The organism is Streptomyces coelicoflavus (assembly GCF_003112555.1).
Classification (GTDB): Bacteria; Actinomycetota; Actinomycetes; order Streptomycetales; family Streptomycetaceae; genus Streptomyces; species Streptomyces coelicoflavus.
Map to the genome: position 1 here is coordinate 225,789 of NZ_BEWB01000014.1, position 56,092 is coordinate 281,880.

Consider the following 56,092-nt stretch of genomic DNA (forward strand, 5'->3'; position numbering starts at 1 on the left):
CGAACACCTTCGGCCTGCTCGCGACCGCCGAACTGTACGCCCGCGTCACCGGTGACCACCGCTACGACGAGTTCGCCGCGCGGCAACTGGCGTGGGTGTTCGGGGCCAACGCCTGGGGCACCAGCTTCGTCGTGGGCGCGGGCGACCTCTACCCGCACTGCCTCCAGCACCAGGTCGCCAACCTGGCCATGAGCCGCACCGGCCGCGGCGACATCCTGCGCGGGGCCGTCGTCAACGGCCCGAACGACGCGGGCCTGCTGAAGGAACGCGGCACCATCGAGGGCGGCCGGCCCTGCTCCTTCGCCCCGGACGGCAGGCCCTGGTCGGAGTTCGACGGCCGCGGCGCCGGCTACGTCGACGACGTGCGGGCCTGGCAGACGGTGGAACCGGCGGACGACTTCACCTCGACGGCCCTGTACGCCCTGTCCCTCACCGCCGCGCGGTCCTGACCCCCGGGCACGGCCCCGTCGGCACCCGGGCGGCACCGTCAGGAACTGGTCGGCCAGGTCCGCAGCAGGGCGTCCAGCGCGTTGAGGATCTCCGTCCAGCTCTCCTGGGAGTCGGGGGCACTGTGGCTGAATCCCCCCGCGCTCTCCAGACCGACGTAACCGCTGAAGACGCTGCCCAGCAGCCGCACGGCATGCGTCTGGTGCGGTTCCGCCAGGTGGTATCCGCGCAGGATCGCCCGCGACATCCTGGCGTGCCGCACACCGGCGCCGGCGGCCGCCGCCTCCGCGTCGAGGGGGAACTGCGTGGCGGCGAAGCGGCCCGGGTGCTCGAGGGCGTAGTCGCGGTAGACGTTCGCGAACGCGATCAGCGCGTCCTTGCCGGCCCGGCCGGCCACCGCCTCGGAGGCCAGGTCGGCCAGTTCCTCCAGGGCGAACAGTGCGATCCCGGTCTTGAGGTCGTGGGCGTTCCTCACATGCGCGTACAGACTCGCGGTCTTGACGCCGAACCGCCTGGCCAGCTCCGTCGGAGTGGTGCGCTCGAAGCCGATCTCGTCGGCCGTCTCGGCCCCGGCCCTGATCAGGGTCTCGGTCGTCAGTCCTACCCGAGCCACACCCGTCCTCCCTGTCGCACCGGCAGCGGTGGAAGATTATGAGCCTGCCTAACGAGATTGGGCAAACTGGGTGTCCCGGTACTCGCGTGCCGTGTCGATCAGGGAGTTGAGGGCGTCCCTGGTGCGCATCAGCTCCTCGATCTGCTCGGAGATCCGGTCGCGCTCCTGCGCCATGCGCTCCAGGGCGGTGTCGGAGTGGTCCTCGCTCGGTGCGTCGACGCACGGGAGCAGCTCCGCGATGGTCCGGCTGGACAGGCCGGCCGTGTACAGCCGCTGGAGGAACCTGACCCGCTCGACCCCCTCCTCCGTGTACTGGCGCTGGCCCCCGGCGCTGCGCGTGCTGACCAGCAGGCCCTGGTCCTCGTAGTAGCGCACGGACCGGACGCTGACCCCGGCCCGTGACGCGAGCTCCCCGATGCGCAAAGCCGTCCTCCCGACTGTGATCTGCGGCACAATTCCTTGCCTCTGACGTCAGTGTCAGGTTCTAGCGTAGCCGTCGGTCCCGAGATCCGGGGCCGAACGGCTGAGGAGCCCTGACATGACGTCCCTTTTCGACACGTACCGGCTCGGCGCACTGACGCTGCCCAACCGCATGGTGATGGCCCCGATGACCCGCGTCCGTGCCGCCGCGGGCGGACTGGCCACACCGTCGATGGCCACGTACTACGCCCAGCGGGCCACGGCCGGGCTGATCGTCTCCGAGGGCGTGCAGCCCAGCCCGGTCGGGCAGTCCAACCCGGGGACGCCCGGCCTGCACACCGACGAGCAGGTCGCCGCCTGGCGCCCCGTCACCGCCGCCGTGCACGCCAACGGAGGACGGATCTTCGCCCAGATCATGCACGGCGGCCGCGTCTCGCACCCCGACACCACGGGCATGCGGCCGGTCGGGCCCTCGGCCGTCCCGGCCGTCGGAGAGGTGTTCACACCGACCGGACCGCAGCCCGTGCCGACGCCGCGCGCCCTGGAGAGTGCCGAAGTGCCGGAGCAGGCCGAGTCCTACGCCGGGGCCGCCCGCCGGGCCGTGGACGCCGGCTTCGACGGCGTCGAACTGCACGGTGCCAACGGCTACCTCATCTCGCAGTTCCTCTCCTCGAACGCCAACCTCCGCACCGACCGCTACGGCGGCTCGGTGGCCAACCGGATCCGCTTCGCCGTCGAGGCCGTGTCCGCGACCGTCGAGGCCGTCGGTGCCGACCGGACGGGCATCCGCCTCTCCCCGGCGGGGACCTTCTGGGGAGTCGAGGAGACCGGCGTCCTCGACCTCTACACCGAACTGCTGACCGAGCTGTCGCGGCTCCGGATCGCCTACGTCCACCTCGAGGCCACCGCCGACGAGGAGGTGCTGGTGGCTCTGCGCCGCGCCTGGCCGGGCGCGCTCGTCATGAACCCGGTGCTCCCGATGGGTCCCAAGCAGACCGGCCGCGAGGACGCCGACCACTGGCTCGGGCTCGGGGCGGACCTCATCAGCTTCGGCCGCGGCTTCGTCGCCAACCCCGACCTGGTGGAGCGCCTGCGCGCAGGACTCCCCCTCGCACCGGTGGACGAGGCCACGTACTACCAGGGCGGTGACGCGGGCTACCTGACCTACCCGGCGTACCAGCACACGGCCTGACGGCGGGCCCGGGGTCGGCGAAGCGGTGCCGTTAGCATGTTCGAGCTCGTGACGATCCGTACGAGCTACCGATTTGTCCGACCCCTAGCAAACGGGCCAACAAGTGAAGACCACACCGACACGAATATCCTCGCGAAGAGACCTCGGCACCCTGTTCGCCGCGTGGCGCCGGCCGCGGGCCGTGCTGTGGACCGCGGCCGGTGTGGTGACCCTCGGTTTCCTCGTCGCGCTGGAAATCGCCGCGCGCCACTACGGCGTGCGGGGCCCGATCAGCAACCAGGCGCGGGAGGTGCTCTTCGCCCCGCGCTCGGGGCCCCTGCTGTACGCCGGTCTCGCCCTGACGATGGTGGTGCTCACCTGGCGCCAGCGCCTCGTCGCGGCCGGCGCGGCCATCGGCGTCGACGTCGTCTTCCTGCTGGTGCGCTGGGTGGTCGGCGCCGACCCCAACTTCGGCAACGGCGCGCTGTGGGTGGTCCTGGGCTGCGCGGTCCTCGCCGTGACGCGCCGCACGGGCGGCGAACGGACCCTGCTGCTCAAGGGGACCGGGCTGGGTCTGCTGCTGGTGGCCGGGCACAAGACGGGCGACACCTGGCTGCTCATCACCTCGGAGACCCGCAAGACGGTGCTCGACCCGTACGTGGCCACCGCCGACCAGGCACTGGGCAACCCCTCGTGGCTGGTCGGCCGGTTCGTCGAGGCCACCGAGCCGGTCGGCGGCCACGTACTCCATCTCGTCTACGGCCAGCTGCCCCTGGCCGCCGCCCTCGTCGGGCTGTACCAGCTGCGCCACGTGGCGGCCGAGCGCCGCTTCCCGAGCCACCACCTCGTGCGCACCTTCCTCGTCATCGGCCTGCTCGGGCCCGCCGTCTACATGATCTTCCCGGTCGTCGGACCGGTCTTCGCCTACGGCGCCGAGGGCGGTCAGTGGGCGGTGGCCAACCTGTGGCCGGGCACGCCGCCGCCGACCGGGGCGCCGCACGCGATCCCGTTCGACGACGTCACCCCGCGCAACTGCATGCCCAGCCTGCACACGGCGTGGGCGACGACGCTGTTCATCCACTCCCGCAAGGGTTCCCGGCCCATGCGGTACGCGGGCACGTTCTGGCTCGTCGCCACCCTCACCGCGACGCTCGGCTTCGGCTACCACTACGGCGCCGACCTCGTCGCCGGCGTGGTCTTCGCGCTCACCGTCGAGGCCGCGATGCGCGCCTTCGCGCGGGGCTGGGACCGCGCGGCCGTCCGGCTGGTCGCCTACGGCACGACGGTGTTCGCCGTGCTGCTGGTGTCGTACCGGTACCTGCCGGTGGAGATGGCCGAGCACCCCTGGGCCGCCGGGCCACTGCTCGTCCTCGCCCTGGCCTCCGTGATCCTCGGGTACGTGCGGACCACCGGGCGGTGGGACTCCGCAGCCGGGGCGGTGCGGCAGCCGGAGCCACCGCGCCCCGCGGAACCGCAGCCCGAACTGGTCTGAGGCCGGGACCGGAGCAGAGCGGGGCTACGCGAAGTAGTGGCCCTGCTCCAGGTCCTCGACCAGCCCGACCTGGGCGGGCTCCCACCCCAGCAGCTCGCGGGTCAGCACGCTGGAGGCCGCGCGGTTGGCCGCGAGGGGGCCCGCCAGCCAGCCGAAGTGGGCGCCCGCGTCCGCGGCCGGGACCGACACCACCGGCAGGCCCAGCCGGCGGCCGATCACCTCGGCGAGGTCCCGCACGGGCAGGCCCTCCTCCGCGACGGCGTGCAGCGTCGAGCCCGCGGGGGCCTTCTCCAGCGCCAGGCGGAACAGGTGCGCGGAGTCGAGACGGTGCGCCGCCGACCAGCGGTTGGCGCCGTCCCCGACGTAGCCGGAGACGCCCTTGTCGCGGGCGGTCCCGATGAGGGCCGGGACGAAGCCGTTGTCCCCCTCGCCGTGATTGGTCGGGGCCAGCCGCACCACGGAGGAGCGGACGCCGCTGGCCGCGAGGGAGAGCGCCAGCTCGGCGGTGACGGCCCGCACGTGCTGGGCGTCGCCCCGGGCGGCCGCGGCCGGGTCCGGGTCGTGGCCGTCGCGTTCGGTCGCCACGTGGCCGGGGATCGAGGGCGTCCCGGACGCGATCGTGAACGGCCGGCCGGACCCGGCGAGCGCCTCGCCGATCACCTCCACGGCCCGCCGGTCGGCCTCGCCCGCGCCCTTGAAGTCCCCCGAGAACGCGATGTCGTGCTTGAAGGCCAGGTGCACGACCCCGTCCGAGCCGGCGGCGGCGTCCCGCAGGACGCCGAGGTCGTCCAGGGTGCCCCGGACCACTTCGGCCCCGGCCGCGGTGAGCGCCGCGGCCGAGGCGTCCGAACGGGCGAGTCCCACGACCTGGTGCCCCTCCCCGACGAGCTCGGGAACGACGGCTGAGCCGATCCAGCCGGAGGCGCCGGTGACGAAGACGCGCATGAGAATCCTCCAGATGTGTCCGTACGTGGCGACCGCGGGTCCGCCGGGTGCGGACGCGAGCGGCGGGCGCAGGGCGCCGGAACCGTCGATGACAGTCGCTGTCATCGACGGTAACACGCGATGTCAGCGACTGTCATCGCTGGAGGATCGTCCGGGCGGCGTGGGTCAGGACGCCACGAAGCGGGCTATCCGTCCCAGCACCACCGTGTCCGCCAGGTAGCCGATGTGCGTCTGGCAGAGCACGTTGTTGTTGTCCGCGCCGCTCAGCCGCGTGCTGGTGTAGGGGAGGATGATGCCGTCGCAGGCCGAGTACCAGGTGGCGTACCGGGTACTGCCCGGTGTCTCGTCGCCTGACGTGATCTGATCGATGAAGGACGAGCCCGGGTACATCTGCCGGCAGGTCGTGTAGATCAGGCACGCGCCCGCGTACGTCGTCCCGTGGTTCGCTCCGGCGATCGACGCGAGGTGGCTGACACTGGAGTGCCCGCCCAGCACCTTCAGGTAGTACTGGCTGACGAGCCCGCCCATCGAGTGGTTGACGATCGCCACCTGGCTCGCGCCGGTCCGCGCCTTCACGTCGTCGACGAAGGAGGCGAGGCCCCGGGCGTTGGTGACGTTGTCGCCGTAGGAGTCGTACTCGTAGGCGAAGAGGTCGGAGCCGGACCAGCCGTTCAGCCGGAAGACGCTCATGGCGGTGACCCAGTTGGACGCGCTGCCGGTGTAGCCGTGGACGAAGACGACCGGCGTACTCGTGGACAGCGGGCGGGCGGCCGTGGCGGCCGCGGTGCCCGTGGGGGTGGCCGCACCGGCCGTCGGCGCGGAGGAGAAGAGGCCGAACACGACCGCGGCGGCCGCGAGAACGCCGAGAAGCCGGCGTGGGGAACGACGACGCATGGAGCCCTCCAGGAGAGGATTCGGGTACCTGACCCGATCAGAGTCCTGGTGCGGGGCACCGGCGCCATCGGCAGAATCACCAGCCACGGAAAACCCGTCGGCGACCGGGAACGGGGCGCGCGCCGGCCGGCGCACGCCCCGCGGGAGCGGAGAACCGCGAGAGGGATCAGGCCTTGTCCTGCATGGACTGCCTGGCCGGGTTGCGCTGTTCGGCGGCCTTGAAGTCCTTCTCGCCCGCCTTCGCCCGCACCCCGCGCTCGATGCGCTCACCGGTGGTCTTGTCGATACTGGACCAGTACTCGAAGGCCCGCTTCAGCACGGGCTCGGTCACCTCGTTGAGCAGGTGGTCGACCACGTTGTCGACGAGCCGGTCACGGGCGGCGTCGTCCATGACGTCGCGCACCAGGGTGCCCGGCTGGCTCCAGTTGTCGTCCTCGGCGTGGTCGACGTAGGCCGAGCGGGTGATCGCCCCGTCGGTCTCCCAGCTGGGCGGGTCGCCGAACCGCTCGGTGTCGGCGGCGGGACCGCCCTTGGAGTTCGGCGCGTAGACCGGGTCGGTCTTCTTCCGGTAGGCCATCTGGCCGTCCTTGGAATAGCTGTGGACGTCGACGACCGGGGCGTTCACGGGGAGCTGCTGGTAGTTCGCGCCGATCCGGTAGCGCTGGGCGTCGGAGTACGAGAACAGCCGGGCCAGCAGCATGCGGTCCGGGCTCGGACCGACGCCGGGGACCAGGTTGCCGGGCGAGAAGGCCGCCTGCTCGATCTCGGCGTGGTTGTCCGTCGGGTTGCGGTCGAGCGTCATACGGCCCACCGGCATGAGGGGGTAGTCGGCGTGCGGCCACACCTTCGTCAGGTCGAACGGGTTGAACCGGTAGCCCGCGGCGTCCTCGTACGGCATGACCTGCACGTGCAGCGTCCAGCTGGGGAAGTCGCCGTCACGGATGTGCTCGAAGAGGTCCCGCGTGTGGTAGTCGGTGTCGGCCGCCGCCATCTGGTCGCCCTCGTGCTGCGTGAAGCACTCGACGCCCTGATCGGTCTTGAAGTGGTACTTGACCCAGAACCGCTCGCCCGAGGCGTTGATCCACATGTAGGTGTGCGAGGTGTAGCCGTTCATGTGGCGCCAGGTCCGCGGGATGCCGCGGTCGCCCATGAGCCAGGTGACCTGGTGCGCCGACTCCGGCGAGAGGGTCCAGAAGTCCCACTGCATGTCGTGGTCGCGCAGGTTGTTGTCCGCCCGGCGCTTCTGCGACCGGATGAAGTGCTGGAACTTCATCGGGTCCTTGACGAAGAACACCGGCGTGTTGTTGCCGACCACGTCGTAGTTGCCCTCGCTGGTGTAGAACTTCACCGCGAAGCCACGGGGGTCGCGCCAGGTGTCGGGGCTGCCGCGCTCGCCCGCGACGGTCGAGAAGCGGGTGACCAGTTCGGTGCGGGTGCCCGGCTGGAAGACGGCCGCCCTGGTGTAGGCGCTCACGTCGTGCGTCACCTCGAAGTGGCCGAAGGCACCGCTGCCCTTCGCGTGCGGCTGGCGCTCGGGAATGCGCTCCCGGTTGAACTGGGCCATCTGTTCGATGAGGTAGGCGTCCTGGAGGAGGATCGGGCCGGCCGGACCTGCCGTGAGCGAGTGCTCGTCGCTCTGAACCGGTGCGCCGGAATCCGAGGTGGTGGCAGGCGGAGTGCCCGTCATGAGACTGCCTTTCGTCGTGGAGTGGTTGACGCCCGGGGCAGGACCCTCCGGAGTGCCGTCGTCCGTATCAGTCTCCGCCGCCGTCCCGGCCCCGCAAGCGGAGTGCGCGGCGCCGGTGACGCGGACCGGCACTCCCGGGGAGCGGCACGCTCGCCGTCCTGTCCCCGGCCGAGGTCCACCTCCCGGAGGCCGTTCGGGTCGGCCGTTCGGGTCGCACGACGACCGGCACGACACCCCCGGCGCCGACACCGCCGGCGCCTCCGCCACGACACGGACCGGACCGGACGGACCGGGTGGAACACGTCGTCGGCGGCGGTGAGAAACTTCTCCCCGTCAGGGGCCGCCCGCCCCCGTTCCCCACCGGAGATCCACATGAACCACGTCGCCGACCCCCACCGCTACGACGGCACCATGCACTACCGCCGCACCGGACGCTCCGGCCTCGACCTGCCCGCGCTGTCCCTGGGCTACTGGCACAACTTCGGTGACGACAAGCCCTTCGAGACCCAGCGGCGGATCGCCCTGCGCGCCTTCGACCTGGGCATCACCCACCACGACCTCGCCAACAACTACGGCCCGCCCTACGGTTCCGCCGAGATCAACTTCGGCCGGATCATGCGGCAGGACCTCGCGCCGTACCGCGACGAGCTGGTGATCTCCACCAAGGCCGGATGGGACATGTGGCCCGGCCCGTACGGCCAGGGCGGCGGCTCCCGCAAGTACGTGCTCGCCTCCCTCGACCAGTCCCTCGAGCGCATGGGCCTCGACTACGTCGACATCTTCTACTCCCACCGGCTGGACGCCTCCACCCCGCTGGAGGAGACCATGACGGCACTGGACACGGCGGTCAGGCAGGGCAAGGCGCTCTACGTGGGCATCTCCTCCTACGATGCCGAACGCTCCCGGCAGGCCGCCGCGATCCTGCGCGACCTGGGCACACCGCTGCTCATCCACCAGCCGTCCTACAACATGCTCAACCGGTGGATCGAGACCGAGGGCCTGCTCGACGCGGCGGCCGACGAGGGCTTCGGCGTCATCGGGTTCACCGCGCTCGCCCAGGGACTGCTCACCGGCCGCTACCTCGACGGCGTGCCCGAGGGATCCCGCGCCACCCAGGGCAAGTCCTTCGCGGCCGGCTGGCTCACCGAGGACACCGTCCGGCGGCTGCGCGCCCTCAACGACATCGCCGCCCGCCGGGGCCAGAGCCTGGCGCAGATGGCGCTCGCCTGGGCCCTGCGCGACCCGCGCGTCACCTCGCTGGTCATCGGCGCCTCCCGCCCCGAGCAGCTGGAGGAGAACGTGGCCGCCCTGGGCAACCTCTCCTTCGGCGACGACGAGCTCGCCGAGATCGACCGGCACGCGGTCGTCGACGGCGACGTCGACCTGTGGCGGCAGGCCCGCACCGGCGACCTCGGCTGAGCCGCCGGGCGCGTGGAGGGGCCGGTCAGGACGAGGCCCCGCCGGTGACGCGGAGCACCCGGGGCGGCCCGTCGGCCGGCTCGGGCAGCCGCAGCGGACCCCGGCCCGGCGTGACGGTGCCCAGCAGCGACGCCCGGCGCGCGCCCGTCCCCGAGGGGAGCGCGCCGGGCAGGCCGTTGACGGTCAGGAAGCCCAGCACGGCGAAGGCCAAGGCCTCCTTGGCGTCCGACGGCAGCCCGAGCGCGTCGCTGGAGCCGAGGGTCACGTCCGGCAGTTCCTCGGCGATCATTCCCATCAGCACGGGATTGCGCGCGCCGCCGCCGGACACGACGAGCCGGGTGACGCCGTGCGCACGGCAGGCGTCGGCGACCGTGACGGCGGTGAGCCCGGCCAGGGTCGCCAGGACGTCGTTGGGTTCCGCGACGGGCGCCGCCCCGAGCGCCCGCAGCAGATACGGCAGGTGGAACCGTTCCTTGCCGGTGCTCTTCGGAGCGGGCCTGCCGTAGTAGGGGTCGTCGAGGAGCACTCGCAGCAGCGCCGGATCGACCCGGCCGGCCCCGGCCCGGCGGCCGTCCTCGTCGTACTCGGCCGCGCCGCCGGTGAAGTGCCGCACGGCGGCGTCCATCAACGCGTTCGCGGGCCCGGTGTCGAAGGCCAGCGGCGCCGCGCCGGGGGCGACGACGGTGACGTTGGCGATCCCGCCGAGGTTGAGGGCCGCGGGGACACCGGGCAGCGCCGCCATGGCGAGGACGTCGGTCATGGCCACCAGCGGCGCCCCCTGGCCACCCGCCGCGACGTCCCTGCTGCGCAGGTCGGAGACGACGGGCAGACCGGTCGCCTCGGCGATCCAGGCGGGCTGACCGAGCTGGAGGGTGCCGCGCACGGCACCGTCCTCGACCCAGTGGTACAGGGTCTGCCCGTGCGAGACCACCAGATCGGCGCCGCCGCCGCACAGCTCGCGCACCGCCCTTACGGCCACGCCGGCGAAGGCCTGTCCGATCCCGGTGTCGAGCCGGGTGACACCGCCGGCCGTCGTCGCCGCCGGCGGCAGGCTGCTCGCGATCAGGTCGCGCAGCTCGTCCGGGTAGGGGGCCGAGAGATGGCCGAGCGGGCGCATCTCCAGGACCTCGCCCCGGAGTTCGAGATCCGCGGCGGCCGCCTCGACGGCGTCGTAGGACGTGCCCGACATCAGGCCGATCACACGCACGATGCACTCCTGCGAGAGGTTGGGCGAGCCGGACGGGCCCGGGGCCCGTCCGGACGCGATCAGTTCCGGTCGGCCGTCGTGGTCAGCCGGTCGGGTCCGGCGCCCGGCTCCTCGTCGGCCGCCGCGCCCCGTCCGGACTCCGGTGCCCGGTGGAACAGACTCAGCGCACCGCCGACCACCAGGGTGATCAGCACGCCGATGGGCACCAGCCACTGGGCCGCGATCGCCTGGGACACCGTGGTCCCGTCCGTGGTGACGTCGATCTTCACCACCCGCACGATGTACGTCATCACCCCGATGGTGACCAGGAAGGCCACGACGGAGTCGGCCTCGTTGGCCCGCCTGACGAGCCGCCCCAGGAGGAACGCCCCGAGCAGCGCGCCGTAGGTGTAACCCGCGATGGTCAGACCGGTCAGGTACACGTTGCCCGTGCTCGCGCTGAACGCGCAGGCGAAGACGGCCATCAGCGTCGCCCACACCAGCGTCATCCAGCGGGCGAGCCTGAGCAGCGCCTCCTCGGACGGTGTGGTGCGGAAGAAGCTGTGGATGATGTCGGCGACCGTCGAGTTCGACATGGAGTTCAGCGCCGACGACAGCGAGCCCATCGCGGCGCCCAGGATGCCGGCCACGAGCAGGCCGGAGACGACCACGGGCAGCCCGTGCAGGATGAACTCGGGGTAGAGGTTGTCCGAGCTGGACAGCCCCAGCTCCGAGAAGGACCGGCCCTCGTTGTACGACCACAGCAGCGCGCCGACGAGGGAGAACGCGGCGAACTGGACGGTGACGAAGACACCCGAGGCGATCATGGCCTTCTGGCCCTCGCGCAGGGTCTTCGTCGCCAGCACCCGCTGCACGATCAGCTGGTCGGAGCCGTGCGAGGCCATGGCGAAGATCGCGCCGCCGACGATGGCCGTGGGCAGGGCGAACGGGCTGGTCAGGATGTGGGCGAGGTCGAAGTCGGTGTCGAAGAGCGTGAACTTCCCGGCATCCAGGGCCCGCGCGTAGCCGTCACCGCCGACGTGGGCGGAGAGCACCGCGACGGCGAGCACCGCGCCGCCGAGGTAGAGGACCATCTGGATGGCGTCGGTCCAGATGACCGCCTTGATGCCGCCCAGGTAGGTGTAGACGACGGTGACCAGCGTGATCACGACGATGATCACGCGGTAGCTCGCGTGCACCCCGAACTCGTCGAGCAGCAGCTTGATCGGGATGGCGGAGGCGAACAGCCGCACGCCCTCGGCCAGGAGCCGGGTGAACACGAAGGTCACCGAGGCGAGCCCCTGCAACTTCAGCCCGAACCGGTCGCCCAGGTACTGGTAGGCGCTGACGAAGCCGCCGCGCTTGTAGAGGGGGATCAGCACGGTGGCCACGACGACGCGTCCCACGACGTAGCCCAGGGCGAGTTCGACGTTGCCGAACCCCTGGCCGCTGTACGCGCCGCCCGGGACGCTGATCACCGTCAGCACACTGGTCTCGGTGGCGACGACGGAGAAGGAGACCGTCCACCACGGCATGTGGCTCTCACCGACGAAGTAGTCCTTCGCCGACTTCTGCCGGCCGGCCTTCCGCAGGCCGATCCAGGCGATCCCGATCAGATAGACCACGATCACCACGAGGTCGAGCTGGCGCACGCTTGCTCCTAGGCACGGGCCGGTGGGGTCGCCGGCGTGGGGGGAGGGGGGTGGGGGGACGTCCGGCGGACGCGGACGACGAGGCGGGCATGGGGGGTCGCGCGGTCCAGGGCCAGCAGGCGGGCCCCGTCGAGGGGGTCGCCGAGCGGGGACATGAGCCGCACGCGGGATCCGGCACCGGAGATCGCGTCGGTCAGCGGCACCATCAGGGCCGGTCCGAGTCCCGTCAGCCCACCGGTGACGGCCAGGGGCAGCGGGCCGCCGTCCGGGGTGATCCGGCCTGCCGCCGCGAGGACGGTCTCGGCCAGGTCGGCGGCCGCGTCCCGGACGATGGCCGAGGCCACGACGTCCCCGGCGTCGGCGGCGCGCGCCACCTCGGGGGCGAACGAGGCGGCCGTACGGGCCGGGTTGCCGTCCCGTCCGACTCTCGCCGGCAGCCGTTCCAGGTCGCCGAAGAGGCCGGCCGCAGCGTTCAGCAACGAGGTGGCCGGGCCCCGCCCGTCGTGGGCCCTCAGGGCCGCGCGCAGTCCGGCCGTGCCGATCCGGGCGCCGCTTCCGTCGTCGCCGAGCAGGGGGCCCCACCCGTCGACGCGCGCGTACGTACCGTCGGCGCCGATGCCGACCGCGACCGACCCGGTGCCGATCGCCAGCACCACACCGGCGCGGCCGCCGAGCGCACCGGCGTGGGCGGTCACGGCGTCACTGGTGACGGCGGCGTCCTGGACGGGCAGGTCCTCCAGGAGGACGTCCGCCAGGGCACGGGCCGCCGCGGGGGCCGAGGCCGCTCCCGCGGCGCCCACCAGGACCGACTCCGGCGGAACGCCGCCCGGTTCCCGCAGCAGCGGCCCGACGGCGGCGCGCACGGCCGCACGGGCCGCCGTCACACCGTCGGGCGCGGCCAGACCTGGGGCACCGGCCACGGAACTGACGGACGGTGAGGAGCCGGGACCGTGCCACAGCACGGCGCGGCAACCGGTCTTCCCCAGATCCACCGCCACTACGGAAGTCATACGGCTCGCCCTCTGTCCGAATGACCCGGCACGTCGAGAGCCACCGGGTCGCCGGTGACCGGTGCGGATCGCCGTCCGAGTATGGGAACGCCGCCCTCCGGATGTCAACAAGTAACGTCCCGTCGTTCAACGCGTAACTTTTTGACCCCCTCGGCGGGCCCCATTACGCTGTGCCCACCACATCCAGGAGGGGCCATGGTCCGCCAGTCCTCGTCCCGCGTGCCGGAGCCGTCCGCCCAGGACGCCCCGCCCGCCGACATCCTCACGCGCGTCCGCGCCGCGCGGCCCTCCCTGGCCCCCTCGGAGCGGCGGGTGGCCGACGCCGTCCTCGCCGACCCGGGACAGGTCGCGGAGCTGTCCATCCACGCGCTGGGGGAGCGGGCCAGCACCTCGGCGGCGACCGTGATGCGCTTCTGCCGCACCGTCGGCACGGGCAACTACCCCCAGCTGCGCCTGGCGCTGGCCGCCGCGGCGGCGCGGGAGTACGCGCTGGGCGGCGAGCGGGCCACGCACGGCGGCACCGACATCAGCCCGACGGATTCGCTGGACCGGATAGTCAGCAAGATCATCTACAACGAGGTCCGGGCCCTGGAGGACTCCGGCGCGGAACTCGACGTCGACGCACTGGGCCGGGCGGTCGACGCGGTGGCCGGGGCCCGCAGGATCGACATCTTCGGCGTGGGGGCCAGCGCCTTCGTCGGCCAGGACCTGCACCAGAAACTCCACCGCATAGGCCGTATGGCCTTCATCTGGAGCGACCGGCACGCGGCGCTCACCGCCACGGCCCTGCTGGGGCCCGGCGACGTGGCCCTGGCCGTCTCCCACTCCGGCGAGACCGAGGACACCACCGAGCCGCTCCAGGCCGCGGCCGAGCGCGGAGCCACCACCATCGCCCTGACCAACGACCCGCGCTCCACGCTCGCCACCGGCGCCGACCTGGTGCTGACGACCTGCGCCAGGGAAACTCCCTTCCGCTCCGGCGCGACTGTCAGCCGCATCGCCCAACTGGCCGTCATCGACTGCCTCTTCGTCGGCGTCGCCCAGCGCTCCTACGAGGCGTCGACCACCGCCCTCGAAGAGACCTACGGAGCCGTCCAGCGCCGCCTGCGCCCCGGGCGCCGCACCGGGTGAGGACGCCTCACGGCCGTACGGCGCCACCGCCGTCCGTTCCGAGGTCCCCCTCGCCGCGCAGACTCGTCACCAGGTCGCGCGGCAGGCCGTGGGTGTCGTGCAGGTAGGCGAGGTCCTCCTCGCCCAGGGGCCCCCGGAAGCGGGGCCGGGCGAGTACGTTCCGGCCGCGTTCCAGGAGCCGCCGGAACCGGCGTTCCTCCTCCACCAGAAGTCCGCGCACGAGCCCCGGGTCCACGTCCTGCCGGAAATGGTCCGAGGTGTGCGTGATCAGTTCCACCGGCAGGTCCCCGACCCCGCGCGAGGAGTCCTCCCGCCACAGCACCGTGAGCAGCCGCCGCACCAGGCGGCGCAGCACGTAGCCCCGGCCCGTGTTGGACGGGCGGATTCCGTCGCCGACGACCACGACGGCCGACCGGAGATGGTCGCAGACCACCCGGAAGGACGGTTCGTCCAGCGGCCACAGGGACGGCAGCGTCCGCCGCCACGGCTCGAAGACGTCGCACTCGAACACCGACGACCTGCCCTGCAGGAGTGAGGCCAGACGCTCCAGGCCCAGGCCGGTGTCGACGTTGCGCTGCGGAAGCGGCACGAGACGGCCGTCGTTGAGCCGTCGGTGACGCATCATCACGTGGTTCCACACCTCCACCCAGCGGTCGTCGCCCGTGGGCGTGGACCGGGGCGGCGTGTCACCGCTCCACAGGAAGATCTCCGAGTCGGGTCCGCAGGGACCCACCGGCCCGTTGGACCACCAGTTGTCGTCCACCGTCAGCTCCACGGGAACGCCGCGCTCCTGCCACAGCCGCAGGGACTCGGTGTCCGGCCCGACCTGCTCGCCGCCCCCGTACACGGTGGCGTGCAGCAGGCCCGGGTCGACGCCGAGGCCCTCGGTGAGCAGCCGGTGGGCCCAGTCCAGGCTCCGTGAGCCCTCGTAGTCGCCCAGCGACCAGGTGCCGAGCATCTGGAACACCGTCAGATGCCTGCTGTCGCCGACCTCCTCGAGGTCCGTCGTGCGCAGACAGCGCTGTACGTTGACCAGCCGCCGGCCCAGCGGATGGGGGCGGCCCTCCAGGTACGGGGTGAGCGGATGCATGCCGGCGCTGGTGAACAGCACGGGGTCGCCGGGGTCGGGCAGCAGTGTCGAGCCGGTGATGCGGCGGTGTCCGTGTTCCCGGTAGTAGTCGGTGAACGTGCGGACGATCTGCTCGGTGTCCATGGGACGGCTCCTTCGCTTCGGGGCGGAAGAGGCACCGGAGAACGGAAACCGTGCGGTCCTCGCACCGAGGCGAAGGCGGCTGAGCGCCACGGGAACCACCGACGGGCCGTTTCCGGTCGCCGGTGGAAAAAGGGGGAAGGTCAGACGGCGGCAACCGGCGAGCTGGTCGCTCGCGCGGTCGCGAAGGTGCTGGTGCCGATGACGTTCATGCCCCGAAGATAGCGTCCCCCGCGTCCGGAGGCACCCGGATTCTGCCGCCTAGGAACGTCCGCCCGCCCACACGCCCGGGGTCCGGCCCGACCACGGTTGTGCCCCTTCGAGCTGTCCGGCGAGGCGGAAGAGGAGGTCCTCGCGCCCGTAGCCGGCGGCGAACTGCATGCCGATGGGGAGGCCCGTGCCGGTGTCGGCCGTCACCGGCACGGACATGGCGGGGGTGCCCGCCACGTTGAACGCCATGGTGAACGGCGAGTGGTCGTTGAGCCGCTCGATCCAGCCGAGGCCGTCGAGCGCCTCGGCGCCCTCGCCGTAGGTGCCCAGCAGTGGGGGAAGCTCCGGCAGGGTGGGGGTGAGCAGCAGGTCGTGGGTGTCGAAGTACCGGGCCAGGCCGCGGGCGACGCGGTTGCGGACGGTGAGGGCGGTGACGAACTCGGGGCCGCTGACCCGCCGTCCGTAGCGGTGGGCGGCCAGCGTGGACGGCTCGAGGGTCGAGGAGTCGACGGGCCGGCCGAGGGCGGCGGCCAGGGAGTCGACCGAGGCCGCGACGTTCGCCGTCGACAGACGGGCGTTGGCCAGCACGAACTCCTCCCAGCCGACACCGAGCGCGACCGTGACCTCCTCCGTCCGGTGGCCGAGGGATTCGAGCAGCCGCATCGTACGGTCCAGCGCGCCGGCCACCGGGGCGGTGGTCCGGCGCCCGCCCCACGCCTGGGGGAGGACCCCGATCCGCAGCGGGCCCGGCGGGCGGGTGACCTCCTGCGCGTACGGGCGGGACGGCTGCTCGGCGAAGTAGGGGTCACCCGGTTCCGGACCGCGGATCAGGTCGAGGAGTGCCGCGCTGTCCCGCACGGAGCGGCTGACGCCGCCCTGGACGGCGAGCCCGTTGAACCCCTCGTCGAGGGCGGGGCCCAGGGAGACCCGGCCGCGGGTCGGCTTCAGCCCGAAGAGGCCGTTGCAGGCGGCCGGGATGCGCAGCGAGCCCGCCGCGTCGGTGGCGTGGGCGACGGGAACCGCCCCGGCCGCCACGGCCGCACCCGCGCCGCCGCTGGATCCGCCGGCGCCGCGCTCGGGGTCCCACGGGTTGCGGGTGGGGCCGTACAGCACCGGTTCCGTGGTGATGCTGTAGGCCAGCTCCGGTGTCGCGGTACGCCCGACGGTCACCAGGCCGGCGCGCCGCAGGCGCCGCATCAGGAAGGAGTCGGAGCGGGCGACGTGCCCGGCCGTGAGCCGGCTGCCCATCTCGGTGCGCCGGCCCGCCATGGATATGCCGAAGTCCTTGATCAGGAAAGGCACGCCGGCCAGCGGTGTGCTGCCGGGGGCGGGCCGGTCGTCGGCCGGCCAGGTCTCCACGACGGCGTCGAGCGCCGGGTTCACCGCCCGTACCGCCTCGCGCGCGGCCGCTTCCACCTCGGCCGGCGACACCTCGCCCCTGGCCATCAGCTCCGCGAGGCCCACCGCGTCGTGGCGCACGTACTCGGAAACTCTCACCGTCACTCCTCGGATCGACAGAATGGTACCCATGAGTCCCATGCGATACCGAGTGGTATCGCATGGGACGGACTGGTACCGTAGCAGCACCCGCAGGGGCCCCATCGACCGCACGTCACGGAGCAGGCATGACAACGACCGCCGGCAGGCCGGGCAGAGTGGCGAAGCTGCCGCCCCGCGAGCGCATCCTCGACGCGGCCGAAGAGCTCTTCCGGGGCGAGGGCATCCAGCGTGTGGGCGTCCAGGCCATCGCCGAGAAGGCCGAGACGACCAAGATGGCGATCTACCGGCACTTCGAGACCAAGGACGCACTGGTCGCCGAGTGGCTGCGCATCCTGGCCGCCGAGTACCAGGCGGCCTTCGACCGCGTCGAGGCCGAGCACCCCGGCCGGCCCCGGGAGCAGATCCTGGGCCTGGCCCGCTTCATCGCCGACGGGCTGCCGGTGCTCTCGTACCGGGGCTGCCCGTTCGTCAACTCCCTCGCCGAACTGCCCGACCGCTCCCACCCCGCGCGGCAGGTGATCGAGGAGCACAAGGCCCGTCAGACCCGCCGACTGGTCGGCATGTGCACCGAGGCCGGGCTGCCCGACCCCGAGCAGGTCGCGGCCCAGATCACCTTCCTGCTCGAAGGCGCCCAGGTCAGCACGCAGAACGGAAGTATCGACCGGACGGGGGAGCGGCTGCTGCGCATCGTCGAGGCGCTCGTCGGCCAGTAGCATCACACGATGGGTGCGATGATCCGGGGAGCCAGCCTGCGCGGCTTCGCGCGCCTCGTCGAGGAGCTCGGCGGCGTCCCGGGGGAGTTCACGGCACGGTTCTCGATCCCTCCGCAGGCGCTCGCCTCCGAGGCCGGGCTCGTCCCGATCACCAGCCACGACCTGATGCTCGACGCCGCCGCCCGCGATCTCGGCTGCCCGGACTTCGGCCTCCGCCTCGCCCACGGCCAGGACCTCGGCATCCTCGGCCTGCTCGCCCCGGCCGTTCAGGCCTCGTCCACGGTGCGGCAGGCACTGGAGTGCGCCGCACGGTTCATGTTCGTGCACAGCCCGGCGCTCAGCGTCGGAGTGGAACCCGACCCGCGGGGCCGTCGCGAGGTCGTGGCCCTGACCTACCGCAAGGACCTGCGCGAGTCCCCGTACTCCCCGCAGGCGACCGAACTCGGACTCGGCCTCTTCCACCGGGTGGCGGTGACGCTGGTGGGCAGCGCGGTCGGGCTCCGCTCGGTGGAACTGCCCCACCCGCCCCTGTCGCCGGTGTCGCGGTACACCGAGTTCTTCGGCGCGGACGTGAAGTTCGGCTGCCCGGCCGCCGCGCTGAGAGTGGAGAGGCGACTGCTGGAGAAGGAGTTGCGCGGCACGGACGCGGCGGTCCGCCGGCTCGCCGTCGACCGCCTGGCCGCCCTGCACACCGATCCCGAGGGCCTGACCGCCACACACGTCCGGCGGGCCCTGACCCAGGCCGTCGGCACCGCCCCCGTCACCGTCGGCCAGGTGGCGCGCCTCCTCGCCCTGCACCCCCGCACCCTGCAACGGCGGCTCGCCGCGGAATCCACCGGCTTCGCCGAGATCCTCGAGGACGTACGGCGGGACCTCGCGCTGCGCTACCTCACCACCACCGACCTGCCGCTGGGGCAGGTGGCCGCGATGGCGGGCTTCGCCGACCAGTCCGGGCTCAGCCACGCGGTGCGGCGGTGGGAGGGCGCCAGTCCGAGCGAGGTGCGCCGCCGGGTGCGCGGCATCGGCTGAGATTGTCGCGCGGAAACAAATCCCGCCCGGCGGGCGAGGGCATGCTGCTGCCCCGACGACGAGAGCGAGGAGTGTCCCATGGCAACGGCCGGCACCAACCACCTCACCGGCATCGGTGCGCGCACGATCCCCGAGTTCGACGGCGTCCACGAGGTCTGGCCGCGCGGTGACCGGCTGCGGGCGGTCCGTGCGGCGGCCGCGGCCTACAAGGAGCGCTTCAAGGCCCAGGGCAGGGTGCGCGCCGTGAAGTCGGTCGACATCGCCGCGGCGCCGTACCCGGTGAAGTACGCCTTCCACGACGCCGTCTCGGTGCCCACCCTTCCGCTCATCTCGATGATCAACCGCATGATCGTCGTGCAGTACGACGACTTCGACGGCAGGGCCCGCACCCTGGTCTTCGAGCCGACGGTGCCGGACGGCTCCGCGGAGGCCCCGTTCTACCGCAACCTGCGGAAGCTGATCGACAAGGTCCCCGGCGGGAAGCTGCTCGAACGCGCGGTCCTGCGGTACTACGCGGAGCCCGGCGACGTCCTGCGCCGCCTCGGTCTGGCCGCCGACGACGTCGACTTCTGCACCTTCGACCACCTGCACGTCCAGGACCCGCGGATGATCCTCGGCTCCACCGAGGTCATCGAGGGGGAACAGGCCCCGCGCGGCCCGTTGTTCGGCGGCGCCAGGATGCTCGTGCACGAGCGCGAACTGGCGACCCTGCGGTCCCTGCACCCGATGCAGTGGGCCTGGTACGTCGACGGCGGACTGGGCGGCGTCGACCCGGAGAAGTTCGTCACCTTCGACGGCGACGTCGAACTCGGCCCCGGCGTCGCCCTGCTGTGGACACCCGGGCACACCGACGGCAACCACTCGCTGGTGCTGAACACCCCCGACGGGGTGTGGGTGTCCTCGGAGAACGGCATCTCACTGGACAACTGGCAGCCCGAACTCTCCCGGATCCCCGGCGTCCGGCGCTACCGCGAGGAGTTCGGCCGCGAGATCTGCCCCAACGCCAACACCCTCGAGGACTCCCTGGACCAGTACGACTCCATGGTCAAGGAGAAGATCCTCGCCGACCCCTGCAAGGCCGACCCGCGCTGGCTCCAGATCCTGCCCTCCACCGAACTCGCCCCGTGGAAGCGGTTCTGGCCGGTGGTGCCCACCTATGTCCACGGCGGCATCGCGTACGGCGAGATCAAGGGCGGCCGGCGGTGAGCCGCCCGCGCACCGGTGCCGTGGTCACCGGGGCCGGCCGCGGCCTCGGCCGGCTGATCGCCGCACTGCTGGTCGAACGCGGCCACCACGTCCTCGTCACCGACGTGTCCGAGGACGCGGCCCGCGCCGCGGCGGCCGGGCTGGGGCCCGACGCGTCGTGGGCGGCCGTCGACGTGCGCGACGAGGCGCAGGTGGCCCGGGCCCGGGACCGCGTCGTCGCGGAGACCGGCCGCCTCGAGGTGTGGGTCAACAACGCCGGCGTGCTCGTCACCGGCCCGGCCTGGGAACAGCCGCCCGACGTACGGCGCCTGATGCTGGAGGTCAACGCGCTCGGCACCGTCAACGGCACCGTCGCCGCGATCGGGGCCATGCGGCACACGGGCGGGCACATCCTCAACGTGGTGTCCCTCGCCGGGCTGACCGCCGTACCGGGCGAGGCGGTGTACGCCGCCTCCAAGCACGCCGCGATCGGCTTCAGCCTCAGCACACTCGCCGACCTGCGCCTGGCCGGAATCAAGAACGTGGACATCTCCTGCGTCTGCCCCGACGGCATCTGGACCCCGATGCTCCACGACAAGCTCGACGACCCCGCCTCGGCGCTGTCGTTCTCCGGCAAACTGCTCAGGCCCGAGGAGGTCGTCGCGGCCGTCGGCAAGGTGCTCGACCGCCCCCGCCCGGTCACAGCGGTGCCGGGCTGGCGGGGTGTGCAGGCCCGCCTGGCCGACGCCCTTCCCTCGCTCGGACTGCGCGGCATCCCGCTGGCGGTCGCGCAGGGCAGAAGGGTGCAGCGGAGGATGCTCGCGAAGAGGCCCCCGGCGTAGGCACCGGCGGAGGCCCCCGGCGTAGGCACCGGCAGAGGCCCCCGGCGTAGGCACCGGGGGCCGGCGGTGACGCGGCGGCGCGGCGTCACCGCACCGCGCCTCGACCGGTCAGGAGGCGGGCGTGCCGTAGACGCCCATCTCGTACAGCGAGTAGCCCCAGTCCGTCCTTCGCTCCACACCCTGCATGCGGACGTACCGCACGGCCTCGTCGGAGTCGACCCGGACGACGTCGTTGCCGCAGGCGTCCGGCCGCTGGGTGGACACGGTCCGCCAGGTCACGCCGTCGGGGGAGGTCTGGACGGCGTACTCCGTCGCGCAGGCCCCCTCCCAGGCCAGGGTCACCGCCGCGACCTTCGCCGGGGCCGCCAGCTCCACCTGCACCCACGCGTCGTCGGAGTAGCCGGAGGCCCAACGGGTACCCAGCTGCCCGTCGTTGACGTAGCGGGCCGCCAGCCGGTCGAGGTCCTGCTCCACGCTGGACGCGGAGGCCGTACCCTTCAGCGCCAGGTTCTCCCCGCCGCCCGCCGAGTCCCACAGCCGCAGCCGCAGCTCCGCCTGCACCAGGAAGGCGTCGAGCACGCCGTCCCCGACCTTGGGCTGAACCTTCCCCCACGAGTTGCGCGGCGGATCGACCCGCACCGCCCGGGCCCGCTCCTGGAGGCCGTTCGACTCGGCGAGCAGCCGGTCGGACGTCGCCCTGTCGCCCCGCTGCCGTGCCGCGAGCGCGTCGAGCACGGTCCTCATCGACCCGCCCCACAGCTCGGTGGCGTCCAGCCAGGGCGCCGCGTCGACGGTGAACCCCTCGTCCACCGCGCCGCCGCGGATCGTGGCCGGCGCCCCCTCGACCGCGGTCGCGTAGGCACGCAGCGCCTCGACGGCCTCGGCGCGCTTCCCCTCGTCCCACTCCGCCCAGAACCGCTCCACGCGCCGGGCGAGTTCGGGCGCCTGCGGCTGCCAGGGCGTGGCGCCGAAGGTCGGGGCCATGTGCTCCAGGTCGCCGAAGACCAGCAGCGCGTCGGTGGCCTCGCGGTCGCCGCCCGCCAGGTAGGCCATGGCACGCGGCCAGTTGGTGTCCGCGTCGTACGCCCGGTCGTTCCAGGTGAAGTCCGCGGTGCCGAAGACGGCGACCTTGCTGGCGTACGGCTGGTTCATGGGGTTGGCGACGATGCCGGAGAGGTGCTCGGACAGGCCGGACTCGCGCTTGTCGTACGGGGCGAGCAGCAGCCGCCCGCTGGTGTTGCCGAAGTCGTTGACCGGGTAGTTGTCCCAGACGAAGACCTTGCGGCCGAAGAGCTTCGAGACCCGGTCGGCCTCGTCGTTGGTGATCTTCGGCGGGACGACGGCCGTGCCGGTCCACATCACCACGACCGCCGGGTCCAGCGTCTCGCGCATCGTCTGCTTGTACGCGGTGTCGGTGAGGTCTCCGTACTCGGTGGGCACCATCTGGAGCGGCTGGACGCCCTCGTGGCCGGCGACGAAGTTCCGCTGCACGTCGTTGAGCAGGTCGACCTGCGCCCTGGCGGCAGCGGCGCGGCCGGGTGCGCCGTACGCGGCCTCGTCGCCCTCGCAGTTCCAGCGGGTGTAGCTGATGTCGTCCAGCGGGATGGAGAAGGCGCGCGTCCCCAGGTCGTACAGGGCCTGGAGCTTGGCCTTCAGCGCCGCGCGGTCGGCGGGGTCGGAGTAGCAGATCGACTCGCCGGGGGAGACGGCGAAGGTGAAGCGCACGTGGTTCGCCGTGGCCCGGTTCACCAGTTCACCCAGCTCCGCCAGCTTGTCCGCGGGGTAGGGCTCGCGCCACTTGCCCCGGTGGTAGGGGTCGTCCTTCGGGGCGTAGACGTAGGTGTTGGCCTTGACGTCCCCGTAGAAGTCCATCTGGTCGAGGCGCTCCGCGTGTGTCCACGGCTGTCCGTAGAAGCCCTCGATGGTGCCGCGCAGCGGCATCGACGGGTAGTCGCTCGCCCGGACGCCCGCCACCTTCCAGTGGTCGCTGCCCGCCCGGACGAAGAGCTGGCGCAGGGTCTGCACGGCGTAGAACTGGCCGGCGGCGTCCGTGCCGCCGAGGGTGATCCGCTTCGCCCGTTCCGCGCCGGAGACGCGCAGGGCGTAGCCCTCCGCGTGGTCCGGCACCGCCGTGTCGCCGAGTGCCCGGGCGATGTCCGGCCGCGTGGCCGGGCCGAGCCGCACGGTGAGCAGGCCCCCGGATGCCCGGGGGACGTTTCCGGGGGCGACGATGTCCACCCGGTCCGCGCCGTGGGTCTTCAACTCCCGCACGAGACGGGCCCGGGCGGCGGCGTCCGTGTCGCGGTCCGCCACGACGAGTACCCGGTCGGTCACCGGAACGTCGTCACCTGCGCGGCTGAGGGACTGGGGGTTCGGCGAGACCGGTGGGACCGCGGACGCCGCGACGGGATGCGCGTCGTCGGCGGCGGCCGGAAGCGTCTCGATCGCCAAGGTGCTTGCCAGTGCAAAGGTGACGCCGAGCGTAGTGAGGGTCTTCGTGCGTCTTCCCATGAGTTCTCCAGGCTTTGTCTGGACCAGCTGATCAGCCTTTCACCCAGGGATGATGCGACACGGTCGGCACGAGACGTAAGACGTATGGGGTCTAGACCTCTTGGGTCCTCGGCTTTACTCTGGCCAACATCGTTCCCCGGGTGCCGATTTGGCATGCCCGGATCATGCAGTGGGCTGAGGCTCATGGAGGGGTGGCCATGAAAGTCCGACGACGACGCGGTGTCGCGGGAGCGGTCTGCGCGGTGACGGCCCTCGCGGTCGCGCTGCTCCCGGCCACGACCGCCGCCGGAGTACCGGAACCGGCCACGACCGCCGCCGGAGTGCCGGAACCGGCCACGACCGCCGGAGTACCGGAACCGGGCGCGGCCATGACCGGGGTGACGGCCGAGGTCCCGCAGGTGCTCCCCACGCCGCGCGAATGGCGGGCCGAGCCGGGGCGGTTCGGGCTCGCGCCGGGCGCCAGGATCGTGCTCGGCCACGCCGACGCCACGACCGCCGCCGACGCGCGCAGGTTCGCGGGAGAGCTGCGCGAGGTCACCGGGCGCAACCTCGCGGTGGTGACGGCTCGGACCGGCAGACCGGGCGACATCGTGCTGCGCCAGGACGCCACCGCCGAGGGGGATTTGGGCGACGAGGGCTACCGGCTGCGCTCCGGCGACCGGCTGACCGTCACCGGCGCCACCTCCACCGGCGTCTTCTACGGCACCCGCACCGTCCTCCAGCTCCTGCGCGCCGACGGCACCGCTCCCGCCGGCGCGACCCGCGACGTGCCGGAGTACCGCGAGCGCGGCGTCGGCGTCTGCGCCTGCTACATCCACATCTCCCTGGACTGGTTCGAGCGGCTCATGCGCGACATGGCGCACCACAAGCTCAACCAGCTCTGGATCGAGGCCAAGGTCAAGAGCGACGTCGACCCGGAGTCCGCGTTCTGGGGCTACTACACCAAGGACGAGGTCCGCCGCCTGGTCGCGATGGCCGAACGCCACCACATCGAGCTGATCCCCGAGATCAACTCGCCCGGCCACATGGACCCGTACCTGGAGAACCACCCCGAGCTGCAACTGAGGGACAAGAACGGCAAGGCCTCCCCGTCACGGCTCGACATCACCCGGCCGGAGGCGTTCACGTACTACACCTCACTCGTGGACGAGGCGCTCGAGGCCTGGGACACCAAGGCCTGGCACATGGGCGCCGACGAGTACATGATCGGCTCCGCCTACCCCGACTTCCCGCAGCTCCAGGACTACGCCACCGAGAAGTTCGGCGCCGGGGCCACCCCGGACGACGCGTTCGCCGACTTCGTGAACCGGGTGGGCGAGCACGTCCGCGCGGACGGCCGCACGCTCCGCGTCTGGAACGACGGGCTGCTGGGCCGCAACGCGGTCGTCCCGCTCGACCGGGACATCGCCGTCGAGCACTGGCTGGGCGGCGGCAGCACGCAGAAGCCGTCCGCCCTCCTCGCCGAGGGCCGCCCGGTGATGAACTCCGCGTACGCCCTCTACCTCGTGCGCGGCGGCTTCACCATGAACACGCGGCAGCTGTACGACTCCGGCTGGACGCCGCTGCGTTTCGAGGGCGAGACACTCACCACCCGGCCCGCCAACCTCACCGGGGCCAAGATCTCCCTGTGGCCGGACAACGGTGCCGCCGAGACGGAGAACGAGGTGGAGGCCAAGGCGTTCATGCCCCTGCGGTTCATCGCACAGGCCACCTGGGGCGGACCGCGCCCCAGCACCTCCTACGAAGGGTTCGAGCGCCTGGCACGGAGCATCGGACACGCCCCCAGCCGGTCGGACACCGACCGCACACCCCTGCCCGACGGCACCTACTCCCTGGTCGCCGGCGACCGGCACCTGGGACCCACGGCCGACGCGCCCGGCGCCACGGTCGCCTTCACGTCCGGTGACACCTCGGCCTGGGAGACCACCGCCACCCCCGACGGCTACTACACGCTCCGTTCGGCACGGACGGGTCTGTGCCTGGATGCCAACCGCGGCAAGCGCTACCTGGGCGCCCCGCTGGAGCCCGGCGCGGTGCTCACCCAGGAGACGTGCGACGCGGACAAGCGCACCCAGCGCTGGCAACTGACGCCGCGCGGGGGCGCGCTGACGCTCACGAACGCGGTCTCCCAGTTGGTGCTCGCGGCGGACGGGGCCGACGGCACGGCCGTGCAGGCGGCCCCGGACACCACCGCGCCGACCCGGGTACGGGTGGTCCCGCGCGACTGACCCGGCCGCTGCCGCCGCTGGGCACCGTCAGCGCGGGGCGCGTCAGGTGCCGTGGCCGTCGTCGTCCGGCGGTGCCGTGGCCCAGGAGGGGAGCCAGGTGTCCTCGGGCAGCGGGGCCAGGCTCGCGAAGTGGCCGACGACGGCCCGGAGCCCCGGGTGCGGGTTCTCCCGGGGGAGGAGCAGCGAGAGCGGGTAGGCGAGTGTCGGACCCGCGATCGGGATGCGGCGCAGGTCGTGGCCCGGCGGCCAGATGTACCGGTCGCGCGAGCCCACGAGGGTGGCCACGTCGTCCGAGTCGGCGAGGATGTCGAGGAGCACCTCGTTGCCGAAGTTCGGGCCCGCGGCGTCCACGCGCAGGTCGAAGGCGGTGGCGAGCTGATCGTAGAAGTCCGCCCATTCGCTGCCCGGCGCGATACCGGGCACCCAGATCCGGTGCCCGCGCAGCCGGGCCGGCGTCACGGTGCGGGCCGGGGCGAGCGGATGCCGCGGGCCGACGACGAGTTCCAGCGGGGAGTGGAACGCGTGGATCATCCGCACCTCGGGCGGCAGCGCGGCCGGGTCGGTGACCGAACGGAAGGAGGCGTCGACGTCGCCCGCCTGCACGGCGGCCACCGCCAGCCGCGGGTCGTCGACCCTGAGCGTCACCACGTCGAGCTCGGTTCCGGGATGTGAGCGCCAGTAGTCGTGCAGGATGACGGCCTGCGCGCTCCGCAGACCGAGAACGTCGATCCGCAGCGCCCGCGAACCCCGCCGGATCGCGGCGACGGCGCGATCGACGTCCGCGACGATGTTCCGCGCGTGCGGCAGGAAGGCCTGTCCGTCGAGGGTCGGCTCGACCCCTCGGGCAGTACGGCTGAACAACCGGACGTCGAGTGCGCGCTCGAGGGCCGCGATCCGCTTCGAGACCGCCTGCTGCGTCACGCCGAGCTCGTCGGCCGCGTGCCGCAGCTGTCCCAGCTCCGCCGCGCGGACGAACGACCGCACCGCCTCGGTATCCATGGGGGCGAGCATAGGCGCGCCCCACGGGCGCGGGGCCGCACCGCGGCGCCGGGGCCCGTCCCGCCGTGCCATAACCTCGTGCGTGGAAACGTCGGTTGCCATGTGTGTCCACACCGAGGAGGCGGCGGTGCTCAACAGGGGCGGCTCGCGATTGCTCGTCTGCGCCGTGGCGCTGGCCTGCCTGGCGCTGGTGGGCCCCAGCGCCCCGGGCGGCGCGCTGTCCGGCGCGCCACTGCCCGTGAAGGCGGTCAAGGACGTCGTACCCAACCGGGTCATGACGTGGAACCTGTGCAACCCCTGCGACGCGAGCAACCTCGACCGGGCCGCGGAGATAGCCAGGCACGCGCCCCAGGTCGTTGGCATGCAGGAGGCGTGCGCACGTGACGTCGACAGGATCCGGGACTACCTGGAGGTCTTCCACGGGCTGGTCTACCACGTCGAGTACGGGACGGTCCTGGAGAACTGGAGCCGCTGCGGGGGAGCACCGTGGAACCCGGGCGGCTTCGGCCAGGCCATCCTCTCGGCGGCACCGATGACCGACCGGGTCAACGTCGAGTACCCCGAGGGCGGATCCGAGGACCGCGGCTACCTCGCCGTCACCACCGAGGTGGGCGGCCGGTCCGTCCGGGTCTTCAACACGCACCTGGCCCAGCGGCGTCAGGAGGAGTTCCGCGAGGGCCAGGTCCGCGTCCTCGCCGGGGAAGTCGCCCGGCACGACCGCGCCGTGGTCCTCGGCGACTTCAACGCCGTGCCCGACGCCCCCGAACTCGACCCCCTGTGGGCACTGGCCATGGACACCGACCCGCAGTGCCGTCCCGCACCCGTCGGCGCCTGCGACACGACCACGGACTGGCGCAGCAAGTTCGACTACGTCTTCCTGCGCGGCATCGCCCCGGTCGACCACCGGGTGGCCGCCACCACGCACTCGGACCACGACATGCTGTACACCGACCTGGACGTGACCTGAGGCCCGGAACCGCATAATCGGTTGCCGGCCGGCCCCGGCCGCGGGTGCAATGTCCGGCATGGTCACCGAGGCGCGCCCGCCGGGGCGGGACGACACCGACACGCACGTCCGGATCGGCGCCCTCGTGCCGCTTTCCCGCCCCGGCTGGAGCGAGGCGGGCCGGCACCTGCTCGCCGGAATGGAACTGGCCGTGCGCGAGGTCAACGACGCCGGCGGCATCGCGGGCCGAGCCCTCGAGCTGGTCGTCCGGGACACGGCGGCCGATCCGGACAGGGCGGCGGCGGCCGTGGACGAACTGGCCCGGCTGGGTGCGGCCGCCCTGGCGGGGGAGTACCACAGCGTCGTCGCCCGCGCCGTCGCGTCCAGGGCCGACGCCCTCGGTCTGCCGTTCCTGTGCTCGTCGGCCGTGCTCGACGCCCTCACCGAGCAGCGGGCGCGGTGGATCGCACGCCTCCCGCCGGCACAGTCCCACGGCTGGCGGATCTACGCGGACTTCCTCCTCGCCGCGGGCCACCGCCGTGTCGCCGTAGCGGCCCAGCCGAGTCTCTACTGGGCGTCCGGTGCCCGCATCCTGCGGGACCGCCTCGCTGAGCGAGGCGGCACCCTCGTCGATCTCGGCCTCGGCGAGCCGGCCCCCGCGTCCGTGTGCGACGCGCTCGTCGAGCAGGACGCGAGCGCCCTGCTGCTCCTGGTGGGTCACCCCGAGCCGGCCGTGTCGATCGTCAGGTCCGTCCGCCGCGACCCGCGCCTGGCCGGGATCCTGATCGGTGCTCCGGCCGGCCAGCCGGAGTTCACCGAGTGGGCGACGTCGCTGGGCGCGGACGGCGCCGCCGTCCCGTTCCTGCGCTACCTGCCCGAGCGCCTCGGCCCACTCGGTGCGCGCGTGCGGACGGCCCTGAGGGAGCGGCTGGCCGAAGCGCCCTCCTTCGTCGCCTTCGAGGGCTACGACACGGTGACGGTCCTCGCCGACGTGCTGCGCGCGCACGGCGTCGACCGGGCGCCGGCCGCCGAGACCTGGGCCCGTGTCTCGGTCGAAGGCACCCGGGGGCGGATCCGGTTCTCCCGCGCGCCCGGCACCGGCGTGTGGCAATGGTCCGGTGCGCCGGTCCAGATCGTCGACCGGGACCCCGCGGACGCCGCTCGCTTCCGCGTCCTGCGCACCGGCTGACGCGCCGGCGCCCCTGGCCGACGGTCCCACCGGCCGGCGGCACCCCGGGAGAAGCGGTCGGGGTCCGCATGCGCGCTCCCGCCCCGGGTAGGACCCTGGTGCGGGGGTGGTGCAAGCGCCCGAAGAGCGAGGAGTGGCGGACGTGATTCGAAAGCTGCAGGCGGTCGCGCTGGACTGCGCCGACCCGGCCCGGCTCGCCGAGTTCTACGCGGAACTGCTCGGCGGGCGGGTGGTCGCGGACCCGGACGAACCGGAGTGGGTCGAGGTGCACGGTTTCGAGGGGACACCGCTGGCCTGCCAGCGGGTGGACGGCTACCGGCCGCCCGAATGGCCCGGCCAGGACCGCCCCCAGCAACTGCACCTGGACTTCGACGTCGACGACCTCGAAGGCGAGGAGAAGCGGGCACTCGCACTCGGCGCGACCGTGCTGGAACGGACGGACCAACTCCGCCCGGAAGCCAACTGGAGGGTCTACGCCGACCCGGCCGGACACCCGTTCTGCCTCTGCGCGCACTGAACCCGCCGGCCGGCGCCGTCGCCGGCCGGACGGCACCCGTCAGGCCGCCTCCGCCGCCGTGGCCAGGATGCGGGCCAGCTCGGCAGGCTTGGTGATCATCGGCCAGTGGCCCGAGTCGATGTCCTCGAAGTCGACACGCCTCGCCCGGGCGAGTTCCGGAACGTCGCCCGCGTCGATCCACTTGCGCGCCTGCGCGGGCGTGAACTCCGGGCACACCAGCGCGACCGGCACGTCGAACCGGCGCTCGTCGCCCAGCCGCACCACGCCGCGGGCCACGGCTTCGGGCACCGGGACCGCGGCCGCCGCCAGTGCACGCCTCGCCTCCTCGTCGAGGTCGGCGGCGTCCGGCCCCTGGAAGGGCTCCCAGCCCGGGAACGGCATGGCACCGTCCGTGATCTCGAAGAAGTCCGCGTACGGCTGCCCGTCGGAGGTCGGGGCACCGCCGACGAGCGCGACCTTCGCCAGTCGCTCCGGTCGCCGGTCGGCGGCCAGCCAGGCCAGTGAGCAGGCCGCGGAATGCCCCACCACCATGGGCCTGCCGGGCGCCGCGTCCACCGCGGCCAGCACCGTTGCCACCTGATCGTCGAGCGTCGCGGTCGCCGCGCCGTCCCCCTGCCCCGGGAGGGTGAGCGGCACGGGCCGATGCCCGAGCGACTCCAGCGTGGACGCGACACGGTCCCACACGGTTCCGTTCAGCCACAGGCCGCCGATGAGCAGAATGTCCATGAGCGTTTCCCTTTCTCCGTTCGCCCCACCGTAGGAGGAGATCCGGACGATCTGCTGCCGGATCTTCTTCCGGGTCCCTCATCCGTCTCCGGGGCGCGCACTAGCCTGGCCCCGTGCCGAACGACGTCAGCCCCACCGCGCGAGCGCTGCGCGCCCTGGAGATCCTGCGGACCCGCCCGGCCACGACGGCCGACGAACTCGCCGCGCGGCTGGGCGTGACGGAACGAGCGGCGCGCCGCTACGTCGGGATCCTCAGAGAGGCGGGCATCCCCGTGGAGTCGTCCCGCGGACCGCACGGCGGTTACCGGCTGGGACGCGGGACGCGGCTGCCGCCCGTGCACTTCACCCAGGCGGAGGCCCTCGGCCTCGTCATGGCGGCGCTGAGCGGCCGACCGGCCGTGACCGACGCCGACGACCTCGTCGGCACCGCCCTGGGCAAGGTCGTCAAGGCACTGCCGGAGAGCGTCGGACGGCAGGCGGCACTGCTGCGGGAGTACGCCTCCGCCGCTCCCGACCCGTACGCGGCGCACCCCGACCCGGCCGTCACCAGCTCCCTCGTCGAGGCCGTCGCCCACCGGCGCCGTGTGTTGCTCACCTACCGCAGCGAGGCCGGCCGGGAATGGGAGGAGCAGGCGGACCCCTGGTCCCTCGTCGTCCGGCACGGGCGCTGGTACCTGCTCTGCCACTCCCACCGCGCGGACGCGGTCCGCACCTACCGGGTCGACCGGGTCTGCCGGGTCGGAACCACCGGGCACGGGTTCGAGCCACCGGTGGCCTTCGACCCGGTGACGGTCCTGGAGGAGAACCTGGGCAGCGGATGGCAGTTCGCCACCCGGGTGGTGTTCGACGCTCCCCCGGCCGAGGTCGCCCCCTGGATCCGCCCGCCCATGGGACGGCTCGAACCCCTGGGAGACGGCTGCGTCCTCGTCGGCAGCACCCGCAACCCGGACATGTACGCGCAGGAATGGCTCGCCAGGGTGCCGTTCGCCTTCCGCGTCGAGGGCGGAGCGGAACTGCGTGCCGCGGCCGCCGACCTCGCGGCGCGGTTCACGGCCGCCGTGACGGACCGGCCCCCGCCCGGCTCCCCTCCCCGGGCGGGGTGAAGGCGGCTTCCGGACGCCAGGGCCGCAGGGGACTGAACCGCCGGTTTCGCGCCGTTGAACCTTGGCGGCCGGGGCCGGGTTCGCCGCCGGCGACGGAACCGGGGACATCGGCACACCGATCTTGCCGGGCGCAGAGTGCCAGCCGCCCGGAGGAGCCGTCCCCGATGACCAGCACCACGCCCGCCACGACACGGACCGCCGTCCCGGCGCCCCGAAGATCCGCGCCCTCCGCGGGCCGCGCCCTCCGGGCGGACATCCAGGGGCTGCGCGCGGTCGCCGTCGGGCTGGTGGTGCTCTCCCACGCCGGTGTGCCCCTCCTGGCCGGCGGCTACATCGGTGTCGACGTCTTCTTCGTGATCTCCGGCTTCCTCATCACGTCGCTGCTCCTGCGTGAACTCGCCACCACCGGCCGGGTGTCGCTCCGTTCCTTCTACGCCCGCCGGGCACTGCGGCTGCTCCCCGCCTCGTCCCTGGTCATCGCCGTCACGCTCGGAGGGGCGTGGCTGTTCCTGTCGAAGGCCCGGCTCGCCGAGTACGCGGGCGACGCCCTCGCCGGCGCGCTGTACACGGTCAACTTCCGGCTGGCCGCGGCCGGTACGGACTACCTCGCCCGGAACAGCCCGCCGTCGCCGTTCCAGCACGTGTGGTCGCTCGCCGTGGAGGAGCAGTTCTACCTGGTGTGGCCGGTGCTCCTGCTCCTCACGTGGCGGATCGCCCGCGGGCGGCGCGCGGTCGTCGCGGTACCGCTCGCCGCGCTGTGCCTGATCTCGTTCACGGCGGGCGTCCTCGTGACGAACGCCTCGGCGCCCTGGGCGTACTTCGCCACCCCCACCCGAGCCTGGGAACTGGGTGCCGGCGCCCTCCTGGCCCTGGCCGACGCCCGGCTGCGACGACTGCCCGCCCGCCTCGCCGCCCCGCTGTCCTGGCTCGGACTGGCCTGTGTCACGTCGGCGGCGTTCTGGTACGACGACCGGACGCCCTTCCCGGGCCATCACGCCCTCCTGCCGGTGGCGGGCACCGTACTGGTCCTGGCGGGCGGCTGCGTGCCCACCCGGTTCGGCGCGGGACGGCTGCTGGAGCGCCGGCCGCTGGTCCGGCTCGGCGGACTGTCGTACGGCTGGTACCTGTGGCACTGGCCGCTGCTGGTCATCGTGCCGCCGGCGCTGGGCAGCACCGACGGCACGGCCGAAGTGCCCCTGGCGCTCGGGCTGTCGGCGGTGGCGCTGGGCCTGGCCCGGCTCACCCTGCTCCTCGTCGAGAACCCGGTCCGCTTCCACCGGGCCTTCCACGGACGCCCCCGCCGGGCCCTGGCCCTCGGGGCCGCGCTGACCGCGAGCGTCTCGGCACTGTCCCTGACGGCGACGGCGGTCCCGCCGACGATCGAGGTGGGCGGCCCCGCACCCTCCCTGGCGCGGGCCCTGACCGACGCCCCCGACCCGTCGGGCCGCCTCGCCGAACTCCTGACGTCGTCCCCGACCGCGCTGCCGGGCAACCTCGCGCCGCCCCTGACGGAGGTCAAGTCCTCCCGCTCCGCCGTATACCGGGACGGCTGCCACGCCGACTACGCGGCCACCCGACCGCGGCTCTGCGTCTACGGAGACCGCACCTCCTCCCGTACGGTCGTCCTCTTCGGCGACTCCCACGCGGCCCAGTGGTTCCCGGCGTTGCGAAGGCTCGCGGGCGAGCGCGGCTGGCGGCTGGTCTCCCTGACCAAGGCCTCCTGCAAGGTCGCCGACGTGACCGTCGTCCACGGCCACAAGCCGTACACCGCCTGCGACACCTGGCGCTCCCGCGCCGTCCGGACGATCGGCGCCCTGCGGCCCGCCCTCGTGGTCGTCTCCTCCTCCGACGCCGGCGATCCGGCCCACCCCGCCGCCGACCGGGCACGCCAGTGGACCACCGGCTTCGCGCACACCTTCCGCGCCCTCGGGGCCTCCGGCGCCCGGGTCGCCGCCCTGCTCGACACCCCGTGGCCCAAGGCCGACCCGATCGACTGCGCCGCCGGGAACTCGCTGCAACTGCACGCCTGCGCACACCACTTGCCGGAGGCGACCCGGGACGCGACGCGCCACCGTGCCGTCCGCGCCGCCGCGTCCGCCACGGGCGCCGCGGTCGTCGACCCCGCCCCCTGGGTCTGCTCCCCGCGCACCGGCCTGTGCCCCGTGGTCGTCGCCGACACCGCCGTGCACCGTGACGACAGCCACCTCTCGGAGGCGTACGCCGAGGCCCTCACCCCGGTCCTGGCACCGGCGCTTGACCGTCTCGTGGCGGGTCCCTGAGGCCGCGTCGGGGTGGCCCGTGGCGGGCGCGACGACCGCCGGGGACGCCGTGTCACACCGGCCGGCGCGCGGGCTGGTGCCGCCGGAAGTAGTCGACGACCTCCGCGGGCGGTGCGGGCACGTCGACCGGCGTGCCGCCCGAACGGAGGGAGGCCGTCGCGGCGACCGCGGCGGCGACCGCCTCGCGGGCCGCCACCGGAGACGTCTCCGTCGGCCCCCCTGCGGCGGCGAAGCGGAGGAACTCGTCGACCAGCGCCCGGTCCGCGCCGCCGTGATCGCCCTCGGAGGGGGTGGCGACGGGGACGGTGAGGTCGCCGTCGCGCCGGTAGCCGGAGCGGCGCCGGTTCCACACCTGGATCGTCGCGTCGTCGCCGTCGATGCCGTCGCCGAAGTTCTCCAGCCGCCCCTCGTCCCCGACGACGGTGTAGTTGCGCCAGTAGTCCGGCGTGAAGTGGCACTGCTGGTAGCTGGCGAGCACGCCGTTGTCCAGCCGCGTCAGCATCATGCTGATGTCCTCGACGTCGACGACGGGGTTCAGGTCCCGCAACGCGGACGGCGGCCAGACCCCGGCGTCGAACCAGTCGGGCATGCGCCCGCCCGCCGGTGCCGGATCGCCGGCCCCGCGGCGCGGATTGTCGCCGTACACCGACAGGGCGCCCTGCGCCACGACACTCCTGGACCAGCCCCCGGCGAGCCAGTGGATCACGTCGAGGTCATGGGCGCCCTTCTGCAGGAGCAGCCCCGTGGTGTTGGCCCGCTCCGCGTGCCAGTCCTTGAAGTAGAAGTCCCCGCCGTGCCCGACGAAGTGGCGGCACCACACCGCGCGCACCCGGCCTATCGCACCGTCGTCGATCAGCGCGCGCATCCGCCGCAGCACCGGCAGATGACGCAGGTTGTGGCCCACGTACAGGCGGCTGCGGGAGTCGTACGCGGCCCGGAGCAGGGCGTCGCAGTCCTCGACGGTGATCGCCAGGGGCTTCTCCACGAACACCGGGACCCCGGCGGCCAGGAAGAACAGCGCGGGCCGCGTGTGCACGTGGTCCGGGGTGAGCACGAACACGGCGTCCAGGCCGTCGTCGGCCATCTCCTCGTACCGCTCGTGCAGCACCACCTCGGGACCGAACAGGCTCCTGGCGTCGTCCCGGCCCCGCGGGTCCGGATCGGCGCAGGAGACGACCCGGGCGACACCGGGACGGTTGGCCAACGCGGCCATGGGCGCGCGCTGGCCCACCCCGATCACGCCGACGCGCAGTTCCGACATCGTTGTCCGGTCCTCGTGACTCACATGCGGTCCCTTCTCGCTGCCTCGGCGAGCAGTCTATTGACCGTGCGGTCCACCACCCTGCGGTCCACCACCGTGGAGTCCACCAGGAGTTCGGGAGCGCGGACTCAGGAGGAGCGGATCGCGGAGATGTCGAACTGGAGGCGGACCTTCTCGCTCACCATGCTGCCGCCCGCCTCGAGCCGCTGGTTGTAGACCAGGCCCCAGTCCCTGCGGTCGATGGTGGTGGTCCCGTCGAAGCCGGCCCGCTCGTAGCCGAACGGGTCCACGACCGAACCGAGGTAGTCCAGTTGCAGTTCGACGGGGCGCGTCGTGTCCCGGATGGTGAGGTCTCCCGTCATACGGAAGGTCTCCGCCGACTCCTGGACGGCCCGCGTGCTGCGGAAGGTCATCTCCGGGTAGCGGCGCACGTCGAAGAAGTCCTTGCCGACGAGGTGGGCGTCCCGTTGCTCCACGCCCGTGTCGACACTGGCGACGCGCATGACGATCTCGGCCCGGGAACCGGAGGGGTCGGCCCCGTCGAAGTAGAGCCTGCTGTCGTAGTCGGTGAAGGCCCCGCGGACCGTGGTGACCATGGCGTGCCGCACGGAGAACCCGATCCGGCTGTGGGGGCGGTCGATGGTCCAGTGCCCGGTCAGCGCGCGGAGGGCCGGATCGGGCCCGGCCCCCGCTGTCGCGGACCGCACGGCGGGCCGGTCCTGGCCGGCAGCCGTTGTCGGCTCGTCGGTGGCGGTCTGGCGACGGCTGAAGATACCCATGATCGTAGGCCTTTCGAGTTGATCACTTCGTGTTATCACGAAGCCGATCAGCGGCCCACGGCAAGATGTGCGGCCTCGTCCGGGTTCCATGACCCCGGCCGCAAAGCTGCACCGGTTCGACACCGGGCCCCTCGTTTGTGCACGTGGCGGGCTCAACGCAGCCGCCCCAGTGCTTCCCGCAGTCGCCGCGCGTCCCGCAGCCGCTGCTCGTAGGTGGCCCCCAGCGCCAGCAGCACCAGACCGGCGAGGGCCGGAGGCGCCCAACGGGGGAGCGCGCCGACGACCTGGACGAGGTACGGGGCGAGTTCGTGCAGCGTGACCAGCGCGAGCACACCCCCTCCGACGACCAGCGGCGCCTGGAGCCGGTGCCGGGCGCCCGCCAGGGTCACCGCGAGCGCGGCGACGCCGAGCAGCAGGGGCCGCAGCCAGTGCCGGTCGTCCCAGGCCGCGAGCAGACTCGGCACCAGGGTGACGGCCAGCCCCGCGCCGTACGCCGTCCAGGAGGAGACGGCCGTGTCGCGGCGTCGGCGCAGCGCCCCGACGATCAGCGCGGGTCCGGTCACCGGCAGGGTGTAGGCCTCCGGCGTGGTGACGTCCCAGGCGGTCAGGCGCACCCAGGTGGCCAGCAGGAACAGGGCGGCGGCCGCGTATCCGGCCGCCCGCCGCTCCGGACGCAGCGCGGTGCCGGCCGTGAGGGCACCGCAGAGGGAGAGCACCACGGCCAGCATCGGCGGATCCGTCACGGCGAGCGCGAGGGCGAGCAGTCCCGCGGCCGCGCCCGCCACCTCGACCGGCACCGTCGCGCGCGAGCCGCTCGTACGCGAGGCGACCAGGGCGGCGACGGCGGGGACGACGAGAACCAGCAGCGCCGTGACGTGCGGCCGCCAGCCGGCGGACGCCCCGATCGCGCAGGCCAGCGCCGTGGCATGGCCGAGTGCGGCGGGCGCGGCGAAGGGGGCGGCCACCCGGCCGCGGCAGGCGGCACCGAACAGGACCGTCAGGGACACGAGAACACCGATCGTCGCGGACTGGGAGGCCAGCGCGAGGAAGGCCAGGTCGACCGAGGTGACGAGGGCCAGCAAAAGGGCCGTGAGGGTCAGGGGCGACGGCCGGTTCTCGCCCCGGCCGGACCACTCCGCCACGCCCAGCACCGCCACGACCACGACTCCCTGCCCCACCAGACCGGCCGGGTACGGCAGTTGCAGCACCACCGGGACGGTGATGACGGCCGCCCAGCCGAGGACGAGCGCCACCACCCGGGCGGTGGCGCCGCGGGCCGTGTTCCGTCCGGCGACCAGCACCACGGCTGCAACGGCGGCGAGGACGAGCGGCCCGGTGCTCGCGTACGGAGGCCAGGGCACGTCCGTGAACACGGCGTCCCGGATGTCTCCCGGGGCGCCGGACCACGGCCGCGCGCCCTGCGTCATCGGGCCAAGCACGGTCCCGGCGACCAGCGGAACCGACCACAGCACGGCGCAGCACTGGACAGCCGCCGAAGCACGCACCAGTCCCCGACGCAGCGGCCGGGACAGCGGCGTCCGGTCCGCCGCCAGCAGGGCGAGCGCGCAGGCCACACACCCCGGCACGGTCCACTCGCCCGGCAGCGCAGCCCGCAGCACCCCGCCGGCCCCGGCGACCAGACACAGGCCCGCGGCCAGGGCGGCGCCCGTCCCGGCCTCCGGGTCGCGGACCGATCGCCCGGCGACCAGGGCGACCACCGCCGCCACGACCAGGAGCGCCGCCGCCCGGGCCGCCGTGCCCGCGTCGGACGCGCTCCAGCAGAGCCATCCGGCCGACAGGACACCGACGATGCCCATGCCCAGCGCACCGACCACGGCGACCACACGCACCGGCACCGAGGTCGCCCGCAGGGCGACAGCGGTGCCGCCGGCGGCGGTCGCCAGCAGCACGGCCGTGACCGTGAGCGGACCCGCGCCGACGGCGAGCGCCCACAGCAGCAGGGGCAGGTGCGCGGTGGCCACGGCGAGCGGGACGGGATGCCGGAGCCCGGCGCGCAGGCTCCCGGCCGCCGGGCCGCGCTCCGCCGCCGGGGCGGGCGGGGGCACCGCAGCGCCCGCCACCACCCCGTACACGGCCCACACCGCGGCCAGGACGGCGGACCCGGCCGCCGTGTACCCCAGACCGCCCGTGCCGGAGAACGCCACCTCGTGCAGCGCGTAGGCGTCCAGCACGGTCAGGATCGTCCCCAGGGCGGCCACGGCCTCGGCAGTCGACCGCAGCCCGCGCCTCAGCAGCACCACGGGAGCGCCCAGCGCGGCGACGGTCAGCGCGCCGAGTACCAGCGCACGCCCCGCGATCCCCATGTGGCCCCAGCTGACCAGGGTGAAGGCGATCGCCGCGACCGTCAGCAGCACACCCCCGAGCACCAGCAGTACGTTCTGCACGCCCGGCGCGGTGGCCTCAGGCCGCCGGGCGGCGCCGCTCACGCCGGTGCCCGGCCGGCCACCGACCGGCGTGGTGCCGACGCCCTGGGCGGACGGCGGAGCGGCGGCCGCCCGCAAGGTGTGGATCAGCCACTCACGGCGTCGCAGCAGGACCGCGCGGCGCAGGTCGAGTTGCCGCAGCTCGGCGTCCAGCAGCCGCAGCTCCTCGGCCGGGGGCGGAAGGTTCGTCATGCCTCGGAGTGTGGCCCCCGCCACGTTCCGTGACATGAGCGCGGACACTCAGCCCGTACTCATTGACGCGGTTCCCCGCCGGGCGCGTGCCGCCGCGCGGCCGCACTTGCCGGACCGTTCCGCCGTGGCGCAGGGTGGAGGAATGAGCGGTCAGGAGGGCCCCACGCTCATCTCCTCGGTGCAGCGAGCCTTTCGGCTGATGGAAGCCGTGGGCGCCCACGAGAGCGGCGTACCGGCCAAGCAGCTGGCGCGCGAGACGGGGCTGGCCCTGGGCACCACCTACCACCTGCTGCGCACCATGGTGCACGACGGCTACGTGCGCAAACTCGAGGACGGCACGTTCGTCCTCGGGGAGCGGCTGGGCGCACTGCACGCGGGGAGCCGCGACCAGACGGCGCTCAGCAGGGTCCGCCCCACGCTCACGGAACTGCGGGACGGCCTGTCGGCCGCGGCCTACCTGACCCTGTACGAGGACGGCGAGATCCGGGTCGCCGAGATCGTGGACGGCCCCAAAGCACCCCGTGTCGATCTGTGGGTCGGCTTCGAGGAAGCGGGACACGCCACGGCGCTCGGCAAGAGCGTCCTGCGCGAGCTGGACGCCGACGCCCGCGCCGACTACCTCTCCCGCCACGCGCTGAACGACCTCACCCCGCGCACCGTCACCTACCGCGCCGAGCTGCTGCGGCGTCTCGACGCCTCCCCGCCGGGCACGGCCGTCACCGACATCGAGGAGTACCGTCTGGGCACCGCCTGTGTCGCGGTGCCCGTCCGCCGGGGCGACACCATCGGATCGCTCGGCATCTCCGTGGACGTCAACCGCACGACCTGCCTCGACGGCGCGGTGGAGACGCTGCTCGACACCGCGGAACGGGTGTCCCGGGGCCTGTCGCTCACCATCTGAAAACCGGGCTCTTGCGGCACGGGGGCCGTACCGCGTTTCCTGGATGAGGCGGGCAAATCGGACAGGGTTGCAGGGGAGCGAGAAGTGAGCGAGCAGGGCGTCGCGGGACCGGACACGCGGGTCGGGTGCCACGTGGCCAACGGCTGGACCGTCGTCAGGGCGGACCAGGAGATCGACATCGCCTTCGCGCCCCTGGTCCGGGCCGAGGTGGGCCGGCGCCTCGCCGAGGGCCACCGGCACTTCGTGCTCGACCTGTGCGACGCGCCCTTCATCGACTCCATGGGCCTCGGCATGATCGTGGCCGTGACCAAGCGCATCCGGGGCCATCACGGGTCGCTGCGGATCGCCTGTTCCGACCACCGGCTCCTGAACGTCTTCACCCTCGGCGGCCTGGGGGCGGTCTACTCCTTCCACGACTCCGTGGAGCAGGCGGTCGCGCGGCCGCCCCGTGCGGAGGGGCTCGCCGACTGGCCCGCCGTGCGAGGCTGACGCGGCCGGCACCCCGCCCGTGTTTGCGACCCGCCGAGGCGGTTCACTTGAACCGGAAGCACGTCGGCCGGACGCCGGAAGCCGCCCGGTCTCCCGGAGTCCCCGGTCGCTGCGGAAAGGCGGGTCATGGCTGTACGGGTCGCGTACCGGAGGATCTACGACGATCCCACACCGCAGGACGGCAAGCGGGTGCTCGTCGACCGCCTGTGGCCCCGCGGCGTGAGCAAGGAGAAGGCCGGTCTGGACGAGTGGCTGCGCGACGTCGCCCCGTCGGCCGATCTGCGCCGCTGGTACCACCACGACCCCCAGCGCTACGAGGAGTTCCGGCGCCGCTACCACGCCGAACTGGAGGACTCCGACCACCAGGACCCCCTGCGGCGGCTGCGGGACCTGTCGGCGCACGCCAAGGTCACCCTGCTGACGGCGACCAAGGACGTGGACCACAGCGGGGCCGCCGCCCTGGCCGAGTGGCTGGACGGGGCCTGACGGGAGCCCGCGCCCACCCGCCCGCGAGGCCATCGCCCCGCCGGGCGCCGGCCCCCAGGACGGGTGATCTCACCGCACCGCTGTCGCCCCCTGCGCGGCCTCCGCCGCCCCCGGCCCGGTCATCGCGTCGAGCGCCTGGAGGATCCCCTCGACGCTCTGCCTGGCGTCGCCGAAGAGCATGCTGCTGTTCTCCCGGAAGAACAACGGATTCTGCACGCCCGCGTAGCCGGAGGCCATCGAGCGCTTGAAGACGACGACCTGCTCCGCCTCCCACACCCGCAGCACGGGCATGCCCGCGATCGGACTGGCGGGGTCCTCGGTCGCCGAGGGATTGACCGTGTCGTTCGCACCGATGACCAGCACGACCGACGTGCCGGCGAAGTCGTCGTTGATCTCGTCCATCTCCAGCACGATGTCGTACGGCACCTTCGCCTCGGCGAGGAGCACGTTCATGTGCCCGGGCAGCCGCCCGGCGACCGGGTGGACGCCGAAGCGCACCTCGGTCCCGCGCTCGCGCAGCCGTCGCGTCAGCTCCGCGACCGGGTGCTGTGCCTGCGCCACGGCCATGCCGTAGCCGGGGGTGATCACCACGGACCGGGCCCGCGCGAGCAGTTCGGCCGCCTCGTGCGCCCGTACCTCGCGGTGCTCGCCCTGCTCCTCGTCGCCGCCCGGCGGGGCCTCGATGCCGAAGCCGCCGGCGATGACGGAGAGGAAGGAACGGTTCATGGCCTGGCACATGATGTAGCTCAGATACGCACCGGAGGACCCGACCAGCGCCCCGGTGACGATGAGCAGGTTGTTGTCCAGCAGGAACCCGGCGGCCGCCGCGGCCCAGCCGGAGTAGCTGTTGAGCATCGAGACGACGACGGGCATGTCGCCGCCGCCGATGGAGGCCACCAGGTGCCAGCCCAGGGCGAGCGCCAGGACCGTGACCGCCACCATCAGCGGGAGGTTCGGACTGAGCGTGAACCAGACCGTCAGCACCGCGAACACGCCCAGCGCCCCCAGGTTGAGGGCGTTCTTCCCGGGCAGCATCAGGGGCCGGGACCTGATCCGCGCGGACAGCTTCAGATACGCGACCACGGAACCGGTGAAGGTGACCGCGCCGATGAAGACGCCGATGAACACCTCGGCGTGGTGGATGCCGACGAGGTCGGCGGCGATCCGGCCCGTCGAGCCGTGGGCCTCGACCTCGAGGTAGCTGTTCCAGCCGACCAGGACGGCCGCGAGACCGACGAAGCTGTGCAGCACCGCGATCAGCTCGGGCATCTGCGTCATCTCCACGCGCCGCGCCCGCCACAGTCCCAACGCGGCGCCGATCACCGTGGCGAGCAGGATCAACGCGACCGGACCGGCGGAGACGCTCCGCGCCGCGACCACGACGGTGGCGGCCAGGGCGAGTGCCATGCCGGCGATGCCGTAGACGACGCCGGCGCGTGACGTGCGGTGCCGGGACAGACCGGCCAGGCTGAGGACGAACAGCAGGGCCGCGACCAGGTCGGCGGCGCGGGAGGCGGTCATGGACGTCATCGGGACCCGCCTCTCGAGAACATGGACAGCATGCGGCGGGTGACGGCGAACCCTCCGAAGATGTTCACGCTCGTCAGCAGGATCGCCACGAAGGACAGCGCGGTGACGAGCGCGTTCTCGTGCCCGATCTGAAGGAGCGCACCGATCACCACGATCCCCGAGATGGCGTTGGTCACCGACATCAGCGGGGTGTGCAGGGAGTGGTGGACCTTGCCGATGACGTAGTAGCCGATGACCACCGCCAGCGCGAACACCGTGAAGTTCTCCGCCAACTGGGCCGGGGCGAAGGCGACCAGCAGGAAGACCGCCGCCATGCCGAGGCCGATCAGTACGGAACGTCCCGCCGGGGTGAGCCGGGGCTTCGCGCTCACCCCGGCGGCGGGGGGCGCCGCCGGTGCGGTGGCGGGCGGGGCCGCCGACACGGGAACCGGTGGGGGAGGCCAGGTGACCGTGCCCGCCCGGACCACGGTCACGGTCCGCTGCACCACGTCGTCGAAGTCGATGAGGATCCGGCCGTCCTCGCCGGGGGTGAGGAGCCGGAGCAGGTTGACCAGATTGGTGCCGAAGAGCTGCGACGCCTGGGCGGGCAGCCGGGACGCCAGGTCCGTGTAGCCGATGAGGGTCACACCGTTGTCGGTCACCACGCTCCGGCCCGCGACGGTCCCCTCGACGTTGCCGCCCTGGGCGGCGGCCATGTCGACGACGACACTGCCGGGCCGCATCGCCGCCACGTCGTCGGCGGTCAGCAGCCGCGGTGCCGGACGCCCGGGTATCAGCGCGGTGGTGACGACGACGTCCACGTCGCGGGCCTGCTCGTGGTAGAGCGCGGCCGCGGCCCGGTCGTAGTCGGCCGACGTCGCCCTGGCGTAGCCGTCGGCGCTCTCCTCCTGGACCACGTTCACCGCGAGGTACTCACCGCCCAGCGACCGCACCTGGTCGGCGACTTCGGGGCGGGGGTCGGTGGCGCGGACGATCGCGCCCAGACTGGACGCGGCCCCGATGGCGGCGAGCCCGGCGACACCGGCCCCGGCGACGAGTACCTTCGCCGGCGGCACCTTGCCCGCCGCGGTGACCTGCCCGGTGAAGAAGCGTCCGAAGGCGTGCGCGGCCTCGATCACCGCCCGGTACCCGGCGATGTTCGCCATGGAGCTGAGCACGTCCATCGACTGGGCCCGCGAGATCCGCGGCACCGCGTCCAGGGCGAGCACGGTGACGCCACGTGCGGCCAGCGCCTCCAGCAACTCGGGCCGCTGCGCGGGCGCGACGAGCGCCACCAGCGTCGTCCCGGCGCGCAGTTCGGCGATCTCCTCGTCGGTCGGCGCGTTGACCTTCAGTACGACATCCGCTGCCCAGGCCCCGCCGACGCTCGCCCCCGCCTCGGAGTAGGCCTCGTCGCCGAAGCCGGAGGCGGCGCCGGCCCCCGGCTCGACGACGACCTCGTAACCGAGGCCGAGCAGCAGGCGCACCGTCGAGGGCGTCGCGGCGACGCGGGTCTCCCCGGGCAGGGACTCGGCGACGACGCCGACGCGTTGCGGTGGTTGGTGAGCGGCTTGGTGTCCAGTCATGTCCAGTCTCTCGTCGAGGCGTTGTTGCCCGGTTCCGTACCCAGACGAGAGCGGCGGGCACCGGAAACGCCTCAGGCGAGTCTGGCGGCCACGGCGTCGAGGACCCACTCCAGTCCGGTCGCGAAGGACTCCTCGGCGTCCACGTGCGTGCCGTCGTACACGGCCTTCGCCAGCGCCGGAAAGCGGCCCGTGGCCAGCATGCGCGTCACGTGCGGACCGCGCGCCCGCTGCCACTCGCTCTTGGACAGGCCGGTGGCGCGCTCGGCCCGCAGATCCGTGACCTCGCGCCTGATCGCGCCGGTGAAGTAGGCGCTGACCGTTTCCACGGCGCGCATGACGGTGTCGATGTCGGCGAGTCCGTCGAGGGCGGCCAGCGTGGACTCGGACACGGCCAGGCCGTTCGGGCCGAGCGCGGGGCGGCCGCCGAGCAGGTCGGCCAGCCATTCGTGGCGGAGCGCCGACCGCCTGGTGCGGTGGGCGAGGACGCGCAGCGCCTCCCGCCAGTCGGCGGGCTGTTCCCCGGGGAGGATCTCGGCGTAGACCGCGTCCACCATGAGGTCGAACAGTTCGTCCTTGGTCGAGATGTATCCGTACAGCCGCATCGGACCGGCGTCCAGCCGGGCGGCGACCTTGCGCAGGGAGACCGCGGTCAGGCCGCCCTCGTCGGCGAGCGCGACGGCGGCGGCGACGATCCGCTCCCGGTCGAGCGGAACGGGGCGATTCGGCGGCTCGGGCCGGTCCCACACAGTCATGATCACACCGTACTGACCGCGCCGAACCGTTGCGATGCGTCGTACGGTGGAAATACAGTGTATCGACATGAGACATCGTATCGCCGTGGTCGGCGGCGGCCCCGCCGGGCTGGCCTTCGCCCGCGTCCTGCACCGGCACGGCCACCCCGTCACCGTCCTCGAACGCGATCCTGCCCCCGACGCCCGACCGCCGGGCGGCTCGCTGGACCTGCACGAAGGGCTCGGCCAGCTCGCGCTGGCCAAGGCGGGGCTGCTGGCGGAGTTCCAGGCACTGTCCCGTCCGGAGGGCCAGGCCATGCGCATCCTGGACACCGACGGGACCGTCCTGCGCGACTGGCGGCCGGGTCCGGACGACCGGGCCAACCCCGAGATCGACCGCGGCCAGCTCCGCGACCTGCTGCTCGGCCCGCTGGACGTCCGCTGGGGCGAGGACGTGACGAGGGTGGAGCCGGTACCGCGGGGCGGAGTGCGGGTCCACTTCGCGGACGGACGGCAGGAGTCGTTCGACCTCGTGGTCGGTGCGGACGGCGCCTGGTCGCGGACCCGCCCGGCGGTCTCGGCCGTGACGCCGCACTACACGGGCGTCACCGCGGTCGAGACCTCCCTGGACGACGTCGACACCCGCCATCCCGGCCTCGCCCGGCTGACCGGCGACGGCTCCGTGGCCGTGTACGGGGCGAACCGGGCGCTCGTCGCCCAGCGCGGCAGCGGGGGCCACGTCAAGGTGTACGCCCAGTTCCGTGCGCCGCTCGACCGGCACGCGGAACTGGACGGCGCCGACGCCGGGGCCGTGCGGTCGAGTCTGCTGGCCCTGTTCGACGGCTGGGCCGCTCCCGTCCTCGACCTCCTCCGCCACGGCACGGCTTTCGTCCGCCGACCCCTCTACGCCCTGCCCGTGTCGCACACCTGGACCCACGTCCCCGGCGTGACGCTCCTGGGCGACGCCGCCCATCTGATGCCGCCGCTGGGGGCGGGCGCGAACCTCGCCCTGCTGGAGGGCGCCGAACTCGCCGAGGCCGTCGCCGCCGGCACCGACGACCTGGACGAGACCGTCCGCGCCTTCGAGGAGCGGATGTGGGCACGGGCCGGCAGGTGGGCGAGGTTCACGACGGCAGGGCTGGACCGCCTCGTGAGCCCGGACCCCGCGGAGGCCCTCGCCCTCTTCGACCAGGTCCAGCCCTCCGGGTGAGCAGCGGCCCGCGCCGCTCACCCGGTCCCGTCAGCCGGCGCCGAACCAGCGGGACAGGTGGGCGTCCAGGTCCCGCTGGTCGTCGCCCACCCAGGCGACATGGCCGTCGGGGCGCAGCAGGACGCACGGAACGTCCAGCGCGGCCGTCGGGTCGGCGAGGTGATCGACCCGGTCCGACCAGCCGCCCGCGGTCAGGCGTCCGGTGCGGTCCAGCAGCAGACCGCGACCCCGGTGCAACCGGGCGTAGAGACCGCCCTGAGCCAGGTCGACGTCCCGCAGGCGGCGGCCGAGCAGTTGGTGGCCCGGACCGAAGTCGTAGCGGATGCCGGTGGCGGTGATCTTCTCGGTGAGGCGGCGGTTCACCTCGCCGATGTCCATCAGTTCGGTGAGGAGCCTGCGCACGGCCCGCGGGCCGGGTTCGGTGGAGTGCAGTTCCATCTGGGCCCGGGTGTTGTCCAGGACGTCCTCGGCGACCGGCCGGCGTTCGGTCTCGTAGGTGTCCAGCAGGGTGTCCGGCGCCCAGCCGCGGATCCGCGCGGCGAGTTTCCAGCCGAGGTTGAAGGCGTCCTGGACACCCAGGTTGAGGCCCTGTCCGCCGGTGGGCGGATGGATGTGCGCCGCGTCGCCGGCCAGCAGTACCCGCCCGGTCCGGTAGCGCTCGGCCAGCCGGGTGGCGTCCCCGAAGCGGGACAACCAGCGCGGGGAGTGCACGCCGAAGTCGGTTCCGGCGACGGCGCGCAGCTGTTCCCTGAAGTCGTCCAGCGTGGGCGCCGCCGTACGGTCGCCGACCCCGGCGGCGGGGACCACGACGCTGTACACCTCCGTACCGAAGGGCCGCAGCCAGAACCGGTGCCGGGCCCCGCCGACCCGGGCCACCCTGGCGGCGACCTCCTTCGGCGGCATGCCCACTTCCATCTCGCCCATCAGCGTCTCGTTGCGCGAGGGCTCGCCGGGAAAGCCGACGCCCAGCAGTTTGCGCACGGTGCTGCGCCCGCCGTCACAGCCGACGAGGTAGCGCGAACGCAGCCGTTCCCCGCCGGCCAGCTCCACGGTCACACCCGCGTCGTCCTGCTCGAAACCGGCTACCGCAGCACCGTGCCGCACCCGCGCGCCCAGGGCGACCGCGTGCTCTTCCAGGAGCCGGACCACGACCGGCTGCGGAATGCCCAGCAGATAGGCGTACTCGGAGTCCAGACCCTCGGGCTCCGGCCCCGGGAGGGCGGCGAAGAGCCCACCGAGCGGGCGCCGCCTGCCGTGCCGGAGCAGACGGTCGAGGAGCCCGCGCATGGCCATCAGCTCGATGCTGCGCATGTGCAGAGCGACGATGCGGACGTACGACGCGGGCTCGGTGTCCCGCTCCAGAACGAGTACCCGCACATCGTGCAGCCGCAGCTCGGCGGCCAGGGTCGCGCCGGTCGGTCCGCACCCGGCGATGATCACGTCGAAGTCGTGCAGGGCCGTTCCGTCGGACGACGGCTCGGCGGTGAACTGCCCAGAGTTCATGGGTGTTGCCTTTCGGGAGTGCCTTGGTGTCGAGGCGCTCCCGGCGACACCTGTGTCAGTCGCCGGCCATGACGGGAAGGGGGAGCACCCACGTCGATACAGCGTTCATGGGTCTCACCTCCTCGGGCGGTGTCACGGTCCGCTGAAAGCTACAAGCGCGCATGTCACCGCGTCCACTCCTTTTCCGCGGCACGACCGCGACGACCGCGAGGGCCGTGACGACGGCGACGACGGCGATGGCCGCGACGACCACGACGACCGGATGCCCTCCCTTCGCCGGGGCCGATGACTTCCGGGCCCGGCACCGGTCGTATCCAGTGGGAAACACGCAGGCGCGCCCACCGAAGGAGGTACGGACCGATGGCAGGACTCATGGTCGACTTCATCATCTCGCTCGACGGGTACGCGGCCGCGGACGGCTGGCCCGGTTTCTGGGGCATGGAGGGACCCGAATATCTCGCCTGGCTCGACGGGGACGCCGAGAAGCGGCACACCAGCCTCATGGGGGCCACGACCTACCGGCTGATGTCCGGGTTCGCCGCCGAGATGCCCGGTGAGCCCGGCTTCGCCGAGCTGACCGCGATGCCCAAGGTGGTGTTCTCCTCGACCCTTCGGGCGCCGTTGACCTGGGGCAACACGGAACTGGTGAACGGTGACCCGGTCTCGGCCGTGCGGGACATGAAACGCCGGGGGACGCGGCCTCTGCGCACCCTCGGCAGTCTCACCCTGTGCCGGTCGCTGCTCCGTGCCGGTCTGGTCGACCGCTTCCGCGTGGTGGTCTTCCCGGTCATCACCGGCGCGACCGGCAAGGAAAGGATCTTCGACGAGTACCCGGACGTCACCCTCGACCTGGTCGAGAGCCGCACCTTCGACGGCCGGCTCCAGCTGCTGGAGTACGTCCCCACGGTCCTGGAGGGACGGCCCTAGGCCGACGGCGCTCCGGGCCGCTCACGTCGCGGTGAGGGCGGCCCGCAGCTGGTCGGTCACCGTGTCCAGGCACTCGGCGAAACCGACACGACCCTCGGCGTCGATCCAGCGCCGGAGGGCGGTGCCGAAGGCCACGGTGGCGAGCTGCGCGACGAGTTCGGCCGTCTCGGCCTCCACCCGCCTCTGGACCAGGGCGTCGCGGATCGCCCGGGTGACCGCGGCTCCCTTGGTCCGTTCGCGCTCCTGCAGTTCCGGACTGGCGTCGATGACCGCCCGGCGCTCCGCCGCACCCTGCACCTGCTCGACGAGCCGGGTGCCGACCAGGGCGAGCGCGTCGAGGGCCGCGGTCAGCGGCGCCGCGTCGGGGTCTGCCGCCAGGACGGCGTCCGCCAGTGCCGGGGGCAGGTGCTCCGAGCCGCCGAACAGGACCTCGCGCTTGTCGGGGAAGTAGCGGAAGTAGGAGCGCCGGGTGAGTCCGGCCCGCTCGGCGATGTCGGTCACGGTCACGTTGTCGTAGCCGCGCTCCAGGTAGAGCTCGAGAGCCGCCCGCTTCAGGCGCTGCTCCGCACCCGGATCCCACCTTGCCATGGGGACGACCCTAACAGGTGATGTCTCGCTGTGTCGTCAGTGCTAGCCTGTAGTCATGACACAGAGTGTTATCACTGGGGTTCCGCCCGGTGCGGCACGGAGCAGGCAGGGATACGACATGAGCGAGACCAGCAGGACCGGCAGGGCCGACGGGACGGCGGACGGGGACAGTCCGGACGGCGAGGTGTGGATCGTCGGGGCGACCGGCCGTGTGGGCCGGGGCGTGGCGGCGCGGCTGGCCGCGCAGGGGCTGAGGGTGGTCCCGGTCGGCCGCAGCAGGGAGCGGATGAGGGCGGCCGGTGCCGAGGCCGGGCTGCCCCCGGATGTCAGGACGGTCGTCGCCGACTCGGCGGAGCGGATCGCGGACGAGGTCGTCCGGGAGCGTCCGCGCGTGGTGGTGAACACGATGGGCGCCTACGCCGCCACGGCACCGGTGATCGCCCGTGCCTGCGTGTCGGTCGGCGGCCACTACGTCGACCAGGCCAACGACGTGGCCGCCGTGCAGGGGCTGCTCGCCCTGCACGACGAAGCCGCGCGGGCGGGCAGCACCCTGGTCACCGGCGCCGGCTTCGGCGTGCTGGCGACGGAGGCGGTGGTGGCGAAGCTGTGCGAGGAGCGGCCCGCGCCGCACCGGGTGAGGGTCGACTCCGTGGCCTCGGTGGCCGTCGAGGCGGGTGCGCTCGGCGTCGCTCTCGCGACCGGCATCGTGGACACGCTCACCTCCGGCGGGCGGCGCTACGCCAACGGGCGGCTGGTGGCCTCGCGCCTGGGCGCCGACCCACGGCGACTCGTCTTCCCGGACGGGACGTCGGCCACGTCGGCGGGCGTCGCTTCCGGCGAGCTCCTCGCGGCGCGGGCGGCCAGCGGCGCACCGTTCGTCACCGCCGCCTCCAGCCTCGCGCCGGCCTCTCCGTTCCTGCGGGCGGTGCTCCCGCTGCTGGGCCGTCTGCTGTCCGTCCCGGCGCTGCGACGCCTCGCCGTCGACCGGCTCGGCCGGGTCACGGTCAAGGCCGCGCCCCGGCCGCGCGAGCACTCCTGGGGGCACGCCGTCGTGGAGTGGTCCGACGGCACCCGGCGCGAGGGGTGGCTCCGGGCCGGCGAGGGCATGGCCTTCACGACCGACGTCACCGCCACGGTCACCGGCCTGCTGGTCCGTGGCGCCGGCCGACCGGGATCCTGGACGCCGGCGGCCGCTTTCGGGCACGGCCTGGCGACCACCGCCGGCGGCACCTTCGTACTGGACTGACGGCAGGCCCCGACGCCCCTACGGCGTGCGGACCGCCTCGCTGCCGTACAGCTCCCTGGTGAACGCGGAGACGTCGGCGGTGCGATCGCCGCCGTCGAGGTTGTACGTCAGATACACGCCGTACCCCTCGTCGACGGTGCGACGGGCGAGGTCGGCGACGGTGCTCCGTGACGTCCGGCCGATCTCGACGGCCGCCGGCGACAGCTGCGCCTTGGGCAGGGCGATGCCGGGGACCTGCCAGGTGCCGTAGTAGGGATTCCAGGCGTAGTCGAACTTGTCGGAGACGTCGACACCGCCGTACGACAGGCGGGACGCGGACGGGCCGATGTTGTAGAGGCTGATGATCTTGTCGGGCATGTTCGCGCGCAGTGCCGTCACCAGGTGCACGAACGAACTGTCGTTGGGCTGCGCGGTGCCGTTGTTGCCGTACTCGGCGTATTCGTCGTCGAAGTCGACGCCGTCGAGGCCGTACTTCGCCACGGCGTCCGAGAGCTGCTTCGCGAACGCCGAAGCCGCCTGCTGTGAGGGGAAGTTGGCGAACCCGGCGCCCTGGTGGTTGCCGAGCACCGAGAGGAGGACCTTGATGCCCTGTTGCTGCAACGGCCGTATCTGCGTGACAGCGTTGTCAAGGACGCGCTGCACATTCTCGTTGAAGTGCAGGTAGGCCGTCTTCGTGCCGGTGTCGTAGTTGATGTTCGCCGCGAAGATCACGGCTACGTCGAAGGCGTTGCCGCCCCCGTCCGCCAGGGTGTACTTGCCGACGTTGAGCATGCTGTTGTTGTTCACCTCGACGTAGGCCACCGAGGTCGGCCCCTGCTTCACCGGGGCCGGGGCCGGGGCCGGAGCGGGTGAGGGGGTCGCTGACGCGCCGCTCGCGGCGGTGGAACCGAGGACGAGGGCCGCGGCGGCCGAGAGCGCGAGCGCAGCCGTCCGCACCCTTCTGCGAACCGGAGTGAACATGGCTGATGGTCTCCCAACGGGATGGTCGGCGCCCCGCCAGTCGGAAGCGCCGAGCGAGTGCTTCGAGTCTTCCGCCGCCGCGGGCGCGGCGGGGGGAGCGTGCCCGAACTCTTCACGGCTTCCACCCGCGGCCCGCTCCACCGTGCCTCCCCTGCCCGCCGGAAGGCGCTGTCAATCAGTCAATTCGCAGGCCTCTCGCGGCGCATGGGGGTGCCGCGTCAGCCCCGTCCGAGGGCGCAGAACTCGTTGCCCACGGGGTCGGCCAGGACCACCCCGGGCACGTCACCCTCACCCACGTCGGTCCGCGTCGCGCCGAGACGCCGAGCTCGAGGTGCACCCGGTACCTCACCGTCCCGGGGCCGGGGTCGGGGGCGCCGACGGGATCGACGCAGACGGCGGACGGGTGACGCCAGTCGAAGCCCACGGGTTCCAGGTCGGTGACGCCGGGCCCTCGCTCGGCACACGCCGGCCGAGCGCCTGTGCCCAGAACCGGCCGAGCGCCGCGTCGTCCCGCGCCTTGAAGTTCACCTGCACAGGTTCCAGCGTCATCCCGCACCCCGGGAGATGTCGTCCGCGCTCCCGGCGCACCGTCCGCGATTGGCTCGTCCCGTCGCCGCGGAAGTGGCCCACACAGGGGGAGCGTCACGCGCGTACGGTCGAATTCACGGGGCGCGGCGTGCCCACCGGTCCGCCCGAGGGCACCGTACGTCCGACGACCACCGCATCCTTCGAGGACCCACATGCAAGCCATCACCGTCCATGACCGTGACGCGGGCGCCGACGGGCTGTCCCTCACGGAGCTGCCTCATCCCCACGCAGCCGAGAACGACGTCGTCGTGCGTGTGCACGCCGCCGGTTTCACCCGCGGTGAACTCACCTGGCCCGGTACGTGGACGGACCGGGCCGGCCGCGACCGGACGCCGAGCGTCCCCGGCCACGAACTGTCGGGGGTGGTCGAGGAACTGGGGTACGGCACCACCGGCCTCACCGTCGGCCAGCGGGTGTTCGGCATGGCCGACTGGACGCGCAACGGATCGCTCGCCGAGTACACCGCCGTGGAGGCCCGCAACCTGGCACCCCTCCCCGCGGACGTCGACCACGTCGTGGCCGCCGCGTTGCCCGTCTCCGGGCTGACCGCGTGGCAGGGCCTGTTCGAGCACGGGCGGCTCACCACGGGACAGACCGTCGTGATCCACGGCGCCGCGGGAAGCGTCGGGTCGGTCGCGGTGCAACTCGCACGCGAGGCGGGCGCGCGGGTGATCGCCACCGGCCGTTCCGCCGACCGGGACACCTGTCTCGGTCTCGGGGCCGAGGTCTTCCTGGATCTCGAGTCCGAGCGGCTGGAGGCCGTGGGACAGGCCGACGTCGTCTTCGACGTGATCGGCGGTGAGGTCCTCCGTCGCTCGACCGCGCTCGTACGGGACGGCGGCACCCTCGTCACCATCGCCGAGCCGCCCGAGGCCAAGCCGGAGAACGGCCGGGCGGTCTTCTTCGTGGTCGAACCCGACCGGGACGGCCTCACCGCCCTGATGCGGCGGGTCAGGGACGGGCGGCTCAGGCCGGCCGTCGGGGAGGTGCGCCCGCTCGCCGAAGCGCCCGCGGCGTTCGCGCCCGGCCGCGGCAGGCGCGGCAGGACGATCGTGCGGGTCGTGCCACCGCACTCGGAGCCAGTCGGACCACAGGGGCAGGGCACAGCGTCGTCGAGCGCGCCCTGACGAGACAGGGGAGTGGGACCGGCTCGCACCCCGGGCGGGACCGGGCCGACGGATCCGGTGAAGCCCACCGGGCGCGCACGACCCACTGACGGGCCGGGTCCACGAGCGCGACGCTCAGTTTTCTTCGGCGGGCTTCCCGCTCCCGGCGCGCAGCCCACCCGAGCCGGGAGCCCCGCCGGCCGGCCCGGGTGGGTCGACGACCACGCAGCAGTGGCCGGGGCGGGGTGCCAGCACCGCGCGCCCGGCCGGTTGTCCGCCTGCCTCGAGCAGGCCCCGCACCAGATGCAGATTCAGCCAGCACACCAGCTCGGTGTGTTCCCGGGCGAGCCGGTGGAAGGGGCAGTTGCGCAGGTCGACGCCCCCTTCGGCGGTCGTCGCCGGTTCGTAGCCGCAACCCCGCAGGGCCGACGTGAGATCCTCGCCGCCGGCCGACCGGCCCGCCGCGTGCGCGGCCGCGGCCACCGCCTCCCGTACCGTCCCGGAGTCGTCGGCGGCGACGGCCTCGGCCAGCACCCCGGCCAGCAGACCGTAGTCGCGGGGCGGCACGCTGACGGACAACTCCTCGTCGGTGCGTGCGTAGCGCTTCGCCGGGCGGCCCGCGCCGGGTCCGCCGCGTCCGGCGGCACGCGCGTAGCTGGTCGTCAGCAGGCCCGCGTCGGCCAGTTTGTCCAGGTGATAGGCCGCCAGGGTGCGGCTGATCCCGGCCGCCCCCGCGGCCTCCTCGCGGCCCACGGGCTCGTCGCGGGTCCGCACGTAGTCGTACAGCCGACGCCGCACCGCGTCGTCCAGGCTGCTCAGGTCGCTGATGGCGTCCCTGTCACGGTTCTCGTTCGTACCCACACCGTCAATGTAACACCAATGAGATTTGACAAACGTCGCCGGACGTGGCCAGCCTGTAAAAACAACAAACCTTGTTGATACAAGGAGGCTGTCATGGCTGCTCCTGCTCACGTCCCCGCGCACACCCCGTCCCTCGCAACGGGGCGGCGGCGCGCCCTGGACGAACCCGCCTACGGCGCGTACTGGCTGCTGCGCGCCGGGTACGTCGTGCTGCCGATCTGGATGGGCATCGACAAGTTCGTCAACGCCCTCACCGACTGGCCGTCCTATCTCGCGCCGTGGATCGTCGACGTGCTGCCGTTCTCCGCGCAGACCGCGATGTACGTCGTCGGCGCGATCGAGATCGTCGCCGGTGTCGCGGTGGCCATCAAGCCCCGGTACGCCGCCTACGTCGTCGCTCTCTGGCTCACCGGCATCATCGTCAACCTGCTGACCTACTCCGGGTTCTACGACGTCGCGCTGCGCGACTTCGGACTGCTCCTGGGCGCGCTCGCCCTGGCTCGGCTCGCCGCCACCTACGACCCCGCCCGGTCCATCCGCCCCGGCGGCAGGGGCGCCCGTACGCGCTGACGACACCCGTCCGCCGGCCCCGCCCGGGGCCGGCCACCACGGCGGGGCCCGCACGGAATCCCGCCGGCCGCCCCGCTCCGACCCGCTCACGAGGAGGACGAGGGGATGACTGCCACAGTCCCACTACAGGTGGTCGAGGACGTCACCGAACCCGATCTGGAAGCCGCAGAGCGCGCTGCGCGGGAATTCCTGGCGGCACTCGGGATCATGGTGGACAGCGAGGGGACCAGGGAAACCCCGGCACGGATGGCCCGCGGCTACGCCGAACTCCTCACCGCGCGGCCCTTCCAAATGACCACGTTCCCCAACGACGAGGGGTACGACGAACTCGTCCTCGCGCGCGACATTCCCGTGCGCTCGGTCTGCCAGCACCACATGCTGCCCTTCGTGGGAAAGGCGCACGTCGGCTACCTGCCCGGCACACGCATCCTCGGACTGTCGAAGCTGGCCCGGGTGGTGGAGCACTTCGCCTGCCGGCCCCAGGTGCAGGAACGGCTGACCAAGCAGACCGCGGACTGGCTGGCCGAACAGCTCCAGCCCCGGGGCGTGGGAGTCGTCGTCGAGGCCGAACACACCTGCATGACCCTGCGCGGCGTGCAGGCCACCGGATCGAGAACCGTCACCTCCACCATGCTCGGGGTCCTGCGCGACGATGCGGCGTCCCGGCACGAGTTCCTCGCGCTCACCGGCGTCCAGCGGTAGCAGGGCGGCACCCGCACCCGCACCCGCACCCCATCGTCTCGGAGTCCCTCATGACCACATCACCGCGTCCGCCCCGGCGGATCCTGATCGTCGGCGCCGGCCTGGCCGGTGCGTCGGCCGCCGCCGGCCTGCGTAAACAGGGATTCGACGGAGACGTCACCCTGTTCGGGCGGGAAAGCCACGCCCACTACGAACTGCCCTCACGCGACCGGACAGACCGCCCCGGCCCGGGCCGCGTCGTTGACGACGCCGGCGACACGTAAAAGGGTGGGCGTGGCCGGCGCCCCGCCGCCCGACCGCCGATTCCGAGACCCGAGGACGCACCCACCGTGAAGATCACCGCAGCCGACGTCGTCGTCACCAGCCCGGGCCGCAACTTCGTCACCCTGCGCATCACCACCGAGGACGGGCTCACCGGCCTCGGGGACGCCACCCTCAACGGGCGTGAACTGGCCGTCGAGGCCTACCTGCGCGAACACGTGGCCCCGCTGCTGCTCGGACGGGATGCCCACGCCGTCGAGGACACCTGGCAGTACCTGTACCGGGGCGCGTACTGGCGCCGGGGCCCGGTCACGATGGCGGCCGTGGCGGCCGTGGACACCGCCCTGTGGGACATCAAGGGCAAGGCCGCCGGCCTGCCGGTGTACCAGCTCCTCGGCGGTGCCTGCCGCACGGGCGCGCTGGCCTACGGCCACGCCTCCGGCCGGGACATACCCGAACTGCTCGACTCGGTGCGCGCGCACCTGGCCGACGGGTTCCGCGCCGTCCGGATCCAGAGCGGCATCCCCGGCCTCGACTCCGTGTACGGTGTCGCCGCCTCCGCCGCCGGAGAGGGCGAGCGCTACGACTACGAGCCCGCCCGGCGTACCCGCACCGCTCACCCCCGGCCCACCGAGGAGACCTGGGACACCCGCGCCTACCTGCGCCACATGCCCACGGTGTTCGAAGCCGTACGGCACACCTTCGGCCCCGAGCTGCCGCTGCTGCACGACGGACACCACCGCATGACGCTCATCCAGGCCGCGCGGCTCGGCAAGGACCTCGAGCCCTACGACCTCTTCTGGCTGGAGGACGCGACACCCGGCGAGGACCAGAGGGCACTGCGGCTGATCCGGGAGCACACCACCACCCCGCTGGCCATCGGGGAGGTCTTCAACTCCGTCCACGACTACACCACGCTGCTCCAGGAGCGGCTGATCGACTACGTCCGCTCCGCGGTGACCCACACCGGCGGCATCACCGCCGTACGCAAACTCCTCGACCTGGCCGCCGTGTACGGCGCCAAGTCCGGCATGCACGGTCCGACCGACATCTCACCCGTGGGCATGGCGGCCGCCCTCCACCTCGACCTCGCCGTGCACAACTTCGGCATCCAGGAGTACATGCGCCACGCCCCGGAGACCCTCGAGGTGTTCCGGACCTCCTACCGTTTCGAGGACGGCCTCCTGCACCCCGGCGACGCCCCCGGCCTCGGGGTCGAACTCGACGACGCGGCCGCGTCCCGCTTCCCCTACGAGCCCGCCTACCTGCCCGTCAACCGGCTCCGCGACGGTACCGTCCACGACTGGTGAGGCACGGGCCCGGGCGGGCGCGGCGGCGCCCGGGCCGGGCCCCGGAGCGCCGCGGGCCCCCGGCGGGCGTGGCAGAGTGGGGACGTCCCGTCGTCCCCCGGAAAGCCCCCGTCGCATGCGTCTCCTGCTCATCAGGCACGGCCAGACCCCGTCCAACCTCAAACACCTCCTGGACACCGCGGAGCCCGGCCCGGGGCTGACCTCCCTCGGCCAGGAACAGGCCGCGGCGCTGCCCGAGGCACTGGCCTCGGAGGAGATCGACGCGCTGTACGCGTCGACGCTCGTACGCACGCAGCTGACCGCCGCCCCCCTGGCCGCCGCGACCGGACTGGAGGTCCGGGTCCGGGCCGGTGTCCGGGAACTGACCGCCGGTGACCTGGAGATGCGCGGCGACGACGAGGCGGCACGCCTGTACATGCACACCGCCTTCGCCTGGTCGGCGGGGGACGTGGGGCTCCGTATGCCCGGAGGCGAGAACGGGGCGGAGGCACTGGCCCGGTTCGACGCCGTCGTCGCCGAGGCCCACGGGGACGGCGCCCGGACGGCGGCGGTGGTCAGCCACGGTGCCGCGATCCGCATGTGGGTCGCGGCGCGGGCGGACAACGTGGACATCACCTACGCCGCGCAG

The 56,092-nt window shown here is 73.0% G+C and carries 50 protein-coding genes and 1 pseudogene (2 of these 51 only partly in view); 27 read left to right on the plus strand and 24 right to left on the minus strand.

Features of this window, described 5'->3' with window-relative positions; translation table 11 throughout:
• Nucleotides 1–449, plus strand: partial view of a glycoside hydrolase family 9 protein gene (locus Sco07f_RS31640; protein WP_054100043.1) — the final stretch only. Its footprint begins 1,441 nt before the window's first position; 449 of the gene's 1,890 nt are visible here — the last part of the coding sequence; the start codon falls outside the window, past its left edge; it ends in the stop codon at nt 447–449.
• Nucleotides 450–487: 38 nt separating this feature from the next.
• Here the strand turns inward: Sco07f_RS31640 and Sco07f_RS31645 are convergent, their stop codons facing one another.
• Together Sco07f_RS31645 and Sco07f_RS31650 are read right to left on the minus strand one after the other, a co-directional pair.
• Nucleotides 488–1,060, minus strand: a complete 573-nt coding sequence (locus Sco07f_RS31645; protein ID WP_007446310.1) for a TetR/AcrR family transcriptional regulator — start codon at nt 1,058–1,060, stop codon at nt 488–490.
• A 48-nt stretch (nt 1,061–1,108) separates the two neighbouring features.
• Nucleotides 1,109–1,483, minus strand: coding sequence for a MerR family transcriptional regulator (locus tag Sco07f_RS31650; protein ID WP_007446309.1), 375 nt, complete (start codon nt 1,481–1,483; stop codon nt 1,109–1,111).
• Between the two features lie 115 nt (nt 1,484–1,598).
• Here Sco07f_RS31650 and Sco07f_RS31655 point away from each other — a divergent pair, with 115 nt between their 5' ends.
• Together Sco07f_RS31655 and Sco07f_RS31660 are read left to right on the plus strand one after the other, a co-directional pair.
• The gene (locus Sco07f_RS31655; protein WP_054100042.1) at nt 1,599–2,672 is read left to right on the plus strand and encodes an alkene reductase; all 1,074 of its coding nucleotides are present in this window, start codon (nt 1,599–1,601) and stop codon (nt 2,670–2,672) included.
• Between the two features lie 103 nt (nt 2,673–2,775).
• Entirely contained in the window at nt 2,776–4,143 is a 1,368-nt protein-coding gene (locus tag Sco07f_RS31660; RefSeq protein ID WP_042825616.1) for a phosphatase PAP2 family protein, read from the plus strand.
• Between the two features lie 24 nt (nt 4,144–4,167).
• Here the strand turns inward: Sco07f_RS31660 and Sco07f_RS31665 are convergent, their stop codons facing one another.
• From Sco07f_RS31665 to Sco07f_RS31675, 3 genes are all read right to left on the minus strand, one after another.
• A complete protein-coding gene (locus Sco07f_RS31665; RefSeq protein ID WP_108989884.1) occupies nt 4,168–5,088 on the minus strand; it encodes an SDR family oxidoreductase in 921 nt (306 codons plus the stop codon).
• Between the two features lie 165 nt (nt 5,089–5,253).
• Entirely contained in the window at nt 5,254–5,982 is a 729-nt protein-coding gene (locus Sco07f_RS31670; protein WP_054100040.1) for an esterase/lipase family protein, read from the minus strand.
• Nucleotides 5,983–6,148: 166 nt separating this feature from the next.
• Nucleotides 6,149–7,669: a catalase gene (locus Sco07f_RS31675; RefSeq protein WP_108989813.1), complete on the minus strand. Its 1,521-nt coding sequence runs from the start codon at nt 7,667–7,669 to the stop codon at nt 6,149–6,151.
• Between the two features lie 372 nt (nt 7,670–8,041).
• Here Sco07f_RS31675 and mgrA point away from each other — a divergent pair, with 372 nt between their 5' ends.
• Nucleotides 8,042–9,088, plus strand: a complete 1,047-nt coding sequence (gene mgrA / locus Sco07f_RS31680; RefSeq protein WP_007446289.1) for an L-glyceraldehyde 3-phosphate reductase — start codon at nt 8,042–8,044, stop codon at nt 9,086–9,088.
• Nucleotides 9,089–9,113: 25 nt separating this feature from the next.
• On the opposite strand, the gene Sco07f_RS31685 is transcribed toward mgrA, so the two are convergent.
• The 3 genes from Sco07f_RS31685 to Sco07f_RS31695 are packed head-to-tail and all read right to left on the minus strand — an operon-like array spanning nt 9,114 to nt 12,936.
• Nucleotides 9,114–10,295 carry an anhydro-N-acetylmuramic acid kinase gene (locus Sco07f_RS31685; protein ID WP_108989814.1) on the minus strand — a complete coding sequence of 394 codons (1,182 nt, stop codon included), beginning with the start codon at nt 10,293–10,295 and terminating at the stop codon, nt 9,114–9,116.
• A gap of 59 nt (nt 10,296–10,354) precedes the next feature.
• Nucleotides 10,355–11,926: a sodium:solute symporter gene (locus Sco07f_RS31690; RefSeq protein WP_108989815.1), complete on the minus strand. Its 1,572-nt coding sequence runs from the start codon at nt 11,924–11,926 to the stop codon at nt 10,355–10,357.
• An 8-nt stretch (nt 11,927–11,934) separates the two neighbouring features.
• Nucleotides 11,935–12,936: an N-acetylglucosamine kinase gene (locus Sco07f_RS31695; protein ID WP_108989816.1), complete on the minus strand. Its 1,002-nt coding sequence runs from the start codon at nt 12,934–12,936 to the stop codon at nt 11,935–11,937.
• Between the two features lie 195 nt (nt 12,937–13,131).
• Between Sco07f_RS31695 and Sco07f_RS31705 the strand changes: the two genes are divergently transcribed.
• The gene (locus tag Sco07f_RS31705) at nt 13,132–14,067 is read left to right on the plus strand and encodes a MurR/RpiR family transcriptional regulator (protein ID WP_108989818.1); all 936 of its coding nucleotides are present in this window, start codon (nt 13,132–13,134) and stop codon (nt 14,065–14,067) included.
• Nucleotides 14,068–14,074: 7 nt separating this feature from the next.
• On the opposite strand, the gene Sco07f_RS31710 is transcribed toward Sco07f_RS31705, so the two are convergent.
• Nucleotides 14,075–15,280, minus strand: a complete 1,206-nt coding sequence (locus Sco07f_RS31710) for an alanine--tRNA ligase-related protein (RefSeq protein WP_108989819.1) — start codon at nt 15,278–15,280, stop codon at nt 14,075–14,077.
• 258 nt (nt 15,281–15,538) lie between these two features.
• Complete coding sequence (locus Sco07f_RS31715) at nt 15,539–16,984, minus strand: amidase (protein WP_108989820.1); 1,446 nt, start codon at nt 16,982–16,984, stop codon at nt 15,539–15,541.
• Nucleotides 16,985–17,112: 128 nt separating this feature from the next.
• On the opposite strand from Sco07f_RS31715, the gene Sco07f_RS31720 reads away from it, so the two are divergent.
• The 4 genes from Sco07f_RS31720 to Sco07f_RS31735 all read left to right on the plus strand — a co-directional run bounded on the left by Sco07f_RS31720 (nt 17,113) and on the right by Sco07f_RS31735 (nt 20,756).
• Nucleotides 17,113–17,700 (plus strand): TetR/AcrR family transcriptional regulator, encoded by a 588-nt coding sequence (locus tag Sco07f_RS31720; RefSeq protein WP_108989821.1) that lies wholly within the window; start codon nt 17,113–17,115, stop codon nt 17,698–17,700.
• 9 nt (nt 17,701–17,709) lie between these two features.
• A complete protein-coding gene (locus tag Sco07f_RS31725; RefSeq protein WP_108989822.1) occupies nt 17,710–18,729 on the plus strand; it encodes an AraC family transcriptional regulator in 1,020 nt (339 codons plus the stop codon).
• A 78-nt stretch (nt 18,730–18,807) separates the two neighbouring features.
• The gene (locus Sco07f_RS31730) at nt 18,808–19,935 is read left to right on the plus strand and encodes an MBL fold metallo-hydrolase (RefSeq protein WP_108989823.1); all 1,128 of its coding nucleotides are present in this window, start codon (nt 18,808–18,810) and stop codon (nt 19,933–19,935) included.
• Nucleotides 19,932–20,756: an SDR family oxidoreductase gene (locus Sco07f_RS31735; protein WP_108989824.1), complete on the plus strand. Its 825-nt coding sequence runs from the start codon at nt 19,932–19,934 to the stop codon at nt 20,754–20,756. The genes Sco07f_RS31730 and Sco07f_RS31735 overlap by 4 nt, the downstream gene beginning before the upstream one ends.
• A gap of 108 nt (nt 20,757–20,864) precedes the next feature.
• Here Sco07f_RS31735 and Sco07f_RS31740 read toward each other — a convergent pair whose 3' ends face one another.
• A complete protein-coding gene (locus Sco07f_RS31740) occupies nt 20,865–23,267 on the minus strand; it encodes a glycoside hydrolase family 84 protein (RefSeq protein WP_108989825.1) in 2,403 nt (800 codons plus the stop codon).
• Nucleotides 23,268–23,464: 197 nt separating this feature from the next.
• Between Sco07f_RS31740 and Sco07f_RS31745 the strand changes: the two genes are divergently transcribed.
• Nucleotides 23,465–25,495 carry a glycoside hydrolase family 20 protein gene (locus tag Sco07f_RS31745; protein WP_108989826.1) on the plus strand — a complete coding sequence of 677 codons (2,031 nt, stop codon included), beginning with the start codon at nt 23,465–23,467 and terminating at the stop codon, nt 25,493–25,495.
• A 42-nt stretch (nt 25,496–25,537) separates the two neighbouring features.
• Here the strand turns inward: Sco07f_RS31745 and Sco07f_RS31750 are convergent, their stop codons facing one another.
• A complete protein-coding gene (locus Sco07f_RS31750; RefSeq protein WP_042825584.1) occupies nt 25,538–26,494 on the minus strand; it encodes a LysR family transcriptional regulator in 957 nt (318 codons plus the stop codon).
• A gap of 100 nt (nt 26,495–26,594) precedes the next feature.
• Between Sco07f_RS31750 and Sco07f_RS31755 the strand changes: the two genes are divergently transcribed.
• From Sco07f_RS31755 to Sco07f_RS31765, 3 genes are all read left to right on the plus strand, one after another.
• Entirely contained in the window at nt 26,595–27,461 is an 867-nt protein-coding gene (locus tag Sco07f_RS31755) for an endonuclease/exonuclease/phosphatase family protein (protein WP_007446164.1), read from the plus strand.
• A gap of 49 nt (nt 27,462–27,510) precedes the next feature.
• On the plus strand, nt 27,511–28,629 hold the full coding sequence (locus Sco07f_RS31760) for an ABC transporter substrate-binding protein (RefSeq protein WP_108989827.1): 1,119 nt from the start codon (nt 27,511–27,513) through the stop codon (nt 28,627–28,629).
• Nucleotides 28,630–28,771: 142 nt separating this feature from the next.
• Nucleotides 28,772–29,146 (plus strand): VOC family protein, encoded by a 375-nt coding sequence (locus Sco07f_RS31765; protein WP_007446157.1) that lies wholly within the window; start codon nt 28,772–28,774, stop codon nt 29,144–29,146.
• 39 nt (nt 29,147–29,185) lie between these two features.
• Here the strand turns inward: Sco07f_RS31765 and Sco07f_RS31770 are convergent, their stop codons facing one another.
• Complete coding sequence (locus Sco07f_RS31770; RefSeq protein ID WP_108989828.1) at nt 29,186–29,872, minus strand: alpha/beta fold hydrolase; 687 nt, start codon at nt 29,870–29,872, stop codon at nt 29,186–29,188.
• A gap of 113 nt (nt 29,873–29,985) precedes the next feature.
• Between Sco07f_RS31770 and Sco07f_RS31775 the strand changes: the two genes are divergently transcribed.
• On the plus strand, nt 29,986–30,975 hold the full coding sequence (locus tag Sco07f_RS31775; RefSeq protein WP_108989829.1) for a helix-turn-helix transcriptional regulator: 990 nt from the start codon (nt 29,986–29,988) through the stop codon (nt 30,973–30,975).
• 164 nt (nt 30,976–31,139) lie between these two features.
• On the plus strand, nt 31,140–33,254 hold the full coding sequence (locus Sco07f_RS31780; RefSeq protein ID WP_108989830.1) for an acyltransferase family protein: 2,115 nt from the start codon (nt 31,140–31,142) through the stop codon (nt 33,252–33,254).
• A 52-nt stretch (nt 33,255–33,306) separates the two neighbouring features.
• Here the strand turns inward: Sco07f_RS31780 and Sco07f_RS31785 are convergent, their stop codons facing one another.
• The 3 genes from Sco07f_RS31785 to Sco07f_RS31795 form a co-directional block, all read right to left on the minus strand.
• Nucleotides 33,307–34,515: a Gfo/Idh/MocA family protein gene (locus tag Sco07f_RS31785; RefSeq protein WP_087792527.1), complete on the minus strand. Its 1,209-nt coding sequence runs from the start codon at nt 34,513–34,515 to the stop codon at nt 33,307–33,309.
• A 128-nt stretch (nt 34,516–34,643) separates the two neighbouring features.
• Nucleotides 34,644–35,294: a YceI family protein gene (locus tag Sco07f_RS31790; protein WP_108989831.1), complete on the minus strand. Its 651-nt coding sequence runs from the start codon at nt 35,292–35,294 to the stop codon at nt 34,644–34,646.
• Nucleotides 35,295–35,446: 152 nt separating this feature from the next.
• Complete coding sequence (locus Sco07f_RS31795; protein WP_108989832.1) at nt 35,447–37,930, minus strand: SCO7613 C-terminal domain-containing membrane protein; 2,484 nt, start codon at nt 37,928–37,930, stop codon at nt 35,447–35,449.
• A gap of 142 nt (nt 37,931–38,072) precedes the next feature.
• Here Sco07f_RS31795 and Sco07f_RS31800 point away from each other — a divergent pair, with 142 nt between their 5' ends.
• The 3 genes from Sco07f_RS31800 (at nt 38,073) to Sco07f_RS31810 (ending at nt 39,806) form a co-directional block, all read left to right on the plus strand.
• Entirely contained in the window at nt 38,073–38,831 is a 759-nt protein-coding gene (locus Sco07f_RS31800; protein ID WP_108989833.1) for an IclR family transcriptional regulator, read from the plus strand.
• 84 nt (nt 38,832–38,915) lie between these two features.
• Nucleotides 38,916–39,320, plus strand: coding sequence for an STAS domain-containing protein (locus Sco07f_RS31805; protein WP_108989834.1), 405 nt, complete (start codon nt 38,916–38,918; stop codon nt 39,318–39,320).
• Between the two features lie 126 nt (nt 39,321–39,446).
• Nucleotides 39,447–39,806, plus strand: a complete 360-nt coding sequence (locus tag Sco07f_RS31810) for a DUF488 domain-containing protein (protein WP_108989835.1) — start codon at nt 39,447–39,449, stop codon at nt 39,804–39,806.
• 69 nt (nt 39,807–39,875) lie between these two features.
• Here the strand turns inward: Sco07f_RS31810 and pntB are convergent, their stop codons facing one another.
• The 3 genes from pntB to Sco07f_RS31825 all read right to left on the minus strand — a co-directional run bounded on the left by pntB (nt 39,876) and on the right by Sco07f_RS31825 (nt 43,653).
• The gene (gene pntB, locus Sco07f_RS31815; RefSeq protein WP_167468281.1) at nt 39,876–41,336 is read right to left on the minus strand and encodes a Re/Si-specific NAD(P)(+) transhydrogenase subunit beta; all 1,461 of its coding nucleotides are present in this window, start codon (nt 41,334–41,336) and stop codon (nt 39,876–39,878) included.
• Complete coding sequence (locus Sco07f_RS31820; protein WP_108989836.1) at nt 41,333–42,901, minus strand: Re/Si-specific NAD(P)(+) transhydrogenase subunit alpha; 1,569 nt, start codon at nt 42,899–42,901, stop codon at nt 41,333–41,335. Before Sco07f_RS31820 ends, pntB begins: the two co-directional genes overlap by 4 nt.
• A gap of 71 nt (nt 42,902–42,972) precedes the next feature.
• Nucleotides 42,973–43,653 (minus strand): TetR/AcrR family transcriptional regulator, encoded by a 681-nt coding sequence (locus Sco07f_RS31825; RefSeq protein WP_108989837.1) that lies wholly within the window; start codon nt 43,651–43,653, stop codon nt 42,973–42,975.
• Between the two features lie 67 nt (nt 43,654–43,720).
• Here Sco07f_RS31825 and Sco07f_RS31830 point away from each other — a divergent pair, with 67 nt between their 5' ends.
• Nucleotides 43,721–44,842 carry an FAD-dependent oxidoreductase gene (locus Sco07f_RS31830; RefSeq protein ID WP_108989838.1) on the plus strand — a complete coding sequence of 374 codons (1,122 nt, stop codon included), beginning with the start codon at nt 43,721–43,723 and terminating at the stop codon, nt 44,840–44,842.
• Between the two features lie 30 nt (nt 44,843–44,872).
• Here Sco07f_RS31830 and Sco07f_RS31835 read toward each other — a convergent pair whose 3' ends face one another.
• Nucleotides 44,873–46,345 (minus strand): FAD-dependent monooxygenase, encoded by a 1,473-nt coding sequence (locus Sco07f_RS31835; RefSeq protein WP_108989839.1) that lies wholly within the window; start codon nt 46,343–46,345, stop codon nt 44,873–44,875.
• A gap of 360 nt (nt 46,346–46,705) precedes the next feature.
• On the opposite strand from Sco07f_RS31835, the gene Sco07f_RS31845 reads away from it, so the two are divergent.
• Complete coding sequence (locus Sco07f_RS31845) at nt 46,706–47,272, plus strand: dihydrofolate reductase family protein (protein ID WP_108989841.1); 567 nt, start codon at nt 46,706–46,708, stop codon at nt 47,270–47,272.
• 21 nt (nt 47,273–47,293) lie between these two features.
• Here Sco07f_RS31845 and Sco07f_RS31850 read toward each other — a convergent pair whose 3' ends face one another.
• Nucleotides 47,294–47,860, minus strand: a complete 567-nt coding sequence (locus Sco07f_RS31850) for a TetR/AcrR family transcriptional regulator (RefSeq protein WP_108989842.1) — start codon at nt 47,858–47,860, stop codon at nt 47,294–47,296.
• A gap of 118 nt (nt 47,861–47,978) precedes the next feature.
• Between Sco07f_RS31850 and Sco07f_RS31855 the strand changes: the two genes are divergently transcribed.
• The gene (locus tag Sco07f_RS31855; protein ID WP_108989843.1) at nt 47,979–49,106 is read left to right on the plus strand and encodes a saccharopine dehydrogenase NADP-binding domain-containing protein; all 1,128 of its coding nucleotides are present in this window, start codon (nt 47,979–47,981) and stop codon (nt 49,104–49,106) included.
• An 18-nt stretch (nt 49,107–49,124) separates the two neighbouring features.
• On the opposite strand, the gene Sco07f_RS31860 is transcribed toward Sco07f_RS31855, so the two are convergent.
• Together Sco07f_RS31860 and Sco07f_RS31865 are read right to left on the minus strand one after the other, a co-directional pair.
• Nucleotides 49,125–50,066: an endo-beta-N-acetylglucosaminidase H gene (locus Sco07f_RS31860; RefSeq protein WP_108989844.1), complete on the minus strand. Its 942-nt coding sequence runs from the start codon at nt 50,064–50,066 to the stop codon at nt 49,125–49,127.
• A 230-nt stretch (nt 50,067–50,296) separates the two neighbouring features.
• Nucleotides 50,297–50,615 (minus strand): annotated as a pseudogene (locus Sco07f_RS31865) (VOC family protein); the annotation flags it as partial.
• Between the two features lie 191 nt (nt 50,616–50,806).
• Between Sco07f_RS31865 and Sco07f_RS31870 the strand changes: the two are divergent.
• Nucleotides 50,807–51,781: an NADP-dependent oxidoreductase gene (locus tag Sco07f_RS31870; protein WP_108989845.1), complete on the plus strand. Its 975-nt coding sequence runs from the start codon at nt 50,807–50,809 to the stop codon at nt 51,779–51,781.
• 114 nt (nt 51,782–51,895) lie between these two features.
• Here the strand turns inward: Sco07f_RS31870 and Sco07f_RS31875 are convergent, their stop codons facing one another.
• Nucleotides 51,896–52,621: a helix-turn-helix transcriptional regulator gene (locus Sco07f_RS31875; protein WP_108989846.1), complete on the minus strand. Its 726-nt coding sequence runs from the start codon at nt 52,619–52,621 to the stop codon at nt 51,896–51,898.
• Nucleotides 52,622–52,714: 93 nt separating this feature from the next.
• Here Sco07f_RS31875 and Sco07f_RS31880 point away from each other — a divergent pair, with 93 nt between their 5' ends.
• The 5 genes from Sco07f_RS31880 to Sco07f_RS31900 form a co-directional block, all read left to right on the plus strand.
• Entirely contained in the window at nt 52,715–53,191 is a 477-nt protein-coding gene (locus tag Sco07f_RS31880; RefSeq protein ID WP_108989847.1) for a DoxX family membrane protein, read from the plus strand.
• 105 nt (nt 53,192–53,296) lie between these two features.
• Nucleotides 53,297–53,893, plus strand: a complete 597-nt coding sequence (gene folE, locus Sco07f_RS31885) for a GTP cyclohydrolase I FolE (protein WP_108989848.1) — start codon at nt 53,297–53,299, stop codon at nt 53,891–53,893.
• Between the two features lie 50 nt (nt 53,894–53,943).
• Nucleotides 53,944–54,156 carry an NAD(P)-binding protein gene (locus Sco07f_RS31890; RefSeq protein ID WP_108989849.1) on the plus strand — a complete coding sequence of 71 codons (213 nt, stop codon included), beginning with the start codon at nt 53,944–53,946 and terminating at the stop codon, nt 54,154–54,156.
• A 66-nt stretch (nt 54,157–54,222) separates the two neighbouring features.
• Nucleotides 54,223–55,464, plus strand: a complete 1,242-nt coding sequence (gene manD / locus Sco07f_RS31895) for a D-mannonate dehydratase ManD (protein WP_108989850.1) — start codon at nt 54,223–54,225, stop codon at nt 55,462–55,464.
• Between the two features lie 115 nt (nt 55,465–55,579).
• Nucleotides 55,580–56,092, plus strand: the 5' portion of a protein-coding gene (locus Sco07f_RS31900; RefSeq protein ID WP_108989851.1) for a histidine phosphatase family protein. Its footprint extends 150 nt past the window's final position; 513 of the gene's 663 nt are visible here — the first part of the coding sequence; the start codon lies at nt 55,580–55,582; its stop codon lies off the right edge, out of view.

What these genes read in the sequence shown, in the direction of transcription:
- Sco07f_RS31655 (WP_054100042.1), top strand. Translation starts at nt 1,599, where the DNA reads ATGACGTCCCTTTTCGACACGTACCGGCTCGGCGCACTGACGCTGCCC.
- Sco07f_RS31665 (WP_108989884.1), bottom strand. Translation starts at nt 5,088, where the DNA reads ATGCGCGTCTTCGTCACCGGCGCCTCCGGCTGGATCGGCTCAGCCGTC.
- Sco07f_RS31670 (WP_054100040.1), bottom strand. Translation starts at nt 5,982, where the DNA reads ATGCGTCGTCGTTCCCCACGCCGGCTTCTCGGCGTTCTCGCGGCCGCC.
- Sco07f_RS31675 (WP_108989813.1), bottom strand. Translation starts at nt 7,669, where the DNA reads ATGACGGGCACTCCGCCTGCCACCACCTCGGATTCCGGCGCACCGGTT.
- mgrA (WP_007446289.1), top strand. Translation starts at nt 8,042, where the DNA reads ATGAACCACGTCGCCGACCCCCACCGCTACGACGGCACCATGCACTAC.
- Sco07f_RS31695 (WP_108989816.1), bottom strand. Translation starts at nt 12,936, where the DNA reads ATGACTTCCGTAGTGGCGGTGGATCTGGGGAAGACCGGTTGCCGCGCC.
- Sco07f_RS31705 (WP_108989818.1), top strand. Translation starts at nt 13,132, where the DNA reads ATGGTCCGCCAGTCCTCGTCCCGCGTGCCGGAGCCGTCCGCCCAGGAC.
- Sco07f_RS31710 (WP_108989819.1), bottom strand. Translation starts at nt 15,280, where the DNA reads ATGGACACCGAGCAGATCGTCCGCACGTTCACCGACTACTACCGGGAA.
- Sco07f_RS31720 (WP_108989821.1), top strand. Translation starts at nt 17,113, where the DNA reads ATGACAACGACCGCCGGCAGGCCGGGCAGAGTGGCGAAGCTGCCGCCC.
- Sco07f_RS31725 (WP_108989822.1), top strand. Translation starts at nt 17,710, where the DNA reads ATGGGTGCGATGATCCGGGGAGCCAGCCTGCGCGGCTTCGCGCGCCTC.
- Sco07f_RS31730 (WP_108989823.1), top strand. Translation starts at nt 18,808, where the DNA reads ATGGCAACGGCCGGCACCAACCACCTCACCGGCATCGGTGCGCGCACG.
- Sco07f_RS31740 (WP_108989825.1), bottom strand. Translation starts at nt 23,267, where the DNA reads ATGGGAAGACGCACGAAGACCCTCACTACGCTCGGCGTCACCTTTGCA.
- Sco07f_RS31745 (WP_108989826.1), top strand. Translation starts at nt 23,465, where the DNA reads ATGAAAGTCCGACGACGACGCGGTGTCGCGGGAGCGGTCTGCGCGGTG.
- Sco07f_RS31750 (WP_042825584.1), bottom strand. Translation starts at nt 26,494, where the DNA reads ATGGATACCGAGGCGGTGCGGTCGTTCGTCCGCGCGGCGGAGCTGGGA.
- Sco07f_RS31755 (WP_007446164.1), top strand. Translation starts at nt 26,595, where the DNA reads ATGTGTGTCCACACCGAGGAGGCGGCGGTGCTCAACAGGGGCGGCTCG.
- Sco07f_RS31760 (WP_108989827.1), top strand. Translation starts at nt 27,511, where the DNA reads ATGTCCGGCATGGTCACCGAGGCGCGCCCGCCGGGGCGGGACGACACC.
- Sco07f_RS31770 (WP_108989828.1), bottom strand. Translation starts at nt 29,872, where the DNA reads ATGGACATTCTGCTCATCGGCGGCCTGTGGCTGAACGGAACCGTGTGG.
- Sco07f_RS31780 (WP_108989830.1), top strand. Translation starts at nt 31,140, where the DNA reads ATGACCAGCACCACGCCCGCCACGACACGGACCGCCGTCCCGGCGCCC.
- Sco07f_RS31785 (WP_087792527.1), bottom strand. Translation starts at nt 34,515, where the DNA reads ATGTCGGAACTGCGCGTCGGCGTGATCGGGGTGGGCCAGCGCGCGCCC.
- Sco07f_RS31790 (WP_108989831.1), bottom strand. Translation starts at nt 35,294, where the DNA reads ATGGGTATCTTCAGCCGTCGCCAGACCGCCACCGACGAGCCGACAACG.
- Sco07f_RS31795 (WP_108989832.1), bottom strand. Translation starts at nt 37,930, where the DNA reads ATGACGAACCTTCCGCCCCCGGCCGAGGAGCTGCGGCTGCTGGACGCC.
- Sco07f_RS31800 (WP_108989833.1), top strand. Translation starts at nt 38,073, where the DNA reads ATGAGCGGTCAGGAGGGCCCCACGCTCATCTCCTCGGTGCAGCGAGCC.
- Sco07f_RS31810 (WP_108989835.1), top strand. Translation starts at nt 39,447, where the DNA reads ATGGCTGTACGGGTCGCGTACCGGAGGATCTACGACGATCCCACACCG.
- pntB (WP_167468281.1), bottom strand. Translation starts at nt 41,336, where the DNA reads ATGACGTCCATGACCGCCTCCCGCGCCGCCGACCTGGTCGCGGCCCTG.
- Sco07f_RS31820 (WP_108989836.1), bottom strand. Translation starts at nt 42,901, where the DNA reads ATGACTGGACACCAAGCCGCTCACCAACCACCGCAACGCGTCGGCGTC.
- Sco07f_RS31825 (WP_108989837.1), bottom strand. Translation starts at nt 43,653, where the DNA reads ATGACTGTGTGGGACCGGCCCGAGCCGCCGAATCGCCCCGTTCCGCTC.
- Sco07f_RS31830 (WP_108989838.1), top strand. Translation starts at nt 43,721, where the DNA reads ATGAGACATCGTATCGCCGTGGTCGGCGGCGGCCCCGCCGGGCTGGCC.
- Sco07f_RS31835 (WP_108989839.1), bottom strand. Translation starts at nt 46,345, where the DNA reads ATGAACTCTGGGCAGTTCACCGCCGAGCCGTCGTCCGACGGAACGGCC.
- Sco07f_RS31845 (WP_108989841.1), top strand. Translation starts at nt 46,706, where the DNA reads ATGGCAGGACTCATGGTCGACTTCATCATCTCGCTCGACGGGTACGCG.
- Sco07f_RS31850 (WP_108989842.1), bottom strand. Translation starts at nt 47,860, where the DNA reads ATGGCAAGGTGGGATCCGGGTGCGGAGCAGCGCCTGAAGCGGGCGGCT.
- Sco07f_RS31855 (WP_108989843.1), top strand. Translation starts at nt 47,979, where the DNA reads ATGAGCGAGACCAGCAGGACCGGCAGGGCCGACGGGACGGCGGACGGG.
- Sco07f_RS31860 (WP_108989844.1), bottom strand. Translation starts at nt 50,066, where the DNA reads ATGTTCACTCCGGTTCGCAGAAGGGTGCGGACGGCTGCGCTCGCGCTC.
- Sco07f_RS31870 (WP_108989845.1), top strand. Translation starts at nt 50,807, where the DNA reads ATGCAAGCCATCACCGTCCATGACCGTGACGCGGGCGCCGACGGGCTG.
- Sco07f_RS31880 (WP_108989847.1), top strand. Translation starts at nt 52,715, where the DNA reads ATGGCTGCTCCTGCTCACGTCCCCGCGCACACCCCGTCCCTCGCAACG.
- folE (WP_108989848.1), top strand. Translation starts at nt 53,297, where the DNA reads ATGACTGCCACAGTCCCACTACAGGTGGTCGAGGACGTCACCGAACCC.
- Sco07f_RS31890 (WP_108989849.1), top strand. Translation starts at nt 53,944, where the DNA reads ATGACCACATCACCGCGTCCGCCCCGGCGGATCCTGATCGTCGGCGCC.